The 56,027-nt window shown below is 71.9% G+C and carries 54 protein-coding genes and 1 pseudogene (1 of these 55 running past the window's edge); 28 read left to right on the top strand and 27 right to left on the bottom strand.

The window, feature by feature from the left end; all coding sequences use genetic code 11:
• From QQX13_RS11565 to mtlA, 4 genes are all read right to left on the bottom strand, one after another.
• Window positions 1–1,014, bottom strand: the 5' portion of a protein-coding gene (locus tag QQX13_RS11565; RefSeq protein ID WP_301121370.1) for a zinc-dependent dehydrogenase. Its footprint begins 27 nt before the window's first position; 1,014 of the gene's 1,041 nt are visible here — the first part of the coding sequence; it begins with the start codon at window positions 1,012–1,014; its stop codon lies off the left edge, out of view.
• Window positions 1,015–1,052: 38 nt separating this feature from the next.
• Window positions 1,053–1,481, bottom strand: a complete 429-nt coding sequence (locus QQX13_RS11560) for a PTS mannitol transporter subunit IIA (protein WP_301121372.1) — start codon at window positions 1,479–1,481, stop codon at window positions 1,053–1,055.
• 4 nt (window positions 1,482–1,485) lie between these two features.
• The gene (locus QQX13_RS11555) at window positions 1,486–1,794 is read right to left on the bottom strand and encodes a PTS sugar transporter subunit IIBC family protein (RefSeq protein WP_301121374.1); all 309 of its coding nucleotides are present in this window, start codon (window positions 1,792–1,794) and stop codon (window positions 1,486–1,488) included.
• Between the two features lie 86 nt (window positions 1,795–1,880).
• A complete protein-coding gene (gene mtlA, locus QQX13_RS11550; RefSeq protein ID WP_301121376.1) occupies window positions 1,881–3,014 on the bottom strand; it encodes a mannitol-specific PTS transporter subunit IIC in 1,134 nt (377 codons plus the stop codon).
• A 282-nt stretch (window positions 3,015–3,296) separates the two neighbouring features.
• Between mtlA and QQX13_RS11545 the strand changes: the two genes are divergently transcribed.
• From QQX13_RS11545 to QQX13_RS11515, 7 genes are all read left to right on the top strand, one after another.
• Window positions 3,297–4,877, top strand: coding sequence for an acyl-CoA carboxylase subunit beta (locus tag QQX13_RS11545; RefSeq protein ID WP_301121378.1), 1,581 nt, complete (start codon window positions 3,297–3,299; stop codon window positions 4,875–4,877).
• On the top strand, window positions 4,874–5,128 hold the full coding sequence (locus QQX13_RS11540; protein ID WP_301121380.1) for an acyl-CoA carboxylase epsilon subunit: 255 nt from the start codon (window positions 4,874–4,876) through the stop codon (window positions 5,126–5,128). Before QQX13_RS11545 ends, QQX13_RS11540 begins: the two co-directional genes overlap by 4 nt.
• Window positions 5,125–5,706: a SanA/YdcF family protein gene (locus QQX13_RS11535; RefSeq protein ID WP_301121382.1), complete on the top strand. Its 582-nt coding sequence runs from the start codon at window positions 5,125–5,127 to the stop codon at window positions 5,704–5,706. The genes QQX13_RS11540 and QQX13_RS11535 overlap by 4 nt, the downstream gene beginning before the upstream one ends.
• A gap of 27 nt (window positions 5,707–5,733) precedes the next feature.
• Window positions 5,734–6,066 carry a hypothetical protein gene (locus QQX13_RS11530; protein WP_301153459.1) on the top strand — a complete coding sequence of 111 codons (333 nt, stop codon included), beginning with the start codon at window positions 5,734–5,736 and terminating at the stop codon, window positions 6,064–6,066.
• A 73-nt stretch (window positions 6,067–6,139) separates the two neighbouring features.
• Window positions 6,140–6,361 (top strand): FeoA family protein, encoded by a 222-nt coding sequence (locus QQX13_RS11525; RefSeq protein ID WP_301121386.1) that lies wholly within the window; start codon window positions 6,140–6,142, stop codon window positions 6,359–6,361.
• On the top strand, window positions 6,358–8,241 hold the full coding sequence (gene feoB, locus QQX13_RS11520) for a ferrous iron transporter B (protein ID WP_301121388.1): 1,884 nt from the start codon (window positions 6,358–6,360) through the stop codon (window positions 8,239–8,241). Before QQX13_RS11525 ends, feoB begins: the two co-directional genes overlap by 4 nt.
• Entirely contained in the window at window positions 8,238–8,450 is a 213-nt protein-coding gene (locus tag QQX13_RS11515) for a hypothetical protein (protein WP_301121390.1), read from the top strand. The genes feoB and QQX13_RS11515 overlap by 4 nt, the downstream gene beginning before the upstream one ends.
• A gap of 6 nt (window positions 8,451–8,456) precedes the next feature.
• Here QQX13_RS11515 and QQX13_RS11510 read toward each other — a convergent pair whose 3' ends face one another.
• The gene (locus tag QQX13_RS11510; RefSeq protein ID WP_301121392.1) at window positions 8,457–8,906 is read right to left on the bottom strand and encodes a MarR family winged helix-turn-helix transcriptional regulator; all 450 of its coding nucleotides are present in this window, start codon (window positions 8,904–8,906) and stop codon (window positions 8,457–8,459) included.
• Window positions 8,907–9,013: 107 nt separating this feature from the next.
• Here QQX13_RS11510 and QQX13_RS11505 point away from each other — a divergent pair, with 107 nt between their 5' ends.
• The 5 genes from QQX13_RS11505 to efeB all read left to right on the top strand — a co-directional run bounded on the left by QQX13_RS11505 (window position 9,014) and on the right by efeB (window position 15,267).
• A complete protein-coding gene (locus tag QQX13_RS11505) occupies window positions 9,014–9,655 on the top strand; it encodes a Maf family protein (RefSeq protein WP_301121394.1) in 642 nt (213 codons plus the stop codon).
• A gap of 181 nt (window positions 9,656–9,836) precedes the next feature.
• Entirely contained in the window at window positions 9,837–11,615 is a 1,779-nt protein-coding gene (locus tag QQX13_RS11500; protein ID WP_301121396.1) for an acetyl/propionyl/methylcrotonyl-CoA carboxylase subunit alpha, read from the top strand.
• Between the two features lie 221 nt (window positions 11,616–11,836).
• Window positions 11,837–12,694 (top strand): iron uptake transporter permease EfeU, encoded by an 858-nt coding sequence (gene efeU, locus QQX13_RS11495; RefSeq protein WP_301121398.1) that lies wholly within the window; start codon window positions 11,837–11,839, stop codon window positions 12,692–12,694.
• 43 nt (window positions 12,695–12,737) lie between these two features.
• Complete coding sequence (gene efeO, locus QQX13_RS11490) at window positions 12,738–13,901, top strand: iron uptake system protein EfeO (RefSeq protein WP_301121400.1); 1,164 nt, start codon at window positions 12,738–12,740, stop codon at window positions 13,899–13,901.
• A 10-nt stretch (window positions 13,902–13,911) separates the two neighbouring features.
• Window positions 13,912–15,267, top strand: a complete 1,356-nt coding sequence (gene efeB, locus QQX13_RS11485) for an iron uptake transporter deferrochelatase/peroxidase subunit (protein ID WP_301121402.1) — start codon at window positions 13,912–13,914, stop codon at window positions 15,265–15,267.
• A gap of 19 nt (window positions 15,268–15,286) precedes the next feature.
• On the opposite strand, the gene QQX13_RS11480 is transcribed toward efeB, so the two are convergent.
• The 4 genes and pseudogenes from QQX13_RS11480 to hpaD form a co-directional block, all read right to left on the bottom strand.
• On the bottom strand, window positions 15,287–16,087 hold the full coding sequence (locus QQX13_RS11480) for an aldolase/citrate lyase family protein (protein WP_301121404.1): 801 nt from the start codon (window positions 16,085–16,087) through the stop codon (window positions 15,287–15,289).
• A complete protein-coding gene (locus QQX13_RS11475; RefSeq protein ID WP_301121406.1) occupies window positions 16,072–16,860 on the bottom strand; it encodes a 2-keto-4-pentenoate hydratase in 789 nt (262 codons plus the stop codon). The genes QQX13_RS11480 and QQX13_RS11475 overlap by 16 nt, the downstream gene beginning before the upstream one ends.
• Window positions 16,850–17,545, bottom strand: a pseudogene (locus tag QQX13_RS11470) (RraA family protein); the annotation flags it as partial. The gene QQX13_RS11475 and the pseudogene QQX13_RS11470, both read right to left, overlap by 11 nt.
• 16 nt (window positions 17,546–17,561) lie before the next feature.
• Window positions 17,562–18,560, bottom strand: coding sequence for a 3,4-dihydroxyphenylacetate 2,3-dioxygenase (gene hpaD, locus QQX13_RS11465; protein WP_301121408.1), 999 nt, complete (start codon window positions 18,558–18,560; stop codon window positions 17,562–17,564).
• 133 nt (window positions 18,561–18,693) lie between these two features.
• Here hpaD and QQX13_RS11460 point away from each other — a divergent pair, with 133 nt between their 5' ends.
• On the top strand, window positions 18,694–19,614 hold the full coding sequence (locus QQX13_RS11460) for a LysR family transcriptional regulator (RefSeq protein ID WP_301121410.1): 921 nt from the start codon (window positions 18,694–18,696) through the stop codon (window positions 19,612–19,614).
• A 90-nt stretch (window positions 19,615–19,704) separates the two neighbouring features.
• Complete coding sequence (locus tag QQX13_RS11455) at window positions 19,705–20,361, top strand: GntR family transcriptional regulator (protein ID WP_301121412.1); 657 nt, start codon at window positions 19,705–19,707, stop codon at window positions 20,359–20,361.
• A 22-nt stretch (window positions 20,362–20,383) separates the two neighbouring features.
• On the opposite strand, the gene QQX13_RS11450 is transcribed toward QQX13_RS11455, so the two are convergent.
• From QQX13_RS11450 to QQX13_RS11420, 7 genes are all read right to left on the bottom strand, one after another.
• Window positions 20,384–21,436, bottom strand: coding sequence for a hypothetical protein (locus QQX13_RS11450; protein WP_301121414.1), 1,053 nt, complete (start codon window positions 21,434–21,436; stop codon window positions 20,384–20,386).
• A 78-nt stretch (window positions 21,437–21,514) separates the two neighbouring features.
• Window positions 21,515–22,813, bottom strand: coding sequence for a DUF3500 domain-containing protein (locus QQX13_RS11445; RefSeq protein WP_301121416.1), 1,299 nt, complete (start codon window positions 22,811–22,813; stop codon window positions 21,515–21,517).
• A gap of 49 nt (window positions 22,814–22,862) precedes the next feature.
• Complete coding sequence (locus tag QQX13_RS11440; RefSeq protein WP_301121418.1) at window positions 22,863–23,747, bottom strand: ATP-binding cassette domain-containing protein; 885 nt, start codon at window positions 23,745–23,747, stop codon at window positions 22,863–22,865.
• Entirely contained in the window at window positions 23,740–25,719 is a 1,980-nt protein-coding gene (locus QQX13_RS11435; protein ID WP_301121421.1) for a dipeptide/oligopeptide/nickel ABC transporter permease/ATP-binding protein, read from the bottom strand. Before QQX13_RS11435 ends, QQX13_RS11440 begins: the two co-directional genes overlap by 8 nt.
• On the bottom strand, window positions 25,716–26,660 hold the full coding sequence (locus QQX13_RS11430) for an ABC transporter permease (RefSeq protein ID WP_301121423.1): 945 nt from the start codon (window positions 26,658–26,660) through the stop codon (window positions 25,716–25,718). Before QQX13_RS11430 ends, QQX13_RS11435 begins: the two co-directional genes overlap by 4 nt.
• A gap of 42 nt (window positions 26,661–26,702) precedes the next feature.
• Complete coding sequence (locus QQX13_RS11425) at window positions 26,703–28,265, bottom strand: ABC transporter substrate-binding protein (protein WP_301153458.1); 1,563 nt, start codon at window positions 28,263–28,265, stop codon at window positions 26,703–26,705.
• Between the two features lie 354 nt (window positions 28,266–28,619).
• Entirely contained in the window at window positions 28,620–29,666 is a 1,047-nt protein-coding gene (locus QQX13_RS11420; protein WP_301153457.1) for an amidohydrolase family protein, read from the bottom strand.
• A gap of 473 nt (window positions 29,667–30,139) precedes the next feature.
• On the opposite strand from QQX13_RS11420, the gene QQX13_RS11415 reads away from it, so the two are divergent.
• From QQX13_RS11415 to QQX13_RS11380, 8 genes are all read left to right on the top strand, one after another.
• A complete protein-coding gene (locus QQX13_RS11415) occupies window positions 30,140–30,889 on the top strand; it encodes a dienelactone hydrolase family protein (RefSeq protein WP_301153456.1) in 750 nt (249 codons plus the stop codon).
• Window positions 30,890–30,963: 74 nt separating this feature from the next.
• The gene (locus QQX13_RS11410; RefSeq protein ID WP_301153454.1) at window positions 30,964–32,235 is read left to right on the top strand and encodes an FAD-dependent monooxygenase; all 1,272 of its coding nucleotides are present in this window, start codon (window positions 30,964–30,966) and stop codon (window positions 32,233–32,235) included.
• Window positions 32,235–33,017 (top strand): SDR family oxidoreductase, encoded by a 783-nt coding sequence (locus QQX13_RS11405; RefSeq protein WP_301153453.1) that lies wholly within the window; start codon window positions 32,235–32,237, stop codon window positions 33,015–33,017. Before QQX13_RS11410 ends, QQX13_RS11405 begins: the two co-directional genes overlap by 1 nt.
• A complete protein-coding gene (locus QQX13_RS11400) occupies window positions 33,014–33,448 on the top strand; it encodes a YybH family protein (RefSeq protein WP_301121429.1) in 435 nt (144 codons plus the stop codon). Before QQX13_RS11405 ends, QQX13_RS11400 begins: the two co-directional genes overlap by 4 nt.
• Window positions 33,449–33,451: 3 nt before the next feature.
• On the top strand, window positions 33,452–34,312 hold the full coding sequence (locus tag QQX13_RS11395; RefSeq protein WP_301121430.1) for a fumarylacetoacetate hydrolase family protein: 861 nt from the start codon (window positions 33,452–33,454) through the stop codon (window positions 34,310–34,312).
• Window positions 34,313–34,314: 2 nt separating this feature from the next.
• Complete coding sequence (locus QQX13_RS11390; protein ID WP_301121431.1) at window positions 34,315–34,728, top strand: RidA family protein; 414 nt, start codon at window positions 34,315–34,317, stop codon at window positions 34,726–34,728.
• Window positions 34,729–34,745: 17 nt separating this feature from the next.
• Window positions 34,746–35,939, top strand: a complete 1,194-nt coding sequence (locus QQX13_RS11385; RefSeq protein WP_301121432.1) for a multidrug effflux MFS transporter — start codon at window positions 34,746–34,748, stop codon at window positions 35,937–35,939.
• A gap of 106 nt (window positions 35,940–36,045) precedes the next feature.
• Window positions 36,046–37,518, top strand: coding sequence for an NAD-dependent succinate-semialdehyde dehydrogenase (locus tag QQX13_RS11380; RefSeq protein WP_301121433.1), 1,473 nt, complete (start codon window positions 36,046–36,048; stop codon window positions 37,516–37,518).
• Window positions 37,519–37,522: 4 nt separating this feature from the next.
• Here QQX13_RS11380 and QQX13_RS11375 read toward each other — a convergent pair whose 3' ends face one another.
• Window positions 37,523–38,917, bottom strand: a complete 1,395-nt coding sequence (locus QQX13_RS11375; RefSeq protein ID WP_301121434.1) for an NAD(P)H-quinone dehydrogenase — start codon at window positions 38,915–38,917, stop codon at window positions 37,523–37,525.
• A 73-nt stretch (window positions 38,918–38,990) separates the two neighbouring features.
• Here QQX13_RS11375 and QQX13_RS11370 point away from each other — a divergent pair, with 73 nt between their 5' ends.
• Window positions 38,991–39,788: a purine-nucleoside phosphorylase gene (locus QQX13_RS11370; RefSeq protein WP_301121435.1), complete on the top strand. Its 798-nt coding sequence runs from the start codon at window positions 38,991–38,993 to the stop codon at window positions 39,786–39,788.
• Window positions 39,788–41,509 (top strand): phospho-sugar mutase, encoded by a 1,722-nt coding sequence (locus QQX13_RS11365; protein WP_301121436.1) that lies wholly within the window; start codon window positions 39,788–39,790, stop codon window positions 41,507–41,509. Before QQX13_RS11370 ends, QQX13_RS11365 begins: the two co-directional genes overlap by 1 nt.
• A 97-nt stretch (window positions 41,510–41,606) precedes the next feature.
• Here QQX13_RS11365 and deoC read toward each other — a convergent pair whose 3' ends face one another.
• The 10 genes from deoC to QQX13_RS11315 all read right to left on the bottom strand — a co-directional run bounded on the left by deoC (window position 41,607) and on the right by QQX13_RS11315 (window position 52,522).
• Entirely contained in the window at window positions 41,607–42,278 is a 672-nt protein-coding gene (deoC, locus tag QQX13_RS11360; protein ID WP_301121437.1) for a deoxyribose-phosphate aldolase, read from the bottom strand.
• Window positions 42,279–42,314: 36 nt separating this feature from the next.
• Window positions 42,315–43,382 carry an adenosine deaminase gene (locus QQX13_RS11355; RefSeq protein WP_301121438.1) on the bottom strand — a complete coding sequence of 356 codons (1,068 nt, stop codon included), beginning with the start codon at window positions 43,380–43,382 and terminating at the stop codon, window positions 42,315–42,317.
• A gap of 9 nt (window positions 43,383–43,391) precedes the next feature.
• Window positions 43,392–44,366 carry a hypothetical protein gene (locus QQX13_RS11350; RefSeq protein WP_301121439.1) on the bottom strand — a complete coding sequence of 325 codons (975 nt, stop codon included), beginning with the start codon at window positions 44,364–44,366 and terminating at the stop codon, window positions 43,392–43,394.
• Complete coding sequence (locus QQX13_RS11345; protein WP_301121440.1) at window positions 44,367–45,680, bottom strand: thymidine phosphorylase; 1,314 nt, start codon at window positions 45,678–45,680, stop codon at window positions 44,367–44,369. It abuts the gene before it with no gap.
• 1 nt (window position 45,681) lies between these two features.
• The gene (locus QQX13_RS11340) at window positions 45,682–46,077 is read right to left on the bottom strand and encodes a cytidine deaminase (protein WP_301121441.1); all 396 of its coding nucleotides are present in this window, start codon (window positions 46,075–46,077) and stop codon (window positions 45,682–45,684) included.
• Between the two features lie 4 nt (window positions 46,078–46,081).
• The gene (locus tag QQX13_RS11335) at window positions 46,082–47,398 is read right to left on the bottom strand and encodes an ABC transporter permease (protein ID WP_301121442.1); all 1,317 of its coding nucleotides are present in this window, start codon (window positions 47,396–47,398) and stop codon (window positions 46,082–46,084) included.
• Complete coding sequence (locus tag QQX13_RS11330; RefSeq protein ID WP_301121443.1) at window positions 47,395–48,615, bottom strand: ABC transporter permease; 1,221 nt, start codon at window positions 48,613–48,615, stop codon at window positions 47,395–47,397. The genes QQX13_RS11335 and QQX13_RS11330 overlap by 4 nt, the downstream gene beginning before the upstream one ends.
• Window positions 48,612–50,126, bottom strand: coding sequence for an ABC transporter ATP-binding protein (locus tag QQX13_RS11325; protein WP_301121444.1), 1,515 nt, complete (start codon window positions 50,124–50,126; stop codon window positions 48,612–48,614). Before QQX13_RS11325 ends, QQX13_RS11330 begins: the two co-directional genes overlap by 4 nt.
• 126 nt (window positions 50,127–50,252) lie before the next feature.
• The gene (locus QQX13_RS11320; RefSeq protein WP_301121445.1) at window positions 50,253–51,308 is read right to left on the bottom strand and encodes a BMP family lipoprotein; all 1,056 of its coding nucleotides are present in this window, start codon (window positions 51,306–51,308) and stop codon (window positions 50,253–50,255) included.
• Window positions 51,309–51,448: 140 nt separating this feature from the next.
• The gene (locus QQX13_RS11315) at window positions 51,449–52,522 is read right to left on the bottom strand and encodes a mannose-1-phosphate guanylyltransferase (RefSeq protein WP_301121446.1); all 1,074 of its coding nucleotides are present in this window, start codon (window positions 52,520–52,522) and stop codon (window positions 51,449–51,451) included.
• A 121-nt stretch (window positions 52,523–52,643) separates the two neighbouring features.
• Between QQX13_RS11315 and sdhC the strand changes: the two genes are divergently transcribed.
• Genes sdhC through QQX13_RS11295 form a run of 4 tightly spaced genes read left to right on the top strand, consistent with a single transcriptional unit; the run spans window position 52,644 to window position 55,954 of the window.
• Window positions 52,644–52,979, top strand: coding sequence for a succinate dehydrogenase, cytochrome b556 subunit (gene sdhC, locus QQX13_RS11310; RefSeq protein ID WP_436968579.1), 336 nt, complete (start codon window positions 52,644–52,646; stop codon window positions 52,977–52,979).
• A complete protein-coding gene (gene sdhD / locus QQX13_RS11305) occupies window positions 52,979–53,422 on the top strand; it encodes a succinate dehydrogenase, hydrophobic membrane anchor protein (RefSeq protein WP_301121448.1) in 444 nt (147 codons plus the stop codon). Before sdhC ends, sdhD begins: the two co-directional genes overlap by 1 nt.
• Window positions 53,419–55,188 (top strand): succinate dehydrogenase flavoprotein subunit, encoded by a 1,770-nt coding sequence (gene sdhA / locus QQX13_RS11300; protein ID WP_301121449.1) that lies wholly within the window; start codon window positions 53,419–53,421, stop codon window positions 55,186–55,188. The genes sdhD and sdhA overlap by 4 nt, the downstream gene beginning before the upstream one ends.
• A gap of 1 nt (window position 55,189) precedes the next feature.
• Window positions 55,190–55,954: a succinate dehydrogenase iron-sulfur subunit gene (locus QQX13_RS11295; RefSeq protein WP_301121451.1), complete on the top strand. Its 765-nt coding sequence runs from the start codon at window positions 55,190–55,192 to the stop codon at window positions 55,952–55,954.
• The last annotated feature ends 73 nt before the right edge of the window (window positions 55,955–56,027 follow it).

The raw sequence follows: 56,027 nt of genomic DNA, 5'->3' as shown, positions 1-56,027 counted from the left end.
AGCGCCGCGCTTGACGATGTCGAACGCGTCGAGGACCCGCTCCAGCGGGATGTGCTCCGTGATCAGGTCCTTCACGGGCACCTTGCCGGTCGCGATGTACTCGAGCGCCATCTTGTTGTGCGCCGGCGCCGAGCCGTTCGCACCGAAGATGCGGAGCTGGCGGTAGTGCACCAGGTTCGAGTCGCACGTGATGGTCGGGTTGGTCTTCGGCAGGCCGCCGAAGAAGGAGATCTTGCCGTTGCGGGCGGCCATCGAGATCGCCTGCTCCTGGGCGATGTTCGCCGCGGTCGCCGTGATGATCGCGTCCGCACCGCGGCCGTCCGTCAGCTCCTTCACCTTCTCGACCACGTCGACGTTCGCGCCGTTGATGACCTCGTCCGGGTGGACCGCGTCGGCGGTCATCTTGAGCCGCTCGTCGTTGACGTCGATGAGGAAGATCCGGGCGGCGCCGTTGGCGCGGGCCAGACGGATGTGCATCGCGCCGATCGGGCCGGCGCCGAACACGACCACCGTGTCGCCCTCCTCGATGCCGAGGATCCGCTGCGCGTTGATGGCGCACGCGAGGGGCTCGGCCGCCGAGGCCTCGTCGTAGCCGACGCCCTCGGGGATGCGGTTGAGACCGTCGACCTTCATCACCTCGCGGGGGACGATCATGTACTCGGCGAAGCCGCCGTCGTACTGGTAGCCCATCGAGGTCTGGTTCTGGCAGACCTCCATCCAGCCGCGCGAGCACTCGTAGCAGTCGCCGCAGGGCACCGCGGCGATGACCTGCACGCGGTCGCCGATGGCCCAGCCGTCGACCCCCTCGCCGATCGCGACGATCTCGCCGGCGATCTCGTGGCCGATGGTGCGCGGCGGCGTGAGGTTCTGGTGGCCGTTGTAGAAGATCTTGACGTCGGTGCCGCAGGTGGAGGTGTTCCGCACGCGGAGCTTGACCTCGCCGGGGCCGACCTCGGGCTCGGGCACATCCTCGATGCGGACGTCCTCGGGTGCGTAGAAGCGCAGCGCCTTCATGGTGGTTCCTTTCGGTCGTGGGGACGGATCAGGGTGAGTCAGGCGGCGGGAGCGAGCAGGCCCATGACCTGATCGACGTCGGCCGCCTCGCGCAGCCGGGCCGCGGACTCGGGGTTCATCAGGACGGCGGCGAGGGACTGGAGGATGTCGATGTGCTCCTCGGACTTGGAGGCGATCGCGATGCACACGAACACCTCCTTGCCGTCCCAGTCGATGCCGTCGGGGAACTGCAGGTAGGCGATGGCGGCGCGCGCGATGTGCGCGCGGCTCTCGTTGGTCCCGTGGGGGATCGCCACGCCCTCGCCGATGAAGGTGGACACCTGCTCCTCGCGCTCGTGCAGCGCGGCGGCGTACTCCTCCGTGGCGGCGCCGAGCTCGACCAGGAGCTCGCCGCACTGACGGATGGCGTCCGTCTTGTCCTGAGCCGTCAGGCCAAGACGGACGCCTTCGCGCGACAGGATCGCCATGAGCTCAGGACTCCAGCACCTGGTTGTTGGCGATGGCGTTCTCGACCTTCGTGAAGGCCGGGTCGCCCATGAAGATCGCGAAGGGCACCACGACGGCGCCGGGCGCGGTGGACTTGGCGCGGGCGGCCAGGCCCTGGTGGCACAGCACCACGTTGGCGTCGCCCGGGATCTCGTCGACCGGGGTGTGCTTGACCTCGACGCCGTACTTCGCGAGCTTGGTGCGCAGCGTGCTCGCCACCATGACGGACGAGCCCATGCCGGCGTCGCACGCCACGATCACTCGCTTGACATCGGAACCGTTGACTGAGGGCATCGTCGCCACTCTCCTTCTATGTGTGTCGTGAGGGGTTCGGTGCGGGGGCCGCGGGCGCGGCCCCCGCACCTTCGATTGTGCGCCGATCAGGCGCCGGTCATCGGGTCGGGGAGACCGGCCTCCTTGGCGGCGGCCTCCTCCTTGGCCTCCTGGCGGAGCTCCTTGTCGAACTTCAGCAGGAAGAACGCCACCACGAACGCGACCGCGGCCGCGATGAACACCTGGAGGAACATCCCCACGTACTCGCCCTTCGGCGTGAAGGTGATGTACGCGAAGATCGATCCCGGCGACGGGGGCGCCACCAGGCCGTTGTCCAGGATCACGCCGGTGAGCACGCCGGACATGCCGCCCGCGATGGCCGCGGCGATCAGCTTCGGCTTCATGAGGATGTACGGGAAGTAGATCTCGTGGATGCCGCCGAAGAAGTGGATGATGATCGCGCCGGGGACCGAGGCACGCAGCATGCGCGGGCCGAAGAACATGAACGCGGCGAGGATGCCCAGGCCGGGCCCGGGGTTCGACTCGATCATGAACAGCAGCGACTTGCCGGTCTCGAGCGCCTCCTGGGTGCCGAGCGGGGTGAACACGCCGTGGTTGATGGCGTTGTTCAGGAACAGCACCTTGGCGGGCTCCACGATCAGCGAGGCGAGCGGCAGCAGGTGGGCGTCGACCAGGAAGTCCACGCCGTTGCCGGCCCACTCGACCAGCTTGGTGACCACGGGGCCGATCGCGAGCTTGCCGACGATCGCGAGCAGCATGCCGATGATGCCGATCGAGAAGTTGTCGATGAGCATCTCGAAGCCGGCCTTGACCTTGCCCTCGATGAGCTTGTCGAACTTCTTGAGCACCCACGCGGCCGCCGGACCGGCGATCATCGCGCCCATGAACATCGGGACATCGGCGCCCACGATCACACCCATGGTGACGATGGCGCCGATCACACCACCGCGGATCCCGTGGACGATCTTTCCGCCGGTGTAGCCGATCAGGAGCGGGAGCAGGTAGGTGATCATCGGGCCGACCAGCGCGGCCAGGCCCTCGTTGGGCGTCCATCCCGTGGGGATGAAGAACGCGGTGATGAGGCCCCACGCCACGAAGGCGCCGATGTTCGGCATGATCATGCCGGACAGGAAGCGGCCGAACCTCTGGACCGCCGCGCCCACGCCGCCTTCGCGGTTCTTGTTAGCCGCCGTGGCGGACTGTGCATCGGATAGAGACATGCGCTGCCAACCCTTTCTCTCTCCCCGCTTCCTTGCGAGGGATCTCGTGCCGCATGTCGCCCGGTAACGGGCGTTGTCGTCGTCGACGGTCACGACAATAGCCACACATTCGGCGTGAGTCAAACACATTCGGGCGCACTCAGGCAGGAGCCCTCCTGGGGGTTTGCGAAAACCGGGCACACCCGGGAAGCCCGAACGCGCCCGAATCGGACACACCGTGCAGCCCGCACGGGCGCCGCTAGGCTGTGGGGCAGCCCGTACCCAAGGAGAGATGTGTCCCCCATGAGGCCCGCGAAGACCACAGCATCGTCGCTCGAGGACCTTCGCAAGAAGGTCGACGCCGCGGTCACCGCACCCGAGACGACGGCCCAGGAGAAGCAGCACGCGCGCGGAAAGAAGACCGCCCGCGAGCGCGTCGACCAGCTGCTCGACGAGGGCTCGTTCGTCGAGCTCGACCGGCTCTCGCGCCACCGCTCGCGCAACTTCGGGCTCGACCGCAACCGGCCCTACGGCGACGGCGTTGTCACCGGCTACGGCACCGTCGACGGGCGCCAGGTCGCGGTCTACTCGCAGGACTTCACCGTCTTCGGCGGATCGCTCGGCGAGGTCCACGGCCAGAAGATCGCGAAGATCCAGGACTTCGCGCTGCGTACCGGCGTGCCGTTGATCGGCATCTCCGACGGTGGCGGCGCGCGCATCCAGGAGGGTGTCGCGGCCCTCACCCAGTTCGCGGAGATCTTCCGCCGCAACGTCGCGGCCTCGGGCGTGATCCCGCAGATCTCGATCATCCTGGGCCCCTCCGCCGGCGGCGCGGTCTACTCCCCCGCGCTCACCGACTTCATCGTCATGGCCGACGGCACCTCGCAGATGTTCATCACCGGCCCCGACGTGATCAGGTCCGTCACCGGCGAGCAGGTCACGTTCGAGGAACTGGGAGGCGGCCAGACCCACAACGTCACGTCGGGCGTCGCCCACTACCTCGCGGCGGACGAGGACGATGCGCTCGAGTACGTCCAGCACCTGCTCCAGTACCTGCCCCAGAACAACCTCGCCGACCCGCCGATCTGGACGGAGGAGGCGGACCTCGAGCCCACCGCCGAGGACCTCGCGCTCGACGCGCTGGTCCCGGACAGCGACAACCAGCCGTACGACATGAAGGCGCTGATCGCCGCCGTGGTCGACGACGGGGAGTTCCTCGAGATCCAGCCGCTGTTCGCCCCGAACGTGGTGGTCGGCTTCGGGCACGTGGAGGGCCACTCCGTCGGGATCGTCGCCAACCAGCCCATGCAGATGGCCGGCACGCTCGACATCAACGCCTCCGAGAAGGCCGCCCGGTTCGTGCGGACGTGCGACTCGTTCAACATCCCGATCATCACGCTCGTGGACGTGCCCGGCTTCCTGCCCGGCGTCAACCAGGAGCACCAGGGCATCATCCGTCGGGGCGCCAAGCTCATCTACGCCTACGCCGAGGCGACCGTGCCCCTCATCACGGTGATCACCCGCAAGGCCTACGGCGGCGCCTACATCGTCATGGCGTCCAAGCAGCTCGGCGCGGACGTCAACCTCGCGTGGCCCACGGCGCAGGTCGCGGTGATGGGCGCCGGCGGAGCCGTCAACATCCTCCACCGCCGCACGCTCGCCGACGTCGAGGCGAAGGGCGGCGACGTCGAGGCCGAGCGACAGGCCCTGGTCGAGGACTACGAGGACCGGATCGTCAACCCCTACGACGCCGCCGACCGCGGCTACGTCGACGCCGTGATCGAGCCGTCCGAGACGCGGGCGCAGGTCACCCGGGCGCTCCGCGCGCTGCGCACCAAGCGCGCCTCGCTGCCGCCCAAGAAGCACGGGAACATCCCGCTGTGACCGAGCCCGAGAACTCAGGCGACCCGACCGAGCTGCGGGTGATCCGCGGCGCGGCCGACGACGCGGAGCTCGAGGCGGTGGTCGCCGGCCTGATCGCGGTCGCGGCGGCGTCGCAGGCGGCGGCCGACGAGACGACGCTGGAGGGCGACCCGCGTTCCGCGTGGATGGATCGCACGCGGACGATGCGCGGGCGGCGGATCATGCTGCCGCTCGCCCGCGGCGCGGACGCCTGGCGCCACTCGCTCCGGTGAGCCGCCCTCTGGTCGCGTTCGGCGCCGCGGGGCTCGCCGCCGTCGCCGCCCCCGCCGTCGCCATGCGGGCGACCACCGCATCGTCCCGTCATGCGGTCGACTCGGGCGACCTGCGTCCGGCCGACGCCGCGCTGGTGCTCGGTGCGCGCGTGTGGCCCGACGGCCGCCCCAGCCGCTTCCTCCGCGAGCGCGTCGTCGTGGGCGTCGAGCTCTACCGCCGGGGCCTGGTCGGCACCCTGCTGATGAGCGGGGCGGGTCCGAACAAGGAGGGTCTCGACGAGCCGGGCACGATGCGCCGCACGGCCATCGAGATGGGCGTGCCCGCGCGCGACATCGTCATGGACCCGGCCGGGGTGAACACGTGGGCCTCCGCGCGCGGTGCCGCGGCGCGCGAGCTCCGCTCGGTGATCGCATGCTCGCAGGAGTTCCACCTGCCGCGGGCCGTGTGGCTGTGCCGGCGCGCCGGGCTCGAGGCGCAGGGCGCGTCCCCCGCCGTGCTCGCGCGCACGCACACCGTGATCGGCTACGGGCGGGAGATGGCGGCGGCATGGAAGGCCGTGCTCGACACCATGGCGTGAGCCGCCGACGTGGGCCACGATGGGGTCATGCCGTCGAAGTGGTCCCTCGCGTCCGAGGACTCGATCCTGTCGATCGCCAGCACGGGCTCCGCGCTGTCGATCCTGTCGGTCGGCAGCGTGCTGTCGATCGGGTCCGTCGGCTCGGCGCTCTCCGCCTTCAGCATCGGCAGCTCCGCGAGCGTCGGCTCCGCGATGTCGTTCGCGTCGCGCGGCTCGCTGTTGGCGTCCCGGGACGCGGGCGCGGTCATGGGCACCGCCCGCCGGGGACGGTCGGTCCGCTGGACGCTCGCCCAGGGCGGCGCCGTCGCCGTGCTGGTCGCCCTGGCGCTCGTGGGCTCGGCGCGTCGGCGCCCGCGCTGAGGGATGGTCCGGGATCCCGCACCCGGGACCTACGGATAAGGCAAGCCTTCCCTTCCGGAATTATCCTGTGCGGGTGCTGCTCCACACCCTCGCGCCGGGCGCCGTGGCCCGGATCCGAAGCATCAGCGCCGACGCGCCGGTCGCGCTGCGGCTGCGCGAGATGGGTCTGCGCCCGGGGATCCGCGTCCGGGTCGCCGGACGGGCCGCGTCGGGGGCGCGGGTCGTCGCGGTCGGCGGAGCCCGCATCGCGGTCGACCGTCAGACCTCGGCGCTGATCGAGGTGGATCCGGCATGACCACCCAGGTCTCGACCGCGAGCGTGCTCCTGGTCGGCAATCCGAACGTCGGCAAGTCGACGCTCTTCAACCACCTCACCGGAGCGCGCCAGAAGGTGGTCAACGCGCCCGGCACCACCGTGTCGCTGGCGGAGGGCTCGTGGCGCGCGGGCTCGACCGACGTGTCGCTCGTGGATCTGCCGGGCACCTACTCGCTGATCGCGCGCTCTCCCGACGAGCAGGTCGCCGCCGATGCCGTCGACGACCCCTCCCACGATCTCGCCGTCGTCGTGCTCGACGCCACCGCGCTGAGCCGCTCCCTGTACGTGCTCGGGCAGGTCGCCCGGGCGGGCCGGCCGGTGGTCGCGGCGATCAGCATGGTGGACCTGGCGGAGGCACGCGGGCTCCGCCCGGACCTCGACGCGCTCGCCGCCGCGCTGGGCGTGCCGGTGGTCGAGGTGAACGGCCGCACCGGCGCGGGCACGGGTCTGCTCGCCGCGACGGTCGCCCAGGCCCTGCGCACGCCGCCGCGCGTCGCCGGGATCGAGCGCCGCGACCACGACCACGAGCTCGGCGACGAGCTGGCCCACGCGCAGCAGCTGTTCGACTGGATCGAGGGCGTCGCCGATGCCACGCTGACCTCGGTGGAGACCCGCGAGACCGTCTCCGACCGCATCGACCGCGTCCTGCTCAACCCGTGGGCCGGGGTGCCGGCGTTCCTGGCCGTGATCTGGGCCGTGTTCCAGCTCACGACCGCCGTCGCCGCTCCCCTCATGGACGGCGCGGCCGCGGTGGTCGACGGGCCGGTCACCTCGACCGCGGAGTGGCTGCTGGGAGCAGTGCAGGCACCCGCCTGGCTCGAGTCCTTCGCGATCGGCGGGCTCGTCGCGGGAGTCGGCGCCGTCGTCTCCTTCATCCCGCTGATGGCCATCATGTTCGCCTGCGTGTCCGCGCTCGAGTCCTGCGGGTACCTCGCGCGGGTCGCGATCGTCGCCGACCGCGCGATGCGGGCGATCGGCCTCGACGGGCGGGCGATGCTGCCGCTGATCGTGGGCTTCGGCTGCAACGTGCCGGCGCTGTCCGCGACCGCCGTGCTGCCCCACGCCCGCCAGCGCCTGCTCACGGGCCTGATGGTGCCGCTCACCACGTGCACGGCGCGGCTCACGGTCTACCTGCTGCTCGCGCAGACCTTCTTCCCCGACAGCGCCGGCTCCGTGGTGTTCGGGATGTACCTGCTGTCGATCGTGCTCGTGGTGGCGTTCGGCCTCGCCGCGCGCCGCACCGCGTTGCGCGACGTACGGCCCGAGCCGCTCATCATCGCCCTCCCCGACTACCAGTGGCCGCACCTGCGGACGCTCGGCCTGGGGGTGTGGACGCGGGTCGTGTCCTTCGTGCGCAAGGCCGGCAGCGTGATCATGGTGGCCGTCGCGGTGCTGTGGGTCCTGCAGGCGATCCCGGTGCGCGGCGGCCACGACCTCGCGGACGTGCCGGTGCAGGACTCGGTGTACGGCGCGACCGCGACGGCGATCGCGCCCGCCCTGGCACCCATGGGCCTCGACGACTGGCACATCGCAGCGTCGCTCGTCTCGGGCATCGCCGCCAAGGAGGTCACGGTCGGCGCCCTGGCGCAGTCCTACGCCCTCGAGGACCCGGGGTCGGAGCCCTCGGCCTCGCTCGGGGAGCAGGTGCGAGCGACGGTCGAGCAGACCTCCGGAGGCGCCGTCGGCGCGGCGGGACTCGCGTTCATGGTGTTCGTGCTCGGCTACCTGCCCTGCATGGCCACGCTCGCCGAGCAGCGCCGGCTCTACGGCTGGCGATGGACCGCGGGCTCCGCCGCCGCGCAGCTCGCGATGACGTTCGCGCTCGCGACGGCGGTGTTCCAGGTGGGCCGGCTGCTGTGACCGGCGTGTTCGGTGCCGTGATGGAGCGTCTGGCCGCGGGCGAGAGCCCGCGTGCGGCCGCGCGCACCCTCGGGATCCCTCTCGATCTGGCCGAGGCCGTGGCGGAGGAGGGCGAGAGGTTCGGCCTCGTCATCCGTGCCGGAGCCGCCTGTGGAACCTGCGTGCCTGGCGACTCGCCGGCGTGCGCCGGCTGTCCTCTCGCGCGCTGACGGGCCTCAGTCGGAGCGGCCGCGGCGGCCGTTGATGCCGCCGATCATGGACGAGAGCATGGCCGCGATCTGCTCGAGCTGGGCGTCGTCGAGCGACTCCAGCTGCTCGCGTCGCTGGACGCGTGCCGTGCCCACGACCTCCTCGGCGAGCTCGCGGCCCCTGGCGGTGAGACGGATCCGGCGGATCCGGCGGTCCTCCGGATCCTCGCTGCGCTCGAACACGCCGCGCTGGACCATCCGCTGGACGATCCCGGTGGCGACCGACGGATGCACGCCGACCTGCTCGGCGAGGTCCGTCGTGGTGCACCCTTCCTGCGAGTACACGATGACCAGGGCGCGGAACTGGTGAAGGGTCAGACCCAGGCTCGTGACCACCTCGGTGCGGGGTGCGGAGATGCGCAGGAAGTGCTGCAGCTCGTCGCATGCCGTGTCCAGCAAAGCGTCCCGGTCGCCCATCGATTCCCCCTCGAGAAACTTTCGGTTCCGCCTACTATAGCGGTCCTCTTACCTGATCTTTACCCTCGCTTCGGCGGCGCGTTGCGCGCCCGGCTACCCTCTCCTGCATGACCGTCCCGCTGGTGCTCGCCTCGCAGTCCCCCGCCCGTCTCGCGACCCTTCGATCCGCCGGCGTCGAGCCCGAGGTGATCGTCAGCGAGGTCGACGAGGACGCGGCGCTGGCGGCCGCCCAGGAGCGCCACGCCGCCGCGGGCTGGGGCGACCTGCCTCCCGCGGACGCGGTGCTCGTGCTGGCGCAGGCCAAGGCCGAGGACGTGGCCGGAACGTGGGACACGGACGCGGTGGTGCTCGGCTGCGACTCGATGCTCGAGCTCGACGGGGAGATCCTGGGCAAGCCCGCCGATGCGATCACGGCGGTGGCGCGCTGGCATGCGATGCGCGGTCGCACCGGGGTCCTCCACACGGGCCACTGGCTGGTCGACGACCGCGGGAGCGGCACCGCGGCCACGCTCGGCGCGACGTCGTCGACGGTCGTGCGGTTCGCCGACCTGTCGGATGCGGAGATCGACGCCTACGTCGCGACGGGCGAGCCCCTGCGCGTCGCAGGAGCGTTCACCGTGGACGGCCTGGGCGGCCCCTACGTCGAGGCGATCGAGGGCGACTACCACGGGGTGGTCGGCGTGAGCCTGCCGCTGCTGCGGTCCCTGCTCCTCGAGCTCGGCGTCGCGTTCCACGACCTGCGCGCCTGACCCGATACCCTCCCCGGTTTGTAGGGGCGCGACAACTCAGACAGCCCTCAGGCGGATCCTGGCCCCGATTCGCTGTGAGAACGCACAAACGATGCGGGGAAGGCTTATCGCCCGGCCCAAAGTTGGGTCCCCCCACGCATCGAAGCGCCGCTCCCGCGGATGCCCGCGCTAACGTTTCGGGGTGACTGCCTTCGCCTCCGTCCTGGTCGCCAACCGTGGCGAGATCGCCGTCCGCATCATCCGCGCCTGCGCGGACGCGGGTCTGCGCTCCGTCGCCGTGTACGCGGACCCGGACCGCGACGCCCCCCACGTCGCCTTGGCCGACGAGGCGTACGCGCTCGGCGGCTCGACCGCCCGCGAGACGTACCTCGACATCGCGAAGATCGTCGACGCCGCGCGGCGCAGCGGCGCCGAGGCCGTCCACCCGGGCTACGGCTTCCTCGCCGAGAACTCGGACTTCGCGCGTGCGGTCATCGCCGCGGGGCTCACGTGGATCGGCCCGTCACCCGAGGCGATCGACGGCCTCGGCGACAAGGTGAGCGCGCGGCACATCGCCCAGCGCGCCGGCGCACCGCTGGTGCCGGGCACCCCCGACCCCGTCGCATCGTCCGACGAGGTGGTCGCGTTCGCGCAGGAGCATGGGCTCCCGGTCGCCATCAAGGCCGCCTTCGGCGGCGGCGGCCGCGGCCTCAAGGTCGCGCGCACGCTCGAGGAGATCCCCGAGCTGTTCGACTCTGCGACCCGCGAGGCCGTCGCGGCCTTCGGTCGCGGCGAGTGCTTCGTCGAGCGGTTCCTCGACAAGCCGCGTCACGTGGAGACGCAGTGCCTCGCGGACGCCCACGGCAACGTGCGCGTCGTCTCCACCCGCGACTGCTCGCTCCAGCGCCGCCACCAGAAGCTGGTCGAGGAGGCCCCCGCGCCGTTCCTCACCGACGCCCAGAACGCGCGGCTGGTCGAGGCGAGCGAGGCGATCCTGAAGGAGGCCGGCTACCAGGGCGCGGGGACGTGCGAGTTCCTGGTGGGCGTCGACGGCACCATCAGCTTCCTCGAGGTGAACACCCGGCTCCAGGTCGAGCACCCCGTGACCGAGGAGGTGACCGGCGTCGACCTGGTGCTCGAGCAGTTCCGGATCGCGGCCGGCGAGTCCATCGCGGACCTCCACCCCGTCACGCGGGGCCACTCGATCGAGTTCCGCATCAACGGCGAGGACCCGGCCAAGGGCTTCATGCCCGCGCCCGGCACCATCTCCACCCTGCGCTTCCCGTCGGGTCCCGGCGTCCGCGTCGACGCGGGCGTCGCCCAGGGCGACGCCGTGTCCGGCAACTTCGACTCGATGATCGCCAAGGTGATCGTCACCGGCGCGACCCGCGACCAGGCGCTCGCCCGCGCGCGCCGCGCGCTCGCGGAGATGACGGTCGAGGGCATCCCCACCGTGCTCCCCTTCCACCGGGCCGTGCTCGACGCCCCGCAGTTCACGGCGGTCGACGGCTTCCGCGTCTACACGACCTGGATCGAGTCCGAGTTCGCGGACACGGTCGCGGGGCTCGCCCCCGGCGCCTCCTCGGCCGATGCCGAGGCCGATGCGCCGGCGACCGAGCGGGTGATCGTGGAGGTCGGCGGCAAGCGCCTCGAGGTGGTCCTGCCCGCCTCCCTCGCACAGGCCGGTCGAGCCGGTGCCCGTCAAGCGGGCAAGCGGCCGATGCGCAGGTCCTCGAACGGCGCCCCGCGCGGCGCGTCGGGGAACACGCTCGCGTCGCCCATGCAGGGCACGATCGTGAAGGTCGCGGTCGCGGACGGCGCGATCGTCGCCGAGGGCGACCTCGTGGTGGTGCTCGAGGCGATGAAGATGGAGCAGCCGCTGACGGCGCACCGGGCCGGCGTGGTCCGCGCCCTCGCGGCGACGGTCGGCGCGGGGGTCAGCTCCGGCACCGTCATCTGCGAGATCGTCGACGCCGAGTAGCCCCCCGTCCCCGGCGGGACGCTCAGGACCGCTGTCCGCCACCCCGTGCGCCCCACGGGACCACCAGTTCCGCTGCGCACGCGACCTCCGCATCGTCCCTCCCCGCGCCGGCGCAATTACGCAACGCGATTGTTCGCTAATGGTTGACAGCGCGAGCGGCGGCCCCCTACGCTCGCACCGTTCAGGTAAGGCTCGCCTTAGTCCCCGCTCGGAAGGCCACCATGCTCGCCAACTACCTCATCGGGCTCCGTGAGGGTCTGGAGGCCGCGCTCGTCGTCGGCATCCTGGTCGCGTACCTGGTCCGGACCGACCGTCGCGGGCTGCTGCGCCAGGTGTGGTTCGGGGTCGGCATCGCCGCGGGCGTGTCGATCGGCGTGGGCGCGCTCCTCACGCTCGGCCCGCAGGGGCTGACGTTCGAGGCGCAGGAGGCGATCGGCGGCACGCTCAGCATCGTCGCGGTGGGCCTCATCACGTGGATGATCTTCTGGATGGGCAAGACCGCCCGCCACCTCAAGGGCCAACTGGAGAACGCGCTCGAGAACGCGATCTCCGTGGGCAAGGGCGCGATCGTCGCGATGGCGATGCTGGCCGTGGGCCGCGAGGGCCTCGAGACCGCGCTGTTCCTCTGGGCCGGCATCACCTCCGCCGGGTCGAGCCTCGCCCCGATCATCGGCGCGACCCTCGGCATCGCCACCGCGGTCGCGCTCGGCTGGCTCATCTACAAGGGCGCGGTGAGGGTGAACCTGCGCGTGTTCTTCCAGTGGACCGGCGTGTTCCTCATCATCGTCGCCGGCGGCGTGCTCGCCTACGGCGTGCACGACCTGCAGGAGGCCGGCATCCTGCCCGGCCTCAACACCCTCGCCTTCGACGTGAGCGCCACGGTGGCCCCCGGCTCCGTGCTCGGCACGCTCCTCAAGGGCGTCTTCAACTTCTCCCCCGCGACCACGGTGCTCGAGGCCGTCGCCTGGGTCGCGTACGTGGTGCCGGTCATGTGGATGTTCGTCCGCATGGCGTTCCGCTCGGGTCCGCCCGTGCCGCGCACCGCGCCCGCACGCGAGCCGGCAGCCGCCGCCGCATAACGCCTCCCCTCTCCACCCCGCTCACCCCTGACGAAGGATCACCATGCCTCGCCCCGCCCTCGCGCGCCTCGGCGCCGTCGCCGCCATCCCCGTGTCCGCCCTCGCGCTCGCCGCCTGCGTGCCCAACACCCAGGCGGACGGCGACACCATCGCCGTGTCCTCGACCGCCGACGCCTGCGACGTCGCGGCCACCGAGGCGCCGTCCGGCACGATCGTCTTCGACGTCACCAACGACGGCGACGACGTCACGGAGTTCTACCTGCTCGCCCCCGACGGCCTGCGGATCATCTCCGAGGTGGAGAACATCGGCCCGGGCATCACCCGCCAGCTGGTGGTCCAGGTGGGCCCCGGCGACTACCTGACCGCCTGCAAGCCCGGCATGGTCGGTGACGGCATCCAGGCCGCCTTCACCGTCACCGACTCGGGCGAGGACGTCATCTCCGGCGACAAGGCCGAGCAGCTGACCGCCGCCGGCGACTCGTACCTGCTGTACGTGCGCGACCAGATCCAGACGCTCGAGCAGAAGACCGCCGCGTTCCTCGAGGCCTACGTCGCCGGCGACGACGACACCGCCCGCGAGCTCTACGCCGACGCCCGCGTCCACTGGGAGCGGATCGAGCCCGTCGCCGAGTCGTTCGGCGACCTCGACCCGATGATGGACGCCCGCGAGGCCGACCTCGCGGAGGGCGAGGAGTGGACCGGCTGGCACCGCATCGAGAAGAACCTGTGGCCGCCGGCCGAGGGCTACGACCTCACCGACGCGGAGCGTCAGGAGCTGGCCGACAAGCTGGCCGCCGACACCGCCGAGCTCGCCGCGCGCGTGAACGCGGACGACTTCACCATCGACGCCTTCCAGGTGGGCAACGGCGCGAAGGAGCTGCTCGACGAGGTCGCGGCCGGCAAGATCACCGGCGAGGAGGAGATCTGGTCGCACACCGACCTGTGGGACTTCCAGGCGAACGTCGACGGCGCCGCGGTCGCGTTCGGCGTGCTCCGCGACGTCACCGCCGAGACCGACCCCGACCTGGTCGAGGAGCTCGACTCCCGCTTCGCCGAGCTGAACGAGCTGCTCGCGCAGTACGGCTCGATCGAGGAGGGCTTCGTGCTCTACACCGACCTCACCGAGGACCAGATCGTCGAGCTCGCCCGCGCGGTCGACGCGCTCGCCGAGCCGCTGTCGCGCCTCACCGCCGCGGCGGTCATCTAGGGTTCACCGCATGAGCGAGCAGCACCCCGCCACGGGCGCCGAGGACACCTCGGCGCCCGTCGGCGCGTCCCCCGATGCCGCCGTGGAGCCGGTCGATGCGGCGCCTCGCCGCGGGATGTCCCGGCGCGCCGTGCTGGGCACGGTGGGCGCCGCGGCCGGCGTCGCCGCCGTGGGAGCCGGCGGCTTCGCCGCCGGGCGCGCGACCGCCGACCCGCTCCAGCGCCACGCGTACGACTTCTTCGGCACCCACCAGTCCGGCATCGTCACGCCGCAGCAGGACCGCCTGCACTTCGCCGCCTTCGACCTCACCACGGACTCGCGCGCACGGGTGATCTCGCTGCTGCGCAAGTGGACCGAGGCGGCCGCGACCCTCATGACCGGCTCCGAGCTCGGCTCGGGCGCGGCCGGCGGCGCGTACGCCGCTCCCCCGGACGACACGGGCGAGGCGCTCGGCCTGCCCGCCTCGGGACTGACCATCACCTTCGGATTCGGGCCAGGCCTGTTCGACGACCGCTTCGGGCTCGCGGACCGCCGCCCGGCCCAGCTGATCGACCTGCCGAAGTTCTCCGGGGACACGCTCGACGAGCGCTACGTCGGCGGCGACCTGTGCATCCAGGCGTGCGCGGACGACCCGCAGGTCGCCGTCCACGCGATCCGCAACCTCTCGCGGATCGCGTTCGGCGACGCCGCGATCCGGTGGACGCAGCTGGGCTTCGGCCGCACGTCCTCCACCACGCGCGCGCAGGACACGCCGCGCAACTTCATGGGCTTCAAGGACGGCACCGCCAACCTGCGCGCCGAGGACGTGGACCTGGTCGACGAGCACGTCTGGGCGTCCGCCGACGACGGCGAGGAGTGGATGGCCGGCGGCTCGTACCTGGTCGCGCGCCGCATCAGGATCCTCGCGGAGAACTGGGACCGGACCTCGCTACAGCAGCAGGAGTCGGACGTCGGTCGCACCAAGGGCTCGGGAGCGCCGCTGTCGGGCGGCTCGGAGTTCACGGAGCCCGACTTCACGGTGACGGGACGCGACGGCGAGCCGCTCATCCGGCCCGACTCGCACGTGGCGCTCGCGCACCCCAGCGCGAACGGCGGGGCGCGCATGCTGCGCCGGGGCTACAACTTCACCGACGGCGCGGACGACCTCGGGCGCCTCGACGCCGGCCTGTTCTTCCTCGCCTACGTGCGCGATCCCGCGACCCAGTTCGTGCCGATCCAGAACGCCCTGTCGAGCCACGACGTCATGACCATCGAGTACCTGCGCACCACCGGCTCCGCCCTGTTCGCGATCCCCCCGGGCGTGCCCGCGGGCGCGACGCTGGGCTCCGACGGGGGCGCGTTCGTCGGCGAGGCGCTGTTCGCGTGACGCCGGCGACGGGTCCGTCCTAGTAGGACGGCCGCTCGTCGGGATCCTCGGCGCACCAGCGCGCGGCGAGCGCCTCCGATCCCCGCGCCAGCATCGCGACGTCCGCGGCGACCAGCACGAAGGACGCACCCGCCTCGACGTAGGACGCTGCGACGGCCGGGTCGAACGCGTTGACGCCCACGGGCGTGCCCGCGGCGCGCACGGCGTCGAACGCCCGCAGCACCGCGGCGGTCACCTCGGGATGCGTCTGCTGCCCGAGCAGGCCCATCGACGCGGCGAGGTCGCTGGGACCGACGAACACCGCGTCGATACCGTCGACCGCCGCGATCTCGCCGGCCGCCTCGACCGCGGCCGCCGTCTCCACCTGCACCATCAGCGACACGTGGCGGTCCGCATCGTCCAGGTAGCCGTCGACCCGGTTCCACCGAGCCGAGCGGGCGAGCGCCGATCCCACGCCGCGGCGTCCGCGGGGCGGGTAGCGGACCGCCTCGACGGCGGCCCGCGCCTCGGCGGCGCTGCTCACCATCGGGACCAGCACGCTCTGGGCGCCCAGGTCGAGCACCTGCTTGAGCAGCACCGGGTCGTTCGCGGGGACGCGCACCACGGGCACCGTCGGGTAGGCGGCGACCGCCTGCAGCTGGGCCAGCACCTCGGGGAGGCCGTTCGGTCCGTGCTCCATGTCGATCAGCAGCCAGTCGAGCCCGCCGCCCGCGCAGATCTCGGCGACCACGGGCGAGCCCGAGCACACCCACATGCCCGCGAGCGGGCGGTCGGCCGAGGCCAGCCGCTCGCGCATGGGACGACCTAGATGAAGCGGCATGTCACGACCCCCAACGGTCCGTAGTCGCAGGCGACCTCGTCGCCCGGGTGCACCCACATCGGCCGGGTGAACGAGCCCGCGAGGATGATCTCGCCGGCCTCGAGCCGGTCGCCGTGGGCATGGAAGCGGTTGGCGAGCCAGGCGACGCCGGTCGCGGGGTGGCCGAGCACGCCGGCGGCGACGCCGGTCTCCTCGATCTCGCCGTTGCGCGCCAGGAGCGCCGCGACCCAGCGGAGGTCCACGTCCTCCGGCGCGACGCGCGTGTCGCCGACGACCATCGCCCCGTAGGCGGCGTTGTCGGAGATGGTGTCCACGATGGTCCGGCCCTCGAGCTGGATGTGGCTGTTGAGCACCTCGAGCGCCGGCACCACGGACTCGGTGGCGGCGAGCACGTCCGCGAGCGTGCAGTCGGGACCCTGGAGCGGCTCGCGCAGCACGAATGCGAGCTCGACCTCGATCCGCACGTTGGAGTAGTCGGCATGCCGCAGCTCGGCGCCCGACGGGAACACGGTGTCCTCGAACATGACCCCGTAGTCGGGCTCGGTGATCCCGGTGGCGGCCTGCATCGCCTTCGAGGTCAGGCCGATCTTGCGGCCGGCGATGCGCCGACCCGCCGCGAGCGCCTTGTCGCGCCACACGCCCTGGATCGCGTAGGAGTCCTCGACCCGGGCGTCCGGGTAGCGCGCCGTGATGCGCTCGATCACGGCGTGGTCCCGTTCCGCCTGCGCGAGCTCCTCGGCGATCGCGTCGATGGTCGCGCGGTCAAGCCCCACGGCGGTCCTCCTCGTAGCGCGCGCGCCACCGCGCGTCCATCGGGAACAGCCCGTCGAGCGGGTGGCCCTCGGCGACGCGGGCGGCGACCCACGCGTCCTCGTCCTCCTGCGCGAGCGCGGCCTCGGCCACCTCCTGCGCGAGCGCGGGCGGGATCACCACCACGCCGTCGGCGTCGCCGACGATGACATCGCCCGGCTGCACCGAGGCCCCGCCGCAGGCGATGGTCGCGTCCGCCTCCCACGGGACATGGCGGCGGCCCAGCACCGCGGGGTGCGCGCCGGCGGCGAAGACCGGCATCCCCGCCTCGGCCACGGCGGCGGCGTCCCGCACCCCGCCGTCGGTGACGATCCCGGCGGCGCCGAGCGTCTGCGCGCGCAGCGCCAGGATGTCCCCCAGGGTGCCCGAGGTGGCGTCGCCGCGCGCCTCGATCACGATCACGTCGCCCGGACCGACGGCGTCGAAGAGCCGCTTCTGGGCGTTGTAGCCGCTCGCGTGCTCGGCGAACAGGTCGGGACGATGCGGGATGTACCTGAGCGTGCGGGCGGTGCCGACCAGGCGCTGGCCGGGCACGAGCGACGCGACGCCGTCGAGGTGGATGGACTCGTAGCCGCGCTTGCGCAGCTGCGCGGACAGGCCCGCGGTGGGGACCCGCTCGAGCAGCGAGCGGAGCTCCGGGGACAGCGATGTCATGCGGGCCCTCTCAGTGAATGGCCAGGTAGTCCTCGAGCGTATCGGGCGTGGCGGTGAGCATCGGCTCGGTGATCACCTCGCCCGGGAACTCGCTCGCCTCGAAGAACCACCGACGCGAGGCCGGCATCCCCCACTGCTGGGCGCGACGCGGGTCGGACACATCCCAGCGGATCGGCTCGTCCTCGAGGTCGATGAACTGGTAGTGCGTGGTGAACAGCTCGATGCGGTGCTGGTCGGGGTCCCGCAGGTACAGGAAGAGCGCGTTCGAGATGCCGTGGCGCCCGGGGCCGCGATCGATCTCCTGGCCGAAGCCGCGCGCGCCGGCGACGTCCGCCGCGTGGATGATGTGGGTCGCGTCGGGCACCGTGTAGGCGAAGTGGTGCAGGCGGGGTCCGCGGCCGTTGGTGAAGACCAGGTCGTGGGTGTTGCCCTTGACCTCCATCCACGAGCCCCACAGCTCGTCGGTGCCGTCCTTGGCCGTGTACTCCGACATGCGCATGCCCAGGCCGGTCCAGAAGTCGGTGGCCTCCTGCACGTCGTAGGTGACCACCTGATAGTGGTCGAGCCGCTGCGGCGCGCCCGCGACGAACTCGTCGAACGCCGCCATCCTGCGCTCCACCAGCGACATCTCGGAGGTGATCTCCATGAGGGTGCCCACGGGGTCGCGGAAGCGCAGGGTGGGACCCTGGTGATCGACCTCGACCCGCTCGTGCTCGATGCCGACGGCCTTGAAGTACCTCTCCGCGTTCAGCACGTCGCTCTCGCGCTTGACACGCAGGCCGACGCGGTGGGCCTTGGCCTCCGGCGTCCACTCGAGCACGAGCGAGTGGTGGCACGCCTCCTCGAGGCCGCGCATGTAGATCGCGGTGTCGGTCTCCTCGGTGACCACCAGCCCGACCGTGTCGCGGTAGAAGTCGCGGCTCTTCTCGAGGTTGGTGCAGCCCATGCGGACGTGGCTGGCGCGGGTGATCTCGAACGCCGGGTCGTGGTTGGTGACGGGCAGGGTCATGGGGGGCTCCTGGGGTGATCGTCGTTGACCGATGCCCTCAGCATCGCCGTGCCGGGCGCCGCGGGGAACTATCGAAGGCGTTCTCAGCCATACATCTGGTGTATGGCGGAGGTTGCTCGATAGCATCGTCCTCATGGAGCTCAGGCACCTCCGCTACTTCGCCGCCGTGGCCGAGGCGGGCTCGCTCACCGCGGCCGCCGAGCGGCTGCACATGTCCCAGCCCCCGCTGTCCGTCGCGATCGCGAAGCTCGAGGCGGAGCTCGGCGTCACGCTGCTCGAGCGCACCTCCCGCGGGGTCGAGCCCACCTCGGCCGGGCGCTTCCTGCTCGACCAGTCCTCCCGCGTGCTCGGCGAGGTCGACGAGATGGTCGCCAGCCTCGGACGATTCGGGGCGGGCACCGCCGGCGTGCTCACGCTGGCGGCCGTCCCCGCGCTGCTGTGGCACCGGATCCCCACGCTGCTGCGCGCGCATGCGGCCGCGGCGCCCGACGTCGAGGTGCGCCTGATCGACCCGCCGCCGTGGACCGCGATCGACATGCTCCAGCAGCGTCGGGTGGACGCCGCCGCGATCCTGGTGGCGGACGCGCGCCGCTTCGCGTCGCGCCATCGCGGGCAGCTGGAGGTGATCGACTGGGGCGAGGTCCCGCTGGTCGCGGCCCTCCCCCCGGGCGCGGACGATGCCCCGGATCCGCTGCCGCTCGCGACGTTCGACGGGGCGACGGTCGTGATGCCGCGCGGCACGGCCGCCGTGCCCAGCCTGCCCGAGGCGATCGACGCGACCTTCCGGCGCCACGGCATCGTCCCCGGACGGGTGCGGACCGTCGAGACCATCCAGACCTCGGTGCCGCTCGTCGAGGCGGGCCTGGCGCGCGCCGTGCTGCCCGACCCGGACCTGGCGAGCCTCGCGCGGTTCGGCCTCACCCTGCGGCGGATCACGCCGGAGCCGTCGCCCCTCCGCGCGCTCCTGCTGGTGCGAGCGGACGCCAGGCGGGAGCCCGCGCTGGACCAGCTGATCCGGCACGTCGCAGGCACGACGCCGTCAGATCCGATGTGATGTGCGATACGATCGCAGCGCGGGCCGGGCGGGACCACACGGTCGCGCACCGCTCCGACGACGCAGCGAGAAGGAGGCCCGGCAGTGGCCGTGAGCAAGGCTGACCAGGCCTACGAGATCCTCAAGGCGCGGATCATGGACGGGCACTACGGCCCCGGCTACCGCCTCGTGATCGACCAGCTCGCGCGCGAGCACGGCATCAGCTCCGTGCCGTGGCGGGAGTCCCTGCGGCGCCTCGAGGCCGAGGGCTGGGTGGACATCGTGCCCAACGTCGGCGCGCTGGTGAAGACGTTCGACACCGACGCGTGGCAGCGGACCCTGCGCCTCCTCGCCCGGATCGAGGGGCTCGCGACGTCGCTGTCCGCCCCGTCGCTCACGTCCGACGACATCGCGGAGGCGCGCCGGCTCAACCAGGCCATGCGCGACGCTCTCGCCAACTTCGACACCTCGCACTTCGGGCGCATGAACCGCGAGTTCCATGAGCTGCTGTGCTCGCGTTGCGACGACGAGCGGCTGACCGGCATGGTCCATCACGAGTGGAGCCGCCTGGAGCTGATCCGGCGCTCGGCCTTCTTCTACGCCCCCGGGCGCGCGCTGGCCTCGCTCACCGAGCACGACCAGCTGATCGACCTCATCGAGGGCGGCGCGGACGCGGACATGATCGAGACCGCCGCCCGCCGCCACGAGCTCAACAACCTCACCGCCGTGATGGAGGACGCCGAGCGCAACAGGGCCGCCCAGGCCTGACGCCGGCCAGCCACGGGATGCCTCAGAGCGGGGTGCTCACCTCGCGGTGCAGCGCGAACAGGCCCGCCACGGCGTCGGCGGGAGCCCGCCCGATGCCGCACTCCGTCGCGATGCCGAACTCCGGCACCGCCGCCCGCGCGGCGACGATGCGCCGCCCCGCCCCCTCCGCCCCGTCCTGGCGGTGCACCAGGCCCAGGAACAGGTCCGTGCCCGCGGGGAGCTGGAGCGACGCGAGCGGGGCGAAGTAGGCCTCGTCGTCACGCTCGATCGGCACCGGCAGGTGAATCCAGTCGATGCGGCGGTCGGCCACGTCGATCAGCATCTGGGCGAAGCGGGCCAGGAACCCCGCGTCGGTCGGCTCGACGTAATGCTTCTCGCCGATGTCGCCGTAGCAGAGGTGGTAGCCGAGCGCGACGTCGGCGGGCACCTGCGCGGCCTGGCGCGCGGCGCGCTCGGCCAGCGCGGCCCAGATGTCCTCGCCGAACCAGCCGCGATCCGTCGAGCCCCGGTACCCCGCACCCTCGAGGTAGCCGAACTCGAGGGCGTTGTCCCACTGGATCGCGAGCCGCTCGTGGGGGATCGCCGCGAGGATCTGCGCCAGCTCCGCGAACAGCGCGCGCTCGTAGACCGGCTCGAAGCGCTCGCGGTCGTCCTTCGCGACCATCGAGCCCACCACGCCGACCGGGGTCGGCAGGGAGACCTGGAAGCGGGTGCGTGCGGGGATCACGCCCTCACCCTGCAGCCGCGAGAACACGGCCCACGACTCCAGCGCCGCCTCGGCGTATCCGAGCGGCGCGAGCTCGAGCGTCTGGAGGTCGAGGCCGGCGGGCACCGCGATCTTCCTGATGTCCAGCGTGCCCACCATGATCGGGTGGTCGCCCTCGCGCTCCAGGCCGGGGGTGCGCGCCATCCGGTCGGGCTGGAACGCCACCCAGTGGAAGCGGTCGCCCACCTCGCCGTCGGGCATGCGCGCGAGCCGGTCGCCCAGCTCCGCGGCGGCCGTGCGCATCACGGTCTCGGCATCGGGCAGGTTGATCGAGCCGACCAGGTGGGCGGCGTGCGGGGTGTACGTCATGGGGAGGCCTCTCGCGACGGGGGACGATGCGCGCCGGCGGGCGCGGGAGTCGCGCCATTCTGGCACGTCCCGGCTGGGTCACGCGGGGCGGGCGGCCCTCCACTGCCGCAGGTACGCCTTGCCGTAGTCGTTGCCGTTCGGCAGGCGCAGCGTGGTGTGCACGTGGAAGCGCTGCGGCACCCGGTTCGACAGCCAGACTCCCGCGTGGTGGTCGAGCTCGGCGAGGATCACCGGGCTCTGGATACGGAAGTAGAACGGCTGCGATCCATCCGTGGCGCCGTACCAGGCAAGATGAGTCTCGGGGAGATAGTCGGCCACCTCGGAGAGCGCACGCTCGCGCTGCGCGTCCGGCAGCAGCAGGAGGAAGTCCTCCACGATCGCGCGCAGCAGCACCCGCTGCGCCGACGTGAGCCGGTCCGCGCGGATCCCCTCGTACGGGATCACGCGGTTGTCGCGGAAGGCCCCGGCGAGGTGGCGTTCGTCCGCCGGGTGCACGCGGCCCTCCGGCATGGCGGGATCGAGCACGGTGGCGTAGACGACCGCCTCGCCGCGCTGCTCGGCCGAGAGCGACTCCGCCAGCTCGATCGCCAGCCGCTCGCGCGCGTCGAACAGGGGGGCGCGCTCGCCGTCCGACAGCGCCGGCTCCGCACCGATGAAGACGGGCGCGATCACCTGGCGCCCTCCGACGAACACGACGTTGAGCGCGAGGTGATGACCGAAGAGCTGCCAGCCCCACGGCGCGTCGACGGAGGGGGTGCCGTACAGCGCGATCCAGTAGGAGCGGTCGTTCATCAGCGTCTCGAGGCCGGTCAGCTCCCCCAGGTAGCCGTTCAGCTCCATCGCCTCGCGGGCGCGGGCGTAGCCCGCGGTGCTCAGAGACGCCCGCATGAGCGCGTGGACGGCCTCGACCACCGCATCGTCCTGCTCCTCGAGCCGCAGTCCCACGCGGTGGATCACGAACTCGGGGTTGGACCAGGCGCGCCAGTCGGGCGCGTCGAGATCGTGCAGCAGCGCCTCCCGGCGCTCAGCATCGAGCAGGTCCACGAGCACCCGCGCCGCGTCGACCGGCTCGGGATCGTTCGGACGCGCCTCACCCAGCGGGTGCACGCCGTCGCGCACCACACCCCCGGTGGTGATGCCGACGAACGGCTGCTCGTAGAGCGACCGCCAGTCACCCAGGAGCGCCTGGACGAAGTCCGGGCTGCGCTTGATGGCGGAGAACTCGTCGACGCCCATGCCCCGCCACGGCGCGAGCTTCTCATCGTCGAGCGGGTACAGGAACGCGGTGTACGAGTCCTGCGAGAGCGTGACGGCCTCCTCCCGCGCCGTGACGCGCGCGGTCGAGAACGAGCCGTCGATGTCGTGGTCGGCGGTCATGCCGAGCCTCCTTCCGGGATCCGGACCGTCGGCCGGGGACAGGGTCAGGTCAGCGGGAGGCGACCAGGTCGCCCTCCGGGGCCGGCTGGTCGCCGCGCTCCCGTCGCGCGGCGCGCGCGGCGCGACGCTCCTCCCGGCCCTCGGGGTGGGACGCCGGGCTGGCGGCGAGCAGCGTCCGGGTGTACGGGTGGTGGGGGTCCGCGAACAGCTCGGCCGCGCCGCCCTGCTCGACGAGGACGCCCTTCTTGAGCACGCCGATGCGGTCGCAGATGTGCCGCACCACGCCCAGGTCGTGCGCGATGAACAGGTAGCTGACCCCGCTCGCGGCCTGGAGGTCGGCGAGGAGGTTCACGATCTGCCCCTGCGTCGACAGGTCGAGCGCCGCGACCGCCTCGTCGCAGATCACCAGGCGCGGCTTGAGGGACAGGGCTCGCGCGATCGCGACGCGCTGCAGCTGGCCGCCCGACATCTCCGCCGGGAAGCGCTGCAGATGCGCGGCCGAGAGGCCCACCTGCTCGAACGCCTCGACGGCGCGGTCGTGCCGGGCCGCACGGCCCTTGACCCCGTGACGGCGCAGCGCATCGGTGACCGCGCGACCCACGTGATGGCGCGGGTTGAGCGACGCGGCCGGGTCCTGGAACACCGCCTGGACGTCGCGCCGATAGCTGAGCGGCGCCTCGCGGCCCATGGTGGTGATGTCCGTGCCGTCGAACTCGACCACGCCTCCCGACAGGGGCGCGAGGCGCAGGATCGCGCGCCCGGTGGTCGACTTGCCGGAGCCGGACTCGCCGACCAGCCCGTACGTCTCACCGGCGCCGATGTGGAAGCTGACGTCCTTGACCACGTCGACCTTGCGACGGCGGAGCGCGGCGGCACCGCCCACGTCGTAGGACACCGTGAGGTTGCGGACGTCGAGCAGCGGTCGGTCAGTCATGGTGCGCACCCTCCAGCACGACCTCGTCGGTGCGGACGCATCGCACGTCCTCGGTCAGCGCGACCGGCGCCTCGAGGCAGCGCTCGGTGGCGAAGGCGCAGCGGCCCGCGAAATGGCAGCCGAGCGGCCACTCCCCCGCGAGCGGTACCCGGCCCGGGATGGTGGGCAGCCGGTCGACGTCGCGGTCGATCGCCGGGTGCGCGGCGAGCAGCGCCGCCGTGTAGGGGTGACGCGGCCGGTCGAACACGGCATCGATGGCGCCCTTCTCCACGATCTGGCCCGCGTACATGACGGCCACGCGGTCGCAGGTCTCCGCCACCACGCCCAGGTCGTGGGTGATCGCGATCACGGCCATGCCGAGCCGCTCGCGCAGGTCGAGCACCAGGTCCAGCACCTGGCTCTGCGTGGTGACGTCCAGCGCCGAGGTCGCCTCATCGAGGATGAGCACGTCGGGGTCGCCCGCGATCGCGATGGCGATCGCGACGCGCTGCGCCATGCCTCCCGAGAACTCGTGCGGGTACTGATCGAGGCGCCGCTGGACGTCATCGACCCCAACCAGCTCGAGGAGCTCGGCGGCGCGCGCACGGGCGTCCCGCTTCGACATCCCGTGGTGGGCGCGGATCGGGTCCGTGAGCTGCCGGCCCACCGTATGCACGGGCGACAGGTTCGACTGCGGGTTCTGGAACACCACCGCCAGCCGGCTGCCGCGGATCGCCCGCATCCGCTTGTCGGACATCGCGGTGAGGTCCGTGCCGTCGAGCAGCACCCGGCCGCCCTCGAGACGCACCCCGGCGGGCAGCATCCCGAGCGTCGCGCGCGCGAGCATCGACTTGCCGGAGCCCGACTCGCCCAGCAGCCCGAGCACCTCGCCGCGGCGCACCGTGAGGTGGACGTCGTCGAGGAGCGGCACCGCCTCGCCGGCGGGACGGTCGAGGGCCACGGACACGCCGCGAAGGTCGAGCACCACGTCGCGCTCGGCGACCGCGGCGGCCACGCGCGCGTCGTGCTCCGCCCGGGAGGTCGCCCGGGCGGCCTCGACGGCCGCCAACGTGAGGCGCTGGGCCTTGCGCGCCTTGCGACGGGTCCGCCGGCGTCCCGACAGCGCGTCGTTGATGCCGTCGCCGAGCAGGTTGAACGCGAGCACCGTCACGACGATCGCGACGCCCGGCGGGATCGCCATCAGCGGGTGGTCCGCCTGGTGCTCGGCGGCGAACCGCAGCATCCCTCCCCAGGAGGGCTGATCGTCGGGCAGGCCCAGGCCCAGGAAGGACAGCGCCGCCTCGACCTTGATGGCGTTGCCGAGGAAGACCGCACCCTGGACCGCGAGCGGGCCAGCGAGGTTGGGCAGCACCTGGCCGAAGATGACCTGGCGATGGCTCAGCCCCGACACGCGTGCGGACTCGACGTAGAGCTTCTTGCGTTCGGTCAGCGTGATCGCCCGCACCACCCGCGCGAAGTTCATGGAGAAGATCAGGCCGATCGCGAAGATCAGGATGAGCATGCCGCGACCCAGGATGGCGATCACGACGAAGCCGATCATGATCCCGGGAAGGGCGTCGGCGACGTCCATGCCTCGCGAGCCGATGCGGTCGTACCAGCCGCCCTTGTAGCCGAGGATCAGGCCGAACGGCACTCCGATCAGCATGGCGACCAGGACCGATCCTCCGGCGACCACCATGGCGGTCCGCGCGGCGAAGATCAGCTGGCTGAGGATGTCACGGCCGAGGTCGTCGGTTCCGAGCAGGTGGTCGGCGGTGGGCGGCGAGAACACCGCGGTGAAGTCGGTGTCGTCAGGCGCGTACGGGGCGAGCAGCGGGGCGAACGCGGCCACGACGGCGACGCCCAGCACCACGATCGCCGACACGAGGGTGAGCGGCTGGTGGCGCAGGCGCCCCCAGAGCTGGCGGGGTCCCGCGGCCTGGCGCGCGGTGGGGGACGATGCGGCGGGTGCGCCGACGGTGGGGACGGTCATGCGGGCCTCGCCTGGGGGTTGATGAGTCCGTAGCAGATGTCGAGCAGCAGGTTGACCGCGATCACGAGCGTCGCGGTGAGCAGCACCACGCCCTGCACGACCGGGAAGTCCTGGCCGATGGTGCTGGTGAGCATCAGGGAACCGAGCCCGGGGAAGGAGAACACCCGCTCGATCACGAAGCTGACGCCGATGAGGATCGCGAACACCACGCCCGCGGAGGCGAGCACCGGCACCAGCGCGTTCTTGACGCCGTAGCGGTACAGGACGCGACCGCGGGAGACTCCGGCCGCCGTGAGGGTGTCCGTGTAGGGCGCGGCGAGCGCGCTCACCATCGCGGCGCGCGTCTGGCGCGCGATGATCGCGCCGCCGGTCAGCCCCAGGGTGAGCGATGGGAGGATCAGACCCCGCAGCCACCCCAGCGGGTCCTCGCTCAGGGGCACCCAGCCGACGATCGGCAACCAGCCGAGCCAGGAGGCGAACACCGTGGTGAGGATCATGCCGAGCCAGAACTCGGGGATGGCGATGCCGAGCACGGTGCCGCCGGTGAGCACCCGGTCGGCGGTGGTCCCGGGGCGGGTGCCGGTGTACACACCGACACCCACCCCGATCACGAGGGCGACGATCATCCCGCCGAGGATCATCGACAGGGTCGCGGGCATCCTCTGCGCCAGCATCTCGGTGACGGGCAGGCCGGAACGGTAGGCGGTGCCCAGGTCTCCCGTGAGCAGGCCGCCGAACCATTCGACCATCCGCTCGAGCGGAGGGCGGTCGAGCCCGAGCTGCTGCTCCACCTGAGCGATCGACTCCGGCGTGGCGGCCACCCCGAGGATGGCCGCCGCCGGGCTGCCGGGCACCAGGTACGTCAGCGAGAACACGAGCACGGACACCACCAGCAGCTGCGGCACGGCGAAGCCGAGGCGGTAGAGGACGAGCTTCCCCATCGAAGATCTCCTAGGGTCGGACGAGGGTCACGCTACCGGCGGTCACTCGCCGGCGGGGCGAAGGTCGCGGTAGTTGATCAGCACGGTCTCGTACGGCTGGCTGGGCACGTCCGCGCCGGTGACGTTGTCGCTGTTGACCACCACCTGCTCCTCGCTGGCGATGTGGGCGCAGGTGAGCGCCTCGTCGGCGATGACCTTGGTGACCTCGGCCCACAGCGCGTCGGCCTCCTCCGACGCGCCCGCGGCGATCGCCGCGTCGGCGGCCGCCTTGAGCTCGTCGCTCTCGACGCCCGAGGGGTTGCCGGGGGCGTCCGCCGCGAACCACGACGCGTACCAGTCGTACGGGGTCAGCTCGTCGTTCGAGCCGAGACCGATCGGGTACTTGCCGGAGTTCCACTCGGAGAAGTACTGCGGCGGCGGCGCCTCCTGGACGGCGATCTCGATGCCGATCTCGCCCATCTGCTCGGCGTAGATGGTGATCTGCTTGTTGTTGAAGACGGTCGACATCATCTCGCCCGAGATCGACGGGCTGCCCGCTTCGGCCATCAGCGACTCGGCCATCGCGAGGTCGTGGGTGTAGCCCGTGACCTCGGGGTTGTAGCCGGGCGTGCCCTCCGCGAAGTGCTGCGTGGTGACGGTGACGTCGGGCTCGAGGTCGGCGACCACCTGGGTGTCGATCGCATAGCACGCCGCCTGGCGGACCTTCACGTCCTCGAACAGCCCGCCGGGACCACGGTCGAAGAACATCGGGTTGTTGCGGATCGCGGGGTACGTGACCAGCTGGAAGCCGCCCGCGCCCTCGAAGGTGCTCCACTGGTCGACCTCGGAGTCGGTGATGTCGATCTCGCCGTTGATCATCGCGGTGGTGGCGGCGTTGTCCTCCTGGATCGCGAAGAGCTGGACGGTCTCATAGGCCGGGACCTCGTCCCAGTAGCCGTCGTACGCGACGAAGGCCATGCGCGTGCCCGCGATCGACGCGGCCTCGTCGTAGGCCCACGGTCCGGTGCCGACAGGCGTCTGGGCGATGGTGCCCGTCTCGATCGCCGCGGGGCTCGCCATCGGGGCCGCGCGCGTCGAGAGCGTGGTGAGCAGCGACGGCGACGGCTGCGCGAGGTTGAAGGTGACCGTCAGGTCGTCGACCACGTCGATCGACGTGATGACCTGGAACGGACCCGCGTAGGGACCGGGCGTCGACTGGATCAGCTCGATGTTCGCCTTGACGGCCTCGGCGTCGAACGGGGTGCCGTCGTGGAAGGTCACGCCGTCCTGCAGCGTCAGCGTGAGCGCCGTGTCGGTCTGCTCCCACGAGGCGGCGAGCATCGGCTCGACGGCGCCGCCCTCGCCCAGCTGGGTGAGGTTCTCGTACGGCACGCGCATGTAGCCGGCCTCCATCTCGGCGCCGGGCGCCCAGCTCTCGGGGAAGCCGCCCCAGTTGACGCGCAGCACGGAGCCGGCGACCACGCCGGATGCCGATGCGGTCTCCGACGTCTCAGAGGTGGGCTCGGGGGTGCCGGTCTCGTCGCTCGTGCCGCTGCACGATGCGAGCACCAGCGCCAGGGCCGTGGCCGGGATGGCCGTGCGGGCGAGGCGGATGTGTGTCTTCATTGCCACTGCTGCTCCTGTCTTCGCTCCATTGCGAATGCGATGCACCCGGGTTGTGCATCGTCCTCGGCGTCCCGGTTCCTTCATCTCGTGGCGGTGTCGGCACCATCGCCGTCGCGCCCTCGACTCCCGGGAGGCCTCGTGTGCGAAATCGTATGCGAAGTTGTGCGAGAAAGCCAGGCCCGCCGTCGAGGGACTTTGGTCCCGATTCGGTAACGGCCCCTCGCCGCCCCCCTTCGCACCCCCGGACGGCCCGCACGGGATCGGGCGAGACGCGCCGGCGAGAACCGGCGCATCGTGCCTCCGCCGCGGCGTGTCGCCGCGAGATCCGTGCGGGCCGTCCGGAGGGGCGGGCCATCAGACCGGCAGGTTGAACATCTTCTTGGCGTTGCGGAACAGGATCGCCTCGCGATCCTCCTCGGAGATGTCCAGCGTGTTCTTCACGAAGTCGACCCCCTGGCTCATCCAGGAGTAGAAGACCGGGAAGCTCGACCCGAACATGTAGTGGTCGGCGCCGTTGATGCGCAGCGCCGCCTCCACCTGCTCCTTGCCCCACGAGTGCGGGTGGGTCATGTCGAAGAAGATGTTGTTCTCCAGGTAGGACTTGATCGCCTCGCCGCCCGTGGGGTCGAGCCGCTGCATCGCCTCGGCCTTCGGCGGGCGGTGCGGCGTGAGGAGCGCCGTGTTGGCGAACCAGTTGCCGCCGAACATCGTGTGCGTGAACTTGAGGTTGGGGTACCTGCCGAACATCCCCGAGAACAGCTCACGCCCGACCGCGGTCGCCTGGTCCTGGATGCGGCCGAACTCGCGACGGAAGTTCGTGTAGTCGATGATCGAGCGCCACTCCACCGGCAGCGGCGTGTGGTGCACGATCACGGGCACGTTCAGGTCGTTGATCACGGACAGGTAGGGCTCGAAGGCCTCGTCGTCCAGGTACAGCTGCCCGTAGTGGCACGCGAGCTGGACCGCCACGGCGCCGTTGTCGAGGCAGCGCTTGAGCTCGTCGACGTTGTCCTGGCCACCCCACGGCGGCACGCAGGCGGTGGAGAACAGGCGGCCGCCGGACCTCTTGACGATCTCGTGGGCGTTGTCGTTGACCGCCTTGCAGGTGTCGAGCCGCAGCCACTCCTGCCACACGGGCACGCGCATGATGCCGTAGTCGACGCCCGCGTCGTCCATGGCACGGAGCTTGGCGTCGACGGAGTAGTCCCCCTCGACGTAGTTGAGGTTCTGGTAGCCCTTGGGCTTCTCGAGGATCAGCTGCTTGCGGCCGTCCTCCATCTCGGCGACGGTGGCGATCTCGCCGAAGCCGCGCGGCGCCGTCGACAGGAAGCCGTCGAGCATGGCCGGGTTGTCGAAGAGGTCCTCGGGCAGGTGGTGGATGTTGATGTCGATGACAGGCATGGGTGGTTCCGTTCGTTCGGTCTGATCTGGGGGCGTCCCGGCGGGACGATGCGGTGGATCAGAACGACGGCGGGGCGAGGCTGCGCCCCTTGTGGACGCCGCGCGCGAAGGGCCCTCCCGCGCCGCGTCCGCGGCGCGCGCCGGCCCCGGTCGCCGGGGTGGAGGTGGCGGGCATCGGTCTCCCTCGCATCGTCGCGGGCGGTCCGGAGGAACGGATCGTGTGCGAAAGACTATGCCACGGAGCGCCACCGCTCCACCACGAATCGCTCAGCATGGCAGCGCCGCGCTCAGAGCTCGCGGGACTTTCGGCCCTATCGCACTTGAAATCGTGTGCGATTGCTCGTACGCTCGCATCACGCTTCACGGCCGATCACGTCCCCGATCGCCGGACGCCGCCGTCCCGGGCACCGCCGCCCGGGATCGCCCGTCCCCGCGGGACCGTGCCGGCCGCCCGAGACAGGAGACGGCGCCGGATGGCACAGCTCAGCACCCGCGACATCGCGTACACCGTCGACGGCACCCGCATGCTCGGGATGCTCGTCGCCCCCGAGGGCGCCCACGGGCTCCCCGCGGTGGTGCTGTTCCACGACGCCTTCGGCCTGGGCGAGGACGCGATCGCCGCGGCGCACCGCATCGCGCGGCTCGGCTTCGCCGTGTTCGCCGCGGACGTCTGGGGGGACCGCGTCACCCCGACCGATGAGAGCCAGATCGGCCCGCTGATCGGCGGGATGGTCGGCGACCGCCCCCGGTGGCTCGCCCGCGTCGCGGCGGCGCACGCGACCGCGGCGGGCCAGCCCGAGACCGACGGCGCCTCCCTCGTGTCGATGGGCTTCTGCTTCGGCGGGTCCTCCGTCCTCGAGCACCTGCGCGCCGGCGGAGGCTCGCGCGCGGTGATCGCGATCCACCCCGGGCTCGACCTGCTGGCGGACGGCTGGGACGAGGCGCACCCGGATGCCCGGGTCCTGCTCTGCGCGGGTGCCGCCGACCCGATGGCGACCGCGGAGCAGCGCGATGCGCTCGAGGCCGCGCTCACGGGCGCCGGCATCGACTGGGAGGAGCACCTCTACAGCGGCACGCGCCACGCGTTCACCAGCCCCAAGGCCGTCCGCTCCCCCATGCCCGACGTCGTCGCCTACCACCCCCGCAACGCGATGCGCGCGTGGGCCGCGACCGAGACCTTCCTGCTCGAGCTGCTCGCCGAGCCCGCCGCCGTCCCCGCCTGACCGACCACCCGCCCGACCCTCGACCCACCCCGGACGCCCCGTCGACGACGACGGGGCAGATTGAAGAGGACACCATGCTGGACATCGCCATCATCGGAGCCGGACCCGCCGGGCTGGCCATGGCCCTGCGCCTGGACCAGCAGGGCTTCCGCCCGACCATCTACGAGACCGTGCAGGAGCTGAAGCCCCTCGGCGTCGGCATCGACGTGAAGGTCTACGGCACCAAGGAGCTCATCGAGCTGGGCGTGTACGACAGGTTCAAGGCGATGTCCGTCGACGCCGAGGACTCGATCTTCTTCAACAACCACGGTCAGGAGATCTACGCGGAGAAGTGCGGCGTGCACATGGGCTACGTGCACGAGCAGCGCTTCGTCCACCGCGGCTACCTGCAGATGATGCTGTTCGAGACCGTGGTCGAGCGCATGGGCGCCCAGACGGTGGTCCAGGGCGCCCGCCTGCTGGAGTACCGCAACGTCGACGGGGGCGTCGAGTTCGACCTCCAGCACGCGGACGGCACCGTCGAGACCAGGCGCGCGGACCTGCTCATCGCCGCCGACGGCATCAAGTCCGTCGCCCGCCGCCAGATGCACCCGAACCAGGCGGAGCCCGTGTACTCCGGCATCACGATGTACCGCGGCACCACCCTGATGGAGCCCTTCCGCGGCGGCCACACCATCCTGCACATCGGCGCCCCTCAGATCGCCTCGATGATCGTCTACCCGATCGCGGAGGACTTCGAGGGCACCGGCAAGGTGCTGGTCAACTGGGTGGTCGAGCGGGAGCGCGACCAGACGGTCGAGGACTGGAACCAGGTGGGCTCGGTCGATGAGATCCTGCCGTACTTCGACACCGTCAAGATCCCGTTCCTCGACGTCCAGCAGATGCTGCGCGACAACCGCGAGGTCTACCTGTTCCCCCTGATCCGCCACGAGCCGCTCGACAGCTGGTCGGACGGCCGCGTGGTGCTGATCGGCGACGCGGCGCACGCGATGTACCCCCGCGGCGGCAACGGCGCCTGCCAGGCGATCGTCGACGGCGGCGTGCTCGCCGGCAACCTCGCGACCATGCCGGTCGAGGAGGCGGTGGCCGCCTTCGAGCAGGCGCGCATCCCGCGCGTGAACGCCATGGTGATGGCCCACCGCGGCGAGGGCTACGAGGTGATCCGTCGCATGGTCGCCGAGCGCACCGGCTGCGAGCCGTTCGAGGACATCGAGGAGGTCCTGCCGCTCGAGGAGGCCGACGCGATCTTCTCGAAGTACCACTCGATGGTGGGCCAGCCGCGGCCCGGCTTCGAGGCGGGCGAGCCCACCGGCTTCCGCACCTGGCAGGTGGAGGCCAACGCCTGATGGACCTGGGAATCTCCGGCCGTGTCGCGCTGGTCGCCGCCTCCTCGCAGGGGCTGGGGCTCGCGTGCGCGACGTCGCTCGCCCAGGAGGGGGTGCGGGTGACGCTCAACGGTCGGGACGACTCCCGGCTCGAGGCCGCGGCGGCCCGCCTCCGCCGCGCGGTCCCGGGCGCCGAGGTCGGCGTGGTCACCGCCGACCTCACCACCCCGGAGGGGCGGGGGCGCATCGTCGCCGCCCTTCCGGAGGTGGACATCCTGGTGACCAACAACGCGGGTCCGCGCCCCGGGCCGTACTCCGCGTGGGACGCGGACGCCCTCCACGAGGCGCTGGCGCAGAACGCGGTCCCCGCGGTCGAGCTCATGCGGGCCTACCTGCCCGGCATGCGTGCCCGCCGCTTCGGACGCATCGTCAACATCACGTCCGCCATGGTGAAGAGCCCGGCCGCCGACATGGGCCTGTCCGCCTCCGCCCGCGCGGCGCTCACCGCCGCCGCCAAGTCCATCTCCAAGGAGGTCGCGGCCGACAACGTGACGGTCAACAACCTGCTGCCGGAGCGGATCGACACGCCTCGACAGGAGTTCATGGCGCGCAGAAGGATGGAGCGGGACGGCATCACCCGCGACGAGGCGTACGCCGCGATCGCGGCGACCGTCACCGCGCGGCGGCTGGGCCGTCCCGAGGAGCTCGGCGACGCCTGCGCGTTCCTGTGCTCCGCGCAGGCCGGCTACATCACCGGACAGAACCTCCAGCTCGACGGCGGAACCTACGAAGGACTGATATGACCCACGTGACCGAGGCGGACGTCGCCGTCCGCGCGCAGCTGCTCGACCTCGAGGAGCGACGTCGGCGCGCCCTCATCGACGTCGATCTGGACGCGCTCGACGACCTCTACGACGACTCGCTGATCCACATCCACGCGCCCGGGCTGGTCCACACCAAGGCGATGCTGCTCGAGCACACCGCGACCCGCCGCCCGTACCTCGACATGTCGCGCGGAGACCTGCTGATCCGCGTGATCGGCGACGTCGCCGTGATGACCGGCCTGCTGACCAACGAGCTGCGCAGCCCCGACGGCACCACGCGCACCGTGCGTGGCGAGGTCACCCAGGTGGTGCGCCGCTGCGACGACGGCGCGTGGCGCTACGTGAGCTTCCAGATGACCCCCCTCACCGCTCAGGTGTGGGGCGCCCTCCCCTCCGAGACGAAGGACTGACTGATGAAGATCGCCCGCTACCGCATCGGCTCCGGCCCGGTCCGGCTGGGCCGCGTGGACGGCGCCAGGGTGACCGAGATCTCCGGCGTCGCCGGGATCGGCGCGTCGCTCAAGGAGATCCTGCCGCGGCTCGGCGAGCTGCGCGACCAGATCGCCGACGCGGCCGGCGACACCCATGCCCTGTCCGAGGTGACGCTGCTCGCGCCAGTCGACGAGCCGCAGAAGTACCTCGGCATCGGCATGAACTACAAGGAGCACGCCGAGGAGGCGCGCCAGGCGGGGATCCCGATCCCGACCAGCCAGCTGTGGTTCAACAAGCAGGTCTCCTGCATCGTCGGCCCCCACGCCGACGTGGAGAAGCCGATCGTGTCCGACGCCCTCGACTACGAGATCGAGCTCGCCGTGGTGATCGGCCGCCGCTGCCGCCACGTCGGCGCCGCCGACGCGCGGTCGGTGATCGCGGGCTACATGGTCGCGAACGACGTGTCCGTGCGTGACTGGCTGCAGAAGCGCTCCCCCACCTTCACCCTCGGCAAGTCGTTCGACACCCACGGGCCGCTCGGCCCGTGGCTCACCACGGACGACGAGGTCCCCAACCCGCTGGACCTGGGGATGCGGCTGACGGTGAACGGCGAGGTCCGCCAGGACTTCCGCACGAACGACATGATCTACGACATCTACGAGCAGATCGCCTACCTCTCGACGGTCATGACCCTGATGCCGGGCGACATCCTCGCGACGGGCACGCCCGCCGGGATCGGCGCCCCGACCGGCAGCTTCCTCCGCGTCGGCGACGTGGTCCGCGCCGAGATCGAGGGCCTGGGCGCGATCGAGAACACGATCGTCGCGGAGCCGGCGGTCTGACCATGCCGCGCCGCGAGAGCATCGACCTCGACGGGTTCGCGCACGCGAACCCGATCCCGGCGGCGTCCCGGATCGGCTCGCTGCTGTTCTCCGGGGTGCTGACCGGGCGCGACGCCGCCACCGGCAGCATGCCGGCGACGCTCGACGAGCAGTGCGTCGCGGTGTTCGCGCGGGTGCGGGAGCTGATGCAGGCGGCCGGCGGCTCGACGGACCACATCGCGAAGATGACGTTCTGGCTCGCCGACTACCGCGACCGGACCGCGCTCAACCGCGAGTGGCTCGCGATGTTCCCCGACCCCGCCTCGCGCCCGGCCCGCCAGGCGATGGCCGCCTCCCTCGACGGCGGCTGCCTCATCCAGTGCGACCTGGTCGCCGTGATGGACGATGCGGGGGGCGCGGGGCCCGCCTCGCCGTGACCCGCGCGCTTCCCCGGATGACGCGGCTGCTGCCGCTCCTCGCGGTGCTGACCGCTCTGGCGCCGCTGTCCGTCGACATCTACACACCCTCGCTGCCGGCGATGCAGGACGAGCTCGGCGGCGCGGACTGGCTCGCCCAGGCGTCGATCACCACCTTCCTGCTCGGGATCGGGATCGGCCAGCTCGTGTGGGGCCCGCTGAGCGACCGCCACGGGCGCCGTCCCGTGGTGCTCGCCGGGGTGGCCGGCTGGACGGTCGCGTCGCTGCTGAGCGCGCTCGCCTTCTCGCCCGAGATGCTGGTGGGGGTGCGGCTGCTCGCCGGGCTGTGCGGGGCGGCGGGGATCGCGGTCGCGCGCTCGATCGTGAGGGACGTCTCCGATGACACCTCGACCATGGCGTCCCGCATCGGGATGCTCGCGATGGTGACCGCGCTCGCGCCGGTGCTCGCGCCCGTGCTCGGCGCGGGACTCGCCCACGTGTGGGGCTGGCGCGCCGACTTCGTGACCCTGGCCGGCCTGGGCGGCGTGATCGTGCTCCTGTTCTCGCTCGCGGTGCCTGAGACGCTGCCGCGGGAGCACCGGACGCCAGGCGGCCCGTCCTCGGTGGTCCGCGCGCTCGCACGGGCGGCTCACCACCGCGAGGTGCGGGGCGCCGCCCTGTCGCTGGGCGTGCACTCGTTCGGGTTCTACGCGTACATCGCGAGCGCCTCGTTCATCGTGGAGCGCGAGCTCGGGCACCCTCCGGCGGTCTTCGCCCTGGTGTTCGGGACCAACGCGGTCGCCGTGATCCTCGGCAACACCGTCTTCCGGCGGGCCGTGCGATCGCTGCACCCGGCCGGTCCCCTCGGGGTCGGCTACGCGCTGTGCACGATCGCGGGCCTCGGCCTGCTGATCGCGGCCTCGGGCTCCGGCGCGCCCGCAGGGGTGCTGTGGGCCTGCGCGATGGTCTACGCGTTCGGCCAGGGGCTCGTGCTCCCCGGAGCGCACTCCTGGGGACAGACCACGGTCGTCGCCTCCGGAGCGGCCTCGGCGCTGACGGGCTCCGCGCAGTTCCTCGGCGGCGTGCTCGGCTCGCCCATGACCGGGCTGATCGGCATCTCGGCCGCCCACCTCGGCGCCGTCCTCGCCGCCGCCTCGGGCGCGGCCGGCGCCGTCTGGCTGCTCACCCGCTCGTCGCTGTCGCCGTCCCCGACCCCCGCATCGTCCATCTGAAGGGAAGACCCATGCGCCCCACCGAGTCCACCGAGCCGGTCGTCGAGCCGGCCGAGCCGACGCCGACGACCACCGCGAACCCGCGCCGGACCCGGGCGGTGGAGGCATGACCGCCACCGCCACCCGCGAGGCCGCGCTGCTCGCGCGCGTGCCCGACGGCCTGCTGATCGGCGGCGAGTGGCGGGCGGCCTCCGGCGGCGAGACGCTCGACGTGGTCGACCCGGCGACCGGCGGGACGCTGAAGCGCATCGCGTCCGCCTCGGTGGAGGACGGCCGGGCCGCCCTGGACGCCGCCTGCGACGCGTTCCCGTCCTGGGAGGCGACGCCCGCCCGCGTCCGCGCCGAGGTGCTGCGGAGGGCGTTCGACGTGCTCACGGATCGCGCCGACGAGTTCGCTCTGCTGATGACGCTCGAGATGGGCAAGCCGCTCGCGGAGGCGCGCGGCGAGGTCGCGTACGGCGCCGAGTTCCTGCGCTGGTTCGCCGAGGAGGCACCGCGCATCGCGGGGCGCTACGGTCCCAACCCCGAGGGCACCGGGCGGATGATCGTCACCCAGCACCCCGTCGGGCCGTGCTATCTGATCACGCCGTGGAACTTCCCGCTGGCGATGGCGACGCGCAAGATCGCGCCCGCGCTGGCCGCCGGTTGCACCGTGGTCATCAAGCCGGCGGAGCTGACTCCGCTGACGACGCTGGCGTTCGCGGCGCTGCTCGAGGAGGCCGGCCTGCCCGCCGGCGTCGTCAACGTGCTCACGACGCACCACTCGGGCGCCGTGTCCGAGCCGATCATCCGCGACCCGCGACTGCGCAAGCTCTCCTTCACCGGCTCCACCGCGGTCGGCGTGCGGCTGCTCGAGCAGGCCGCCGCCGGCGTGCTGCGCACGTCGATGGAGCTGGGCGGCAACGCCCCCTTCGTGGTGTTCGAGGACGCCGGCCTCGACGCGGCGGTCGACGGCGCGATGGCGGCCAAGTTCCGCAACATCGGCCAGGCGTGCACGGCGGCCAACCGGTTCATCGTGCACCGCTCCGTCGCGGAGGAGTTCGCGCGTCGGGTCACCGAGCGGGTCGCCGCGCTGCGCGTGGGCCGCGGCACCGAGGACGGGGTGCAGATCGGGCCGCTCATCGACGCGCGCGCCGTGGACAAGGCGTCCCTGCTCGTGCGCGACGCGGTCGATCGCGGGGCGCGCCTGCGCACCGGCGGGCACGCGATCGACGGCGCCGGCACGTTCTTCGAGCCCACCGTGGTGTCGGACGTCGCCGCGGGGTCCGAGATCCTGCGCGAGGAGATCTTCGGGCCGGTGCTCGCGATCGTGCCGTTCGACACGGAGGACCAGGCGGTCGCGATCGCGAACGACACGGAGTACGGCCTCGTGTCCTACGTCTTCACCGAGTCCCTGGCGCGCGGGCAGCGCATGATCGAGCGCCTCGCCACCGGCATGATGGGCCTCAACATGGGGGTGGTCTCGAACGCCGCCGCGCCGTTCGGCGGATGGAAGATGTCGGGCCTGGGCCGCGAGGGCGGCGCCGAGGGCATCCACGAGTACCTGCAGACCAAGTACACGCTCACGCCGGCGCCCTGAGGGGTCAGGCGCGCGCGTCGCCCTCGCCCATGCGGTGGAGGCGGCGCGCGGCCTCCGACAGGGTCCCGCTGAGCGACGGGTAGACGGTGAAGGCGGCCGCGACATCGTCCACCGTGAGGTGGTGGGCGACCGCGAGCGACAGCGGGTAGATGTGCTCGCTCGCGCGCGGGCCCACGATCACCGCGCCGAACACCTGGCCGGTCACGGTGTGGCCGAAGACCTTGATGAAGCCCTCGTCGATGCCGAGCATCTTCGCGCGGGGGTTGCGCGCGAGGTCGAGGGTCGACACCTCGTAGAACAGGCCGCGCGCCTTGAGCTCCGCCTCGCTCGCGCCCACCGCCGCGATCTCGGGCACGGTGAACACGTTCGACGCCACCAGGCCCAGGTCGAGCGGCGTGACGGCGTCGCCGAGAGTGTGGGCCATCGCGATCCGCCCCTGCGTGGCCGCCACGCTCGCGAGCGGCAGCACGCCCGTGCAGTCGCCGGCCGCGTAGACGCTGCGGGCGGTGGTGCGGGAGACGCGGTCGACGCGGATCAGGCCGCGCTCGTCGAGCTCGACGCCGGCCTCCTCGAGGCCGATGCCCTCGGTGTTCGGGACCGAGCCGACGGCCATGAGGCAGTGGCTGCCCTCGAGCACCGCGCCGTCCTCGAGGGTCACCGCGACGCCCTGGTCGGTCCTCTCGACGCGCGCCGCGCGCCCGCCGACCAGGTGCATGCCGCGCTCGACGAACACCCGGGTCAGGTGCGCCGAGGCGTCGGGGTCCTCGCGCGCGAGGACCCGGTCCTTGGACGCGACGAGCGTGACCTCGGAGCCCAGCAGCCGGTACGCGCCCGCGAACTCGGCGCCGGTGACGCCCGAGCCGACCACGATCAGGTGCTCCGGAAGCGCGTCGAGGTCGTACAGCTGGGTCCACGTGAGGATGCGCTCGCCGTCCGGCTCGCATCCCGGCACCACCCGCGGCCGCGCGCCCACGGCGAGCAGGACGGCGTCGGCGTCGATCGCATCGTCCCCCACCGCGACCCGGTGCGGCCCGTCGAGGCGCGCCACGCCCGTCCGCACGTCGACGCCGTTCTTCTCGAGCCGCGCGGCGATGTCGCCGGACTGCTTCCGCACGAGCGCCTTGACGCGCGCGTTCACCTGCCCCATGTCGACCGTCAGGTCGCGCGCGATCTCGCCTCCGTCGCGGCGCCGGATGCCGAGCTCGGACGCACGTCCGGCGATGGTCAGCCACTCGGCGGTGGCGATCACGGTCTTCGAGGGCACCACGTCCGTGAGGACCGCGTTGCCGCCCAGGCCGTGACGCTCGACGAGGGTCACGTCGGCGCCGGCCTTGGTGGCGACCAGGGCGGCCTCGTAGCCGCCGGGCCCGCCGCCGATGATGACGATGCGAGGGGACATGCCCCCATTCAACCCCAGGTGGCGGCCGGTTCCGCCCGGCGAGCCGCCGCAGGTCGCGACTAGGCTCGAAGCCATGACGACTGCACACGAGTCCGCCGCGGAGGCCGCGGCCATCCTCGCCGCCGCCACCGGCGTCGACAAGCACGACATCGCCCTGGTCCTGGGCTCCGGCTGGGGCGGCGCCGCCGACCTCATCGGCGAGGAGGTCGCGCGCGTCGACGCCTCGGACATCCCCGGCTTCGACTCCCATACGGTGCCCGGCCACCACCCGATCTTCCGCTCGCTCGTCGCGCCCACCGGCAAGCGGGTGCTGGTGCTCGGCGCGCGCCAGCACTACTACCAGGTGCGCGACGCCGCGAAGGTGGCGCACGCGATCCGCATGGCCGCCGCCGGCGGGTGCAGCCAGCTGGTGCTGACCAACGGCTGCGGCTCCACCCGCCCCGAGGTGGGACCCGGCTCCGTGGTGGTGCTCGAGGACCACATCAACCTCACCGGGCAGACGCCGCTCGAGGGCGCGACGTTCGTCGACATGAGCGCGGTGTACTCGCCGCGGCTGCGCGAGCTCGCCCGATCGATCGACCCCGAGCTGCCCGACGGCATCTACGCCCAGTTCACCGGGCCCCAGTACGAGACCCCGGCCGAGGTCCGCATGGCCGCCATCCTGGGCGCGAACCTGGTGGGCATGTCGACCGTCCTCGAGGCGATCGCTGCGCGCGAGGTGGGTCTCGAGGTGCTGGGCCTGTCGCTGGTGACCAACCTCGCCGCGGGGATCGGCGGCGACACCCTCGACCACCAGGAGGTGCTCGACGCGGGCCGCGACGCGGGCCCGCGCATCTCCGCGCTGCTCGCGGCGATCGTCAGGGAGATGTGATGAAGGAGCTGCTGTCCCGGGCCGAGGCCTGGATCGAGGACGACCCGGACGACGCGACGCGCGAGGAGCTCACCGCGGTGCTCGACGCCGCTGTGGCGGGCGACGCGGACGCCCTCGCCGACCTCGAGGACCGTTTCCGCGGCTTCCTGGAGTTCGGCACCGCGGGCCTGCGCGGCGCGATCGGCGCGGGCCCGAACCGCATGAACCGCGCCGTGGTCATCCGCGCCGCCGCGGGCCTGGCGCGCTACCTGTCCGACGCGTTGGCCGCCGCCGGCGTCGAGGGCCCCGCCCGCGTCGCGATCGGGTACGACGCCCGCCACGGCAGCGCCGACTTCGCCGTCGACACCGCGGCCGTGATGACCGCCGCCGGTCACGAGGCGCTGCTGCTGCCCCGCACCCTGCCCACGCCGGTCCTCGCCTTCGCGACCCGGTTCCTCGACGCCGACGCCGGCGTCATGGTGACCGCCTCGCACAACCCGCCGCAGGACAACGGCTACAAGGTCTACCTGGGTGGACGCGTGGTCACGGACGAGGGGCGGGGTGCCCAGATCGTGCCGCCGTACGACGCCGAGATCGCGTCGCGCATCGCGGCGGTCGCCTCCGTCGAGGCCGTGCCGCGAGCCGAGAAGGGCTGGACCGTGCTGGGCGAGGGCGTGGTCGACGAGTACGTCGCGCAGGTCGCCGCGCTGGGCGGCGACGTCACCCCGGTCGCCGAGCGCCGAGCCGCCACCCGCATCGTCCTGACACCCCTCCACGGCGTGGGCGGCGAGACCGTCGAGCGCGTGCTGCGCGAGGCCGGGTTCAGCGACCTGCACACGGTCGCGGAGCAGGCGCAGCCCGACCCCGACTTCCCCACCGTCGCGTTCCCCAACCCCGAGGAGAAGGGCGCGATCGACCTCGCGCTCGAGCTCGCGCGGTCGGTGGGAGCGGACGTGGTGATCGCCAACGACCCCGACGCCGACCGCTGCGCGGTCGCCACGGTGGTCGACGGGGAGTGGACCATGCTCCACGGCGACGTCACCGGCTCGCTCCTGGGCGAGCGCGTCGCCGAGCGCCGCTCCCGCCTGCGCATGGCCCCCGGGTCGCAGGTGCTCGCGAACTCGATCGTCTCCTCCCAGCAGCTCGCGGCGATCGCCGAGGCCCACGGGATGGGCCACGCGAACACCCTGACGGGCTTCAAGTGGATCGGCCGCACACCGCGCATGGTGTTCGGCTACGAGGAGGCGCTGGGCTACTGCGTCGCCCCCGAGCTGGTGCGCGACAAGGACGGCGTGTCCGCCGCGCTGCTGATGGTCGACTTCGTGAGCGAGCTCAAGGCGTCCGGGCGCACGCTCGCGGACGCGATCGACGACCTGGCGCGCTCGTACGGCGTCTACCTGACGTCGCAGGTCTCGGCGCGCTACGCGGACCTCGCTGAGATCCCCGCGACCATGGCCCGCCTCATGGCATCGCCGCCCGCGACGCTCGCCGGCTCGCCCGTGGTGGCCACCGACGACATGTCGCTCGGGTTCCGGGGCCTGCCCGGGACCACGGGGCTGCACCTGGCGGCCGAGTCCGGCGCCCGGGTGATCGTGCGGCCGTCCGGCACGGAGCCGAAGGTCAAGGCGTACCTCGAGGTGATCGTCCCCGTCGAGGGGGACGAGGTGGCGGGCGCCCGGGCCTCCGCCGTCGAGACGATGGCGCAGCTCCAGGCCGACGTGAAGGCCGCGCTGGGGATCTGACCGGCAGGGATCGCTTCACGGGGCCCTTCGCGCGCCCCGGACCGACACGATCCGCTTCACCTGCGCGGCAGGCTTCGGAGGGAGGCGCGCGGCGGGCTCAGTAGCCGCCGGCCGCCTCGCCGCCGTCGAGCACCGCACGGCTGCCGGACAGCCCCAGGCGCGTGGCGCCGGCCTCGATCATCGCGACCGCGTCGTCCCAGGTGCGGACGCCGCCGGAGGCCTTGATGCCCAACCGGCCGCCCACGGTCGCGGCCATCAGCTCGATCGCGTGCACGGAGGCGCCGCCCGCCGGGTGGAATCCGGTGGACGTCTTGACGAAGTCCGCGCCCGCGGCCTCCGCGGCCTCGCAGGCACCCACGATCGCCTCGTCGCTCAGCGCGGCGGACTCGATGATCACCTTGAGGATCTTGGGGGCCGGCACGGCGGCACGCACGGCGGCGATGTCCGCCTGGACAGCGGCGTAGTCGCCGGAGTTCGCGGCGGCGATGTCGATGACCATGTCGACCTCGTCCGCACCCTGCTCGCAGCTGAGCGCGGCCTCGGCGGCCTTGACCGACGAGTGGTGCTTGCCCGAGGGGAAGCCGCAGACGGTCGCGACGGCGAGTCCCTCGGGGACGGAGACCGGCAGCATGGACGGGGAGACGCAGACGGAGAAGACGCCGAGCTCGGCGCCCTCCGCGATCAGGGCCTCGACGTCGGCGGGCGTGGACTCCGGCTTGAGGAGCGTGTGGTCGACGTAACGGGCCAGTTCAGCACGGGTGAGAGTCATGGGACCAGCCTACGTCGCCGGGGTTCGCCGCGACGCTCAGAGGTCGATGCCGTACCCCTCGATGACCAGCTCGGCGAGGTCCGCGCGCTCGTCGTAGGGCAGGAAGCTTCCCCACGCCGCGGTGAGCGTCGCCTCGAACAGGTCCTCCACGGTCCAGCCGGCGTCGACCAGCGCCGCGAACTCGCTCGACATCGACACCCCCGACACCAGCCTGTTGTCGGTGTTGACGGTGACGGCGAACCCGAGGTTGCGCAGCTCGTGCATCGGGTGCTCGGCGATCGACGGCGCAGCCGCGGTGTGGACGTTGGACGTGGGGCTGCACTCCAGGGGGATCTGCTGGTCGAGGGCGTGGCGCGCGATGAGCCCGAGCACCGGCTCCTCCGTGCCGAAGCCCTCGATGTCCTCGTGGATCCGCACGCCGTGGCCGATGCGCCGGGCACCGACGAACAGCGCGTCCCCGACCGACTCGGCACCGGCCGCCTCGCCGGCGTGCACCGTGACGGGGAAGTGCGCGGCGCGCAGGGCGACGAACGCCGGGCCGAACCGCGTGGGAGGGAAGCCGTCCTCTGGACCCGCGATGTCGAAGCCGACGCAGCACCGGTCGCGGTTGACGATCGCGAGCGCCGCGATCTCCTCCGACCGGTCGAGGTGGCGCATGGCGCACAGCAGCGCGCCGGCGCGGATCGCGTACCCGGCCTCGAGCGCCGCGGCGACGCCCTCCTCGACACCCGCCTGCACCGCCTCGACCACCTCCTGCAGCCCCAGGCCGCCGGCGACGTGCAGCTCGGGCGCGTAGCGCAGCTCGGCGTAGATGACGCCGTCCGCGGCGAGGTCGAGCACGGCCTCGCGCGCGATCCGACTCAGGTTCGGCGCCGTCTGCATCACCGCGGTGGTGTGCGCGAAGACCTCCAGGTACCTGACCAGGTCCCCCGACTCTGCCTGCGCGCGGAACATCGCCGCGAGCTCGTGCGGGTCGGTCGAGGGGAGCTCATGCCCGATCTCCGCCGCGAGCTCGATGAGCGTCGAGGCTCGGAGGCCCCCGTCGAGGTGGTCGTGGAGCAGGACCTTGGGCAGCGCGAGGATCTCGTCGGGGGTGAGCGTCATGGCCCCAGGCTAGCCGCGGCGGGCCCTCACCGGCATGATCAGCCAGGCCGCCCGGGACCAGTGCCCGAGCGCGGGCAGGCGGCCGGCTCCCGGGTGCAGGTCGGCGTCGGCGAGCGGCAGCACCGCGCCCGCGCCCGGCTCGTACACGTCGAAGCCGTTACCGGCGTCGCGGACCAGGAGCACCACGTGGCGCGGGATCACGGTGTCGAGCCCGAGGCTCGAGTCGCCCGCGGAGAACAGGGGCACCGGGATGCCGTCCGCGAGCGCTCGCCGCGCGTGGGCGAGCAGCGGGGCGAGCGCCTCCGAGGTCGAGTCGTCGACGAGGCGTCCCGCGAAGCGCAGTCCCGCGAAGCGCGTGCGGTCGTCGACCTTCCACGGCGGGGTCCCGAGCGAGCGCGGCCAGGCGACCGGGCCCAGGGCGCTCGTGGTGGTCTGCGCGTGGATCACACGCTGCAACGCCTGCCAGCGCTCCTCGACGGTGAGGGTCGCGAAGCCCTCGGCCTCCGCGTGGATCGCCTCGGGCGGCGTGTGGTCGCCGAGCGACCGGCCGGTCCCGACCCACAGCGCGACGAACGGGTCGCCGATCATCCGCATCATCCCCATGGTCGCGGCGCCGCAGGTGGTCTGGTCCACCTGCGCGGCGAGGACGCTGCCCCACCGCACGGGACCGGTCCCGGTCCCGGCGGGATGGGCGACGATGCCGCGCGCCTCGCGCCCCATGCCCTCCCAGGCGGCGGCCAGCGCCGCGACGGCCGAGATGGGTGCGCCCGACGCCACGGCGCGCTCGATCACCTCGGGCCGGTCCCCGAGCTGGCCGCGCGCGACCTCGAGGGCCTTCGCGTCCGCCGGCGTCGCGCGCTCGACCGCGCGCGCGAAGGCGCGGGAGAAGAGCGTGCCGTCGGCGGGAGCCGGCTCCTCCCCCGCATCGTCCCGACGCAGCAGGCCGCCCAGCCGCGCCGCGGTCGCCGTCAGCGTCCAGCTCATCTAGCGGGTGAGGGCGCCGACGGAGTCGAGGATGATGTCGCGCGAGAACGAGCCGCCCGGGGTGATGTCGAGGGTGCCGGCGCCGTCGCAGGCCTCGGCCAGCGCCGCCACCCCGCGGGGCATGCGGTCCTCGGTCTCGGTGTGCAGCGTCATGATGACGTCGCCGCGCTTGACCTCGTCGCCGACCACCTTGTGCAGGCGCACTCCCGCGGACACCTGGACCGGGTCCTCCTTGCGCGCGCGCCCGGCCCCCAGGCGCCAGGCCGCGACGCCCACGCCGAGCGCGTCCATCCGGGTGATGACGCCGTCGGAGTCCGCGCGGACCTCCTCGACATGAGGAGCGTCGGGCATCGGTGCATCGGGGTCGCCGCCCTGCGCCTCGATCATGCGACGCCACGCATCCATGGCGCGGCCGTCCGTGAGCGCCGCTTCGGGGTCGGCGTCGGGGCGGCCCGCCGCGGCGAGCATCTCCCGCGCGAGCGCCAGGGTGAGATCGACCACGTCGGCGGGACCGCCGCCGGCGAGCACCTCGAGGGACTCGGCGACCTCGAGGCCGTTGCCGATGGTGCGACCGAGGGGCGTCGACATGTCGGTCAGCAGGGCGGAGGTCTTGACGCCCGCGTCGTTGCCCAGGTCGACCATGGTGCGCGCGAGCTCGCGTGCGTCGTCCAGATTCTTCATGAACGCGCCCGATCCGACCTTGACGTCGAGCACCAGCGAGCCGGTGCCGGACGCGATCTTCTTGGACATGATGGAGGAGGCGATCAGCGGGATGGCCTCGACGGTGCCGGTGACGTCGCGCAGCGCGTACAGCTTCTTGTCCGCCGGCGCCAGGCCGGTGCCGGTGGAGCAGATGACCGCGCCCACCTCCTCCAGCTGCCGCGCCATCTCGGCGTTGCTGAGGGCGGCGCGCCAGCCCGGGATCGACTCGAGCTTGTCGAGGGTGCCTCCCGTGTGCCCGAGCCCGCGACCGGACAGCTGCGGGACCGCGACGCCGCAGGAGGCGACCAGGGGCGCGAGCGGCAGCGTGATCTTGTCGCCGACGCCACCGGTCGAGTGCTTGTCCGCGGTCGGCCGCGACAGCCCGCTGTAGTCGAGACGCGCACCGGTGTCGATCATGGCCTGGGTCCAGCGGGCGATCTCGGCGCGGTTCATCCCGCGCAGAAGGATGGCCATCGCGAGCGCGCTCATCTGCTCGTCCGCCACCACGCCGCGCGTGTAGGCGTCGACCACCCAGTCGATCTGGTCCTCGCTCAGGGTGCCCCCGTCGCGCTTGGTCTTGATGACGTCGACGACGTCGTGGCGCTCGGCCATGTCAGCTCTCCTCGAGGTGCTGGGGCCCGAAGGCCCACGGAAGGATGTCGTCCAGGGTGAGGGTGCCGTCGGGTCCGTCGATCAGCAGGGTCGGACCGCCGAACTCGTAGAGGAGCTGGCGGCATCGGCCGCACGGCTGCAACGGCGCCCCGACCGCATCCACGCACGCGAAGGCGAGCAGGCGCGAGCCGAGGGCGTCGGTGTGCAGCTTCGACACGAGCGCGCACTCGGCGCAGAGCGTGAGCCCGTAGCTGGCGTTCTCGACGTTGGCCCCGGTGACCACCTCACCGGTGTCGGTGAGCGCCGCGGCGCCCACCTTGTACTTCGAGTACGGCACGTACGCGCGCTCGCTCGCCTCCCGCGCCTTGGCGCGGAGCAGCTCCCAGTCGACGTCCATGCCGCTACTTCTTGTACGGGATGCCCTCGGCGGCCGGGGGACGCACGTGTCCCACGAGGCCGGCGACGGCGAAGATGGTGGCGAGGTACGGCAGCATCGCGAGGAACTGCGACGGGATCGCCGTCCCGATGATGCCGAACTGCTCGCGCAACGAGTCCGCGAAGCCGAACAGCAGGGCCGCGGCCAGCGCGCCCTTCGGGCTCCACCGACCGAGGATCATCGCCGCGAGGGCGATGTACCCCTTGCCGCCGGTCATCTCCTTGTTGAACGCGAGCCCGGAGGCCACCGTGAAGAACGCGCCTCCGAAGCCGGCGACCGCGCCACCGAGGATGGTGTTGCGGACGCGGGTGCGGTTGACCTTGATGCCGACCGTGTCCGCGGCCTTCGGGTGCTCGCCGACGGCGCGCATGCGCAGGCCCCACCGCGAGCGGAACAGCATCACGTTGAGCACGGCGACGATCACGTACATCGAGTAGACCAGGATGTTCTGGTCGAACAGCACCGGGCCGAGCACGGGGATCTTCGACAGCAGCGGGATCGGCAGGTCGGGCAGCCCGATGGCGCGGTTGAGCTCCGGGTTGTTCTTCATCAGCGTGCCGAAGAAGAAGTTGGTGAGGCCCACCACGAGCACGTTGAGCACCACACCGACGACGATCTGGTTGACCCAGTACTTCACGGCGAACAGCGTCAGCGCGGCACCGACCAGCGCGCCCGCGAGCGGCGCGGCGATCAGGCCCGCGTACGCGCCGACCGCGTCCGAGCCCGTGGCAGACGCCACCGCGCCGCCGACGAGCGCGGCGAGGAAGGCACCGGCGAGCAGCTGGCCCTCGATCGCGATGTTGATGATGCCGGAGCGCTCGCACAGCATGCCGGCGAGCGAGCCGAACACGAGCGGGACCGCGAGCACCACGGTGCCGATCAGCAGGCCCGTGATCTGGATGGACGTCGCGGTCTTGCCCGCGCCCGCCCACACCAGCACGGCGAGGACCACCAGCAGCCCGACCGTGCTGGGCAGCCAGACGCCGAACTGCCGACGGTTCCTCACGCCCCAGGCCGAGAGCGCGGCGAGCGCGGTGGCGGCGAGCGTCAGCGCGATCGCGACCGGCTGGGACGGGACGTCGAACGCGGGGATGGTGAACAGGTCACCCGACCGCGAGAGCACGAACGTCGTGGTCGCGCCGCCCCCGGGGGTCATCAGACCGAAGAAGATGAAGGACAGGATGCCCACGGAGCCCAGCAGCAGGGGCATCTTCCAGCTCAGCGGCTTCTCCACCGCAGCGGCGGGCTGCGCCTCGGGCGCCTCGACAGCGGTCGCGGTCATGCCGTCACCACCTTCTCGCGCGAGGGCGCGGGCAGTCGGAACAGGAAGCGCACCAACGGTGGTGCGGCGATGAACAGGACGATCAGCGACTGGATGATCAGCACGATGTCGATCGGCAGCTGCGCCTGGACCTGCAGCGCGGGTCCCGCGGCGCGGAGCCCGCCGAAGAGGATCGCCGCCATCACGGTGCCGAGCGGCCGCGACCGTCCGAGCAGCGCCACGGTGATCGCGTCGAAGCCGAAGGAGCCGGCGATGCCGGCGGTGAGCGACCTCTCGGTGCCCAGGATCTGCGCGGAGCCCGCGAGGCCGGCGAGCGCACCCGCGATGGTCATGACGCCCACGATCGCGATCGAGACGTTCATGCCCGCCGTCCTCGCCGCGTTGGGGTTGGCGCCCACCGCGCGGAAACGGAAGCCCCAGGTCGAGCGCTCCATGAGCCACCACACGCCGACGGCGGCGAGCAGCGCGACGATGAACCCGAGGTGCAGCCGGTAGTTGTCGCCGAGGATCAGCGGGTACGCCGCGGAGTCCGCCACCGCGGGCGACTGCGGGTTGTCCGAGCCGGGGCGCTGGAAGGCGTCCTTGCTCAGCGCGAAGCCCAGCAGGTTCGCCGCCACGTAGTTCAGCATGATCGTCACGATCACCTCGTGCGCGCCCGTGCGCGCCTTGAGGATGCCGGGGATGAACCCCCAGAGCGCGCCGCCGAGCGCGCACGCCGTGACGGCCACGATCAGGTGCAGGACCGGCGGGAGGTTCCACGCGAAGCCGACGTACGCGCCGAGCATCGCGCCGATCATCATCTGGCCCTGAGCACCGATGTTGAACAGTCCGGCGCGGAAGCCCATGCCGAGCCCCAGACCCGCGAAGATCAGGGGCGTCGCCATGGTCAGCGTCTCGGTGATCGGCCGGAACTGCTGGGCGAACGTGTCGCCGTTGTAGTTCCACACGGCGCCGCGGAACATCGCGGAGTACGCGCTCGAGACCGCGTCCCACGCCGCCTTGAACGTGTCGGCCGGCCGGGCGAAGAAGTAGCCGAGCGCCTCCTCGACGGCCGGGGACGCGAGGACGATCAGGAATCCGCCGATGATGAGGGACGCGACCACCGCGAGGACCACCACGAGCGAGTTGCTCTCGGCGATCTCGCGCAGCAGCGCGCGGGTGTCGCGAGGCGGCTTGCCCGCCTCGGCCGTCTCGGTCTTGTCGACTTCGGCGCTCACGCCGCCTCCTCCTCGTGGGCTCCGGCCATCATGAGGCCGAGCGTGTCGCGGTCCGTGTCGGGCGGGACGATGCCGACGATGTCGCCGTGGTACATGACGGCGATGCGGTCGGCGAGCGCCACCACCTCGTCCAGCTCCGAGCTGACGATGATGACGCCGGCGCCCGAGTCCCGCTCCGCGATGATCCGCTTGTGGACGAACTCGATGGAGCCGACGTCGAGGCCGCGGGTGGGGTTCGAGGCGATCAGCAGCTTGAGCGGGCGGGACAGCTCGCGCGCGAGCACGACCTTCTGCTGGTTGCCTCCCGACAGCGAGCCGGCGGTCTGGCCGATGCCGGTGGTGCGGACGTCGAAGGCCTCGACGTGCTTGCGGGCCTCGTCCGCGATCACGCCCGGCTGCAGCGCCACGCCCTTGGCGTACGGCGGCTGGTCGTGCAGGTCGAGGATGAGGTTGTTGGCGATGGTCATGTCCGCGACGATCCCGTGCTCGGTGCGGTCCTCGGGCACGAAGCCCAGCCCCGCCATGAGCACGTCCTTGATCGAGCGGCCGGTGATGATCTCGCCGTCCAGCACGGCGCGCCCCGCGGTCGCCTTCTCGAGGCCGAGCAGCGCCTCGGTCAGCTCGGTCTGCCCGTTGCCCTGGACGCCGGCGATCGCGAGGATCTCCCCGCGGTGGACGTCGAAGGACACCGAGTTGAGGCGGGCGATCCCCGCCTCGTCGACCACGGCCAGGTCGCGGACCTCGAGGACCACGTCGCCGGGCGTCGCGTCCTCCTTGTCCACCGTCATGGACACGTCGCGCCCGACCATGAGGGAGGCGAGCTCCTCCTGGGAGGCGGTGGGCTCGGCGGTGCCGACCACCTTGCCGCGACGGATGACGGTGATGGTGTCGGCGACGGCCTTGACCTCGCGCAGCTTGTGCGTGATGAGGACGACCGCGGTGCCGGCGTCGCGGAGGTCCTTGACGATCCCGAGCAGCTCGTCCGTCTCCTGCGGCGTGAGCACGGCGGTGGGCTCGTCCAGGATCAGCACCTGGGCGTCGCGGGAGAGCGCCTTGATGATCTCGACCCGCTGCTGGGCGCCCACGGGGAGGTCCTCGATGACCGCGTCCGGGTCGACATCGAAGTTGAAGCGGTCGGAGATCTCCTTGACCTTCGCGCGCGCCGCCTCGAGGTCGAGCAGCTTCGCGGGCCCGCGCACGTCCTCGTGCCCGAGCATCACGTTCTCCGCGACCGTGAAGGGGTGGACCAGCATGAAGTGCTGGTGGACCATGCCGATGCCGGCCGCCATCGCGTCTCCGGGTCCGACGAAGTTCGCAGGCTCGCCGTCGAGCAGGATCTCGCCTTCGTCGGCGTCGTACAGGCCGAACAGGACGTTCATCAGCGTGGACTTGCCGGCGCCGTTCTCGCCGAGCAGGGCGTGCACGGATCCGGACTCGACCAGCAGGTCGATGGAGTCGTTGGCGGTGAAGGTGCCGAAGCGCTTGGTGATGCCCTTCAGTTCAAGTCTCACTCGCGTGCCTTTCAGGTCTCAGGTGGACCGGCATCTGCGCAGGTCCGTACCGCTTCAGTCAAGCACGAGGGGCGCGCCGCGTCCACGCAGCGCGCCCCTCGTCCCGGGTCCGGCCCGGGCTGTGGCTTACGGCTCGATCGAGCCGTCGATGATGCCGGCCGAGATCTCCTGGATCTCCGCGTCGGTGGCCTCGTCGACGGTGTTCGCGGCGAAGGCGGACACGCCCACGCCACCGTTCTCGAGGGTGCCGACGTAGGCCTCGGACGAGAAGCCGTCCTCAGCGGAGGTCTTGACGACGTCGTAGACCGCCGGGCCCATGTTCTTCATGATGGAGGTCAGGATGATGTCCGCGTACTCGGTGGTCAGCGTCCAGTCGGAGTCCACGCCGATGATCCAGACGTCGCCGGCGGCCTGAGCGGCGGCGGCGGCGCCGAGACCCACGGGGCCCGCGACCGGGAGGATGATGTCCGCACCCTGGTCGATGAAGCCCTGCGCGGTCGACTGACCCTTGGTCTGGTCGGAGAAGTCACCGGTGAAGGAGCCGTTCTCGCCGTCCCAGCCGAGGACCTGGACGTCGGCGCCCTTGGCCTCGTTGTAGTACTCGACACCGCTGAGGAAGCCGTCCATGAAGATGGTGACGGACGGGATCTGGATGCCGCCGAAGGTGCCGACGACGCCGGTCTTCGAGGAGGCGGCCGCGGCGTAGCCCGCGAGGAACGCGGCCTCGTCGGTCTCGAAGGTCAGCGACTTGAGGTTGTCGAACGAGTCCTCGTAGGTCACGTCGATGATCGCGAACGACGAGTCGGGGTTGGAGGTCGCGGCCTCAGCGGTCGCGTCGCCCAGGAGGAAGCCGACCGTGATGGTCAGGTCGCAGCCCGCGTCGACCATCGCGGCGATGTTCGGCGCGAAGTCCGCGTCCGAGGTCGACTCAGCGGTCGAGACCTCGATGCCGAGGTCGGCCTTGGCCTGCTGGAGGCCCTCGAAGCCGGCCTGGTTGAACGACTTGTCGTCGAAGCCGCCCGAGTCGGAGACCATGCAGGCGGTGTAGTCGAGCGAGGCGGCCGGGGTGTCGGTCGCGGCGGCGGTCGAGCTCGAACCGGACTCCTCCGGAGCCGACGAGCAGGCGGCCAGCGTCAGGGCCGAGACGGCAGCGAGCGCGCCGATGCTGACAAGCTTCTTCATAGGGTGATGTTCCTCACTACGTGTAGCCAGGACGACAGACTCGGCCCGGCTGGTTGGTAGGGACGATGTTACGCAAGAATTGTTACGAATAGGCACCGGGTGCGTTGCCTTACGGCAACGATGTGCGATGTTCGTCACCTTTACATCGTGGAGGGCAGGGATCCCGCAGCATCCTTGACGCGCTGGGCGGCCGAGCGGACCGTCACCAGGATGGCCTCGTCGGACTCGACCACCACCGCATCGTCCACCCCGACGACCACGACGGGCTTCGTGCCGCCGACCACGATGGCGCCGCGCGCACCGACGGTGCCGACGGCCGCGGCGCGGCCGATCGCGACCGGCTCGCCGCCCGCGCCCGACAGCTCGCCCAGCGAGTCGAAGTCACCCACGTCGTGCCACTCGAAGCTCGCCGGCACCACCGCGACCCCGCCCTCGGCGGCGACGGGCTCGGCGATCGCGTGGTCGATCGCGATCTTGGTGAGCGTGGGCCAGACGCGCGCGAGGACCTCCGCGCGGGCCTCCGAGTCCCAGGCCGCGGCGATCTCGCGCACGCCCCCCGCGAGCGCGGGCTGCAGCCGGTCGAGGTGGCCCAGCAGCACGTCGGTGCGCATCACGAACATGCCGGCGTTCCACACGAAGCCGCCCCGAGCGAGCATGCCCGCCGCGGTATCCGCGTCCGGCTTCTCCGTGAACGCGGTGACGTGCCTCGCGGCCCCGTCGAGCTCGTCGCCCATCTCGATGTACCCGAACGCCGTCGACGGCTCGGTCGGGGTGATGCCGATGGTCACCACCTTGCCGAGGCGCGCCGCGGCCGCGGCCTGCGCGACGGTCTCTCGGAAAGCCGCGGAGTCGGGGATGATGTGGTCGGCGGCGAACGAGCCCATGATCTGCGGACCCCAGCGCTCCTCGATGAGGGCGGCGGCGAGCGCGATCGCCGCCATGGAGTCACGCGGGCTGGGCTCGGTCACGAGGTTCGCCTCGGGAACCTCCGGCACCTGGGCGCCCACGCCGGCGGCATGGCGCTCGCCCGTCACGATCACGACGCGCTCGGACAGCGGCAGCACCCGGTCCACCGTGTCCTGGATCAGCGTGCGCCCCGTGCCCAGCAGGTCGAGGAGGAACTTGGGCCGGTGCGGCTGCGACAGCGGCCACAGCCGGGACCCCACTCCCCCCGCCGGAATGACGGTGACGAAGTCCTGTACAAAATCTGACACGATCCCCCCTCGGTGTTCCCGTACGCCTGGGCGACCAGACTAGGATGAAATCCGAATCGGGTGGTCAGTTCGAAGGAGAGCCGTGTCCCCTACGACGACGTTGTACAGAGGCCATGAAGGCATGTGGATGTGGGTGGTGCACCGGGTGACCGGTGTCGCCATCTTCTTCTTCCTGCTGATCCACGTCCTCGACACCGCGCTGGTGCGCGTGTCGCCCGAGGCCTACAACGACGTGATCGGAAGCTACAAGACGCCGATCTACGGGCTCATCGAGTCCGGCCTGGTCGCGGCGATCCTGCTGCACGCGTTCAACGGGCTGCGCATCATCGCGGTGGACCGCTCGACGTGGGCGCTGCGCCACCAGAAGCAGCTGGTGTGGGCCGTCTGGATCCTGTTCGCCGTGCTCATGGCGCCGTTCCTGTGGCGCCACCTCGGCCACGTCTTCGGAGGTGCCTGATGACCGCCCCCCGCCTGAAGGAGCCCCAGATCCCCTCCGGCCGCACGCGCCACAACGCCGAGAAGTGGTCGTGGGTGTTCATGCGCATCTCGGGCCCGCTGCTGCTCGTGCTGATCGTCACCCACCTGTTCGTCAACCTGATGACCGGCGACGGCATCAACCAGATCGACTTCGCCTTCGTCGCGGGCAAGTGGGCGTCGCCGCTGTGGAAGATCTGGGACTTCGTCATGCTCGTCCTGGCGATGCTCCACGGCTTCAACGGCATGCGCCTCCTGATCAACGACTACGCCCACCGGGCGGGGCTGCGGAAGGTCCTCCACGCGCTGCTCGGCATCGCGACCGTCGTCATCATCGTGCTCGGCTCGCTGGTGATCTGGACCTTCGACCCGTGCCTCGGCACCGACCCCAGCCTCGTCCCCGACTTCTGCAAGGACCTCGCATGACCCATCACGAGTACGACGTCGTCATCGTCGGCGCCGGCGGCGCCGGCATGCGCGCAGCCCTCGAGAGCTCGCAGCGCGCGCGCACCGCGGTGCTGACCAAGCTCTACCCCACCCGCTCGCACACGGGCGCCGCGCAGGGAGGCATGGCCGCCGCGCTGGCGAACGTGGAGGACGACAGCGCCGAGTGGCACGTGTTCGACACCATCAAGGGCGGCGACTACCTGGTCGATCAGGACGCGGCGGAGATCCTCTGCAACGAGGCGATCGACGCGGTGCTCGACCTCGAGAAGATGGGCCTGCCGTTCAACCGCACGCCCGAGGGCAAGGTCGACCAGCGCCGCTTCGGCGGCCACACCCGCAACCACGGCGAGGCGGCCGTGCGCCGCGCCTGCTACTCCGCCGACCGCACCGGCCACATGATCCTGCAGACGCTCTACCAGCAGTGCATCAAGCAGGAGGTCGAGTTCTTCAACGAGTACTACGTGCTGGACCTCATCCTCGACGGCGACCCGCAGGCGGCGGCGCCGGGCGAGGAGGTCGCCGTGGCCGGTGTGGTCGCCCTCGAGCTCTCGACCGGCGAGATCCACACGTTCAACGCCAAGGCGGTGATCTTCGCCACCGGCGGCGCGGGCAAGGTCTTCAAGACCACGTCGAACGCCCACACGCTGACGGGCGACGGCATGGGCATCGCGCTGAACGCGGGCCTGCCGCTCGAGGACATGGAGTTCTTCCAGTTCCACCCGACCGGCCTCGCGGGCCTGGGGATCCTGCTGTCCGAGGCGGCGCGCGGCGAGGGCGGGATCCTCCGCAACTCCGAGGGCGAGCGCTTCATGGAGCGCTACGCCCCGACCATCAAGGACCTCGCCCCGCGCGACATGGTCGCGCGCGCGATGGCCAACGAGGTGCGCGAGGGCCGCGGCGCCGGCCCCCACCAGGACTACGTGCTGCTGGACCTCACCCACCTCGAGCCGGCGCACATCGACGAGAAGCTGCCGGACATCACCGAGTTCGCGCGCACCTACCTGGGCGTCGAGCCCTACACGGAGCCCGTGCCCGTCTACCCGACCGCGCACTACGCGATGGGCGGCATCCCCACCACCGTGCAGGGCGAGGTGCTCCGCAACAACACGGACGTGGTGAAGGGTCTGTACGCCGCCGGCGAATGCGCGTGCGTCTCCGTGCATGGCGCGAACCGTCTGGGCACCAACTCCCTGCTCGACATCAACGTGTTCGGCCGCCGCGCCGGCATCGCGGCCGCCGAGTACGCCTCCGGCGTCGACGCGGCCCCCGCGTTCCCCGAGGACGGCGACGCCCGCATCCGCGCGCTGGTCGACGGCCTGCTCGCCACGGTGGGCGGCACCGGCACCGAGCGCGTGTCCGAGATCCGGAAGGCGCTGCAGGAGACCATGGACCGCAACGTCCAGGTGTTCCGCGACGCGGACTCCCTCGCCGAGGCCACGCGGGTGGTCGCGGAGCTGAAGGAGCGTTTCACGGACGTCGCGATCCACGACCGCGGCAAGCGCTTCAACACGGACCTGCTCGAGGCGATCGAGCTGGGCTTCCTGCTCGAGATCGCCGAGGTGGTCGTGGCGGGGGCGCTGGCCCGCGAGGAGTCCCGCGGCGGGCACTACCGCGAGGACTTCCCCACGCGCGACGACGAGAGGTTCCTGCACCACACGATGGCGTACGCCACCGGCGAGGGGGTCCGGCTCGACACCAAGCCCGTGGTCATCACCAAGTACCAGCCCATGGAGAGGAAGTACTGACATGACGGCCACCGCCGAGTCCCCCGCCGTGGCCGAGGTCCCGACCCTCACCGTCACGCTGCGCATCCTCCGCACCAAGCCCGAGGGCACCGCCGAGCACGGCCCCGGCGAGTCCTACTGGGAGGAGTTCCAGGTCGAGGCGCACGCCACCGACCGCGTGCTGGACGCGCTGCACAAGATCAAGTGGGAGCAGGACGGCTCGCTGGCGTTCCGACGGTCCTGCGCGCACGGCGTCTGCGGCTCGGACGCGATGCGCATCAACGCGCGCAACCGCCTCGCCTGCAAGACGCTGCTCAAGGACCTCAACCCCGCCAAGCCGATCATCGTCGAGCCGATCAAGGGCCTGCCGGTCGAGAAGGACCTGATCGTCGACATGGAGCCGTTCTTCGCCTCCTACCGCGAGATCATGCCGTTCCTCATGACCACGGGCAGCGCACCCGCGCGCGAGCGCCTGCAGTCCCCCGAGGACCGCGCGCGCTTCGACGACACGACCAAGTGCATCCTGTGCGCCGCCTGCACCACCAGCTGCCCCGTGTTCTGGACCGACGGCCAGTACTTCGGCCCCCAGGCGATCGTGGGCGCCCACCGGTTCATCTTCGACTCGCGCGACGAGGGCCAGTGGGACCGCCTCGAGGTGCTCAACGACAAGGCGGGCGTGTGGAAGTGCCGCACCGCCTTCAACTGCACCGAGGCCTGCCCGCGCGGCATCGAGGTGACCAAGGCGATCTCCGAGGTCAAGAAGGTGCTGACCACCGGCGAGATCTGACCCGCTGACGCGACGGAGGGGCCGGGGCGGTGCGCATCCTCCCGGCCCCTCGGGGGGGCGGGGCCGCGAGGCG

It is taken from the genome of Demequina lignilytica (assembly GCF_030418375.1).
Classification (GTDB): Bacteria; Actinomycetota; Actinomycetes; order Actinomycetales; family Demequinaceae; genus Demequina; species Demequina lignilytica.
Note: the sequence above shows the minus strand (reverse complement) of the source record. Positions and strands in the feature narration are given on the sequence as shown.

Excerpts from the sequence above, each read along its gene's own strand:
- QQX13_RS11545 (WP_301121378.1), top strand. The coding sequence starts at position 3,297 with ATGAGGCCCGCGAAGACCACAGCATCGTCGCTCGAGGACCTTCGCAAG.
- deoC (WP_301121437.1), bottom strand. The coding sequence starts at position 42,278 with ATGACTCTCACCCGTGCTGAACTGGCCCGTTACGTCGACCACACGCTC.
- QQX13_RS11445 (WP_301121416.1), bottom strand. The coding sequence starts at position 22,813 with ATGACCGCCGACCACGACATCGACGGCTCGTTCTCGACCGCGCGCGTC.
- QQX13_RS11555 (WP_301121374.1), bottom strand. The coding sequence starts at position 1,794 with ATGCCCTCAGTCAACGGTTCCGATGTCAAGCGAGTGATCGTGGCGTGC.
- QQX13_RS11385 (WP_301121432.1), top strand. The coding sequence starts at position 34,746 with ATGACGCGGCTGCTGCCGCTCCTCGCGGTGCTGACCGCTCTGGCGCCG.
- hpaD (WP_301121408.1), bottom strand. The coding sequence starts at position 18,560 with ATGACCCTGCCCGTCACCAACCACGACCCGGCGTTCGAGATCACCCGC.
- mtlA (WP_301121376.1), bottom strand. The coding sequence starts at position 3,014 with ATGTCTCTATCCGATGCACAGTCCGCCACGGCGGCTAACAAGAACCGC.
- QQX13_RS11365 (WP_301121436.1), top strand. The coding sequence starts at position 39,788 with ATGAAGGAGCTGCTGTCCCGGGCCGAGGCCTGGATCGAGGACGACCCG.
- QQX13_RS11430 (WP_301121423.1), bottom strand. The coding sequence starts at position 26,660 with ATGGGGAAGCTCGTCCTCTACCGCCTCGGCTTCGCCGTGCCGCAGCTG.
- QQX13_RS11370 (WP_301121435.1), top strand. The coding sequence starts at position 38,991 with ATGACGACTGCACACGAGTCCGCCGCGGAGGCCGCGGCCATCCTCGCC.
- QQX13_RS11335 (WP_301121442.1), bottom strand. The coding sequence starts at position 47,398 with ATGACCGCGACCGCTGTCGAGGCGCCCGAGGCGCAGCCCGCCGCTGCG.
- feoB (WP_301121388.1), top strand. The coding sequence starts at position 6,358 with ATGACCACCCAGGTCTCGACCGCGAGCGTGCTCCTGGTCGGCAATCCG.
- QQX13_RS11380 (WP_301121433.1), top strand. The coding sequence starts at position 36,046 with ATGACCGCCACCGCCACCCGCGAGGCCGCGCTGCTCGCGCGCGTGCCC.
- QQX13_RS11400 (WP_301121429.1), top strand. The coding sequence starts at position 33,014 with ATGACCCACGTGACCGAGGCGGACGTCGCCGTCCGCGCGCAGCTGCTC.
- QQX13_RS11435 (WP_301121421.1), bottom strand. The coding sequence starts at position 25,719 with ATGACCGTCCCCACCGTCGGCGCACCCGCCGCATCGTCCCCCACCGCG.
- QQX13_RS11415 (WP_301153456.1), top strand. The coding sequence starts at position 30,140 with ATGGCACAGCTCAGCACCCGCGACATCGCGTACACCGTCGACGGCACC.
- QQX13_RS11460 (WP_301121410.1), top strand. The coding sequence starts at position 18,694 with ATGGAGCTCAGGCACCTCCGCTACTTCGCCGCCGTGGCCGAGGCGGGC.
- QQX13_RS11350 (WP_301121439.1), bottom strand. The coding sequence starts at position 44,366 with ATGAGCTGGACGCTGACGGCGACCGCGGCGCGGCTGGGCGGCCTGCTG.
- efeU (WP_301121398.1), top strand. The coding sequence starts at position 11,837 with ATGCTCGCCAACTACCTCATCGGGCTCCGTGAGGGTCTGGAGGCCGCG.
- QQX13_RS11410 (WP_301153454.1), top strand. The coding sequence starts at position 30,964 with ATGCTGGACATCGCCATCATCGGAGCCGGACCCGCCGGGCTGGCCATG.
- QQX13_RS11340 (WP_301121441.1), bottom strand. The coding sequence starts at position 46,077 with ATGGACGTCGACTGGGAGCTGCTCCGCGCCAAGGCGCGGGAGGCGAGC.
- QQX13_RS11420 (WP_301153457.1), bottom strand. The coding sequence starts at position 29,666 with ATGCCTGTCATCGACATCAACATCCACCACCTGCCCGAGGACCTCTTC.
- QQX13_RS11560 (WP_301121372.1), bottom strand. The coding sequence starts at position 1,481 with ATGGCGATCCTGTCGCGCGAAGGCGTCCGTCTTGGCCTGACGGCTCAG.
- QQX13_RS11505 (WP_301121394.1), top strand. The coding sequence starts at position 9,014 with ATGACCGTCCCGCTGGTGCTCGCCTCGCAGTCCCCCGCCCGTCTCGCG.
- QQX13_RS11395 (WP_301121430.1), top strand. The coding sequence starts at position 33,452 with ATGAAGATCGCCCGCTACCGCATCGGCTCCGGCCCGGTCCGGCTGGGC.
- sdhA (WP_301121449.1), top strand. The coding sequence starts at position 53,419 with ATGACCCATCACGAGTACGACGTCGTCATCGTCGGCGCCGGCGGCGCC.
- QQX13_RS11320 (WP_301121445.1), bottom strand. The coding sequence starts at position 51,308 with ATGAAGAAGCTTGTCAGCATCGGCGCGCTCGCTGCCGTCTCGGCCCTG.
- QQX13_RS11295 (WP_301121451.1), top strand. The coding sequence starts at position 55,190 with ATGACGGCCACCGCCGAGTCCCCCGCCGTGGCCGAGGTCCCGACCCTC.
- efeB (WP_301121402.1), top strand. The coding sequence starts at position 13,912 with ATGAGCGAGCAGCACCCCGCCACGGGCGCCGAGGACACCTCGGCGCCC.
- QQX13_RS11375 (WP_301121434.1), bottom strand. The coding sequence starts at position 38,917 with ATGTCCCCTCGCATCGTCATCATCGGCGGCGGGCCCGGCGGCTACGAG.
- QQX13_RS11405 (WP_301153453.1), top strand. The coding sequence starts at position 32,235 with ATGGACCTGGGAATCTCCGGCCGTGTCGCGCTGGTCGCCGCCTCCTCG.
- sdhC (WP_436968579.1), top strand. The coding sequence starts at position 52,644 with ATGTGGATGTGGGTGGTGCACCGGGTGACCGGTGTCGCCATCTTCTTC.
- QQX13_RS11345 (WP_301121440.1), bottom strand. The coding sequence starts at position 45,680 with ATGGCCGAGCGCCACGACGTCGTCGACGTCATCAAGACCAAGCGCGAC.
- QQX13_RS11510 (WP_301121392.1), bottom strand. The coding sequence starts at position 8,906 with ATGGGCGACCGGGACGCTTTGCTGGACACGGCATGCGACGAGCTGCAG.
- QQX13_RS11355 (WP_301121438.1), bottom strand. The coding sequence starts at position 43,382 with ATGACGCTCACCCCCGACGAGATCCTCGCGCTGCCCAAGGTCCTGCTC.
- QQX13_RS11450 (WP_301121414.1), bottom strand. The coding sequence starts at position 21,436 with ATGACGTACACCCCGCACGCCGCCCACCTGGTCGGCTCGATCAACCTG.
- QQX13_RS11440 (WP_301121418.1), bottom strand. The coding sequence starts at position 23,747 with ATGACTGACCGACCGCTGCTCGACGTCCGCAACCTCACGGTGTCCTAC.
- QQX13_RS11480 (WP_301121404.1), bottom strand. The coding sequence starts at position 16,087 with ATGCCGCTTCATCTAGGTCGTCCCATGCGCGAGCGGCTGGCCTCGGCC.
- QQX13_RS11530 (WP_301153459.1), top strand. The coding sequence starts at position 5,734 with ATGCCGTCGAAGTGGTCCCTCGCGTCCGAGGACTCGATCCTGTCGATC.
- efeO (WP_301121400.1), top strand. The coding sequence starts at position 12,738 with ATGCCTCGCCCCGCCCTCGCGCGCCTCGGCGCCGTCGCCGCCATCCCC.
- sdhD (WP_301121448.1), top strand. The coding sequence starts at position 52,979 with ATGACCGCCCCCCGCCTGAAGGAGCCCCAGATCCCCTCCGGCCGCACG.
- QQX13_RS11390 (WP_301121431.1), top strand. The coding sequence starts at position 34,315 with ATGCCGCGCCGCGAGAGCATCGACCTCGACGGGTTCGCGCACGCGAAC.
- QQX13_RS11425 (WP_301153458.1), bottom strand. The coding sequence starts at position 28,265 with ATGAAGACACACATCCGCCTCGCCCGCACGGCCATCCCGGCCACGGCC.